Annotated in this window: 46 protein-coding genes and 1 pseudogene (1 of these 47 only partly in view); 28 read left to right on the plus strand and 19 right to left on the minus strand. The window is 55.6% G+C overall.

Features of this window, described 5'->3' with window-relative positions; all coding sequences use genetic code 11:
• Positions 1-521, minus strand: partial view of a 3-isopropylmalate dehydrogenase gene (leuB, locus tag ACR0J2_RS22550; RefSeq protein WP_480813934.1) — the 5' portion only. 565 nt of this gene lie to the left of the window's left edge; 521 of the gene's 1,086 nt are visible here — the first part of the coding sequence; its start codon is at positions 519-521; its stop codon lies off the left edge, out of view.
• Positions 522-627: 106 nt separating this feature from the next.
• On the opposite strand from leuB, the gene ACR0J2_RS22555 reads away from it, so the two are divergent.
• Positions 628-1,503, plus strand: a complete 876-nt coding sequence (locus tag ACR0J2_RS22555) for a LysR family transcriptional regulator (protein WP_480813935.1) — start codon at positions 628-630, stop codon at positions 1,501-1,503.
• Between the two features lie 120 nt (positions 1,504-1,623).
• Positions 1,624-3,252 carry a N,N-dimethylformamidase beta subunit family domain-containing protein gene (locus tag ACR0J2_RS22560; protein ID WP_480813936.1) on the plus strand — a complete coding sequence of 543 codons (1,629 nt, stop codon included), beginning with the start codon at positions 1,624-1,626 and terminating at the stop codon, positions 3,250-3,252.
• A gap of 30 nt (positions 3,253-3,282) precedes the next feature.
• Here ACR0J2_RS22560 and ACR0J2_RS22565 read toward each other — a convergent pair whose 3' ends face one another.
• Positions 3,283-3,807, minus strand: coding sequence for a ZrgA family zinc uptake protein (locus tag ACR0J2_RS22565; RefSeq protein ID WP_480813937.1), 525 nt, complete (start codon positions 3,805-3,807; stop codon positions 3,283-3,285).
• Between the two features lie 255 nt (positions 3,808-4,062).
• Between ACR0J2_RS22565 and ACR0J2_RS22570 the strand changes: the two genes are divergently transcribed.
• Positions 4,063-5,334, plus strand: a complete 1,272-nt coding sequence (locus tag ACR0J2_RS22570) for an imelysin family protein (RefSeq protein ID WP_480813938.1) — start codon at positions 4,063-4,065, stop codon at positions 5,332-5,334.
• 125 nt (positions 5,335-5,459) lie between these two features.
• Here the strand turns inward: ACR0J2_RS22570 and ACR0J2_RS22575 are convergent, their stop codons facing one another.
• Positions 5,460-5,603, minus strand: coding sequence for a hypothetical protein (locus tag ACR0J2_RS22575; protein WP_480441793.1), 144 nt, complete (start codon positions 5,601-5,603; stop codon positions 5,460-5,462).
• Here ACR0J2_RS22575 and ACR0J2_RS22580 point away from each other — a divergent pair.
• From ACR0J2_RS22580 to speB, 9 genes are all read left to right on the plus strand, one after another.
• Complete coding sequence (locus tag ACR0J2_RS22580; RefSeq protein WP_480813971.1) at positions 5,553-5,786, plus strand: (2Fe-2S)-binding protein; 234 nt, start codon at positions 5,553-5,555, stop codon at positions 5,784-5,786. The genes ACR0J2_RS22575 and ACR0J2_RS22580 overlap by 51 nt on opposite strands.
• The gene (bfr, locus tag ACR0J2_RS22585) at positions 5,734-6,219 is read left to right on the plus strand and encodes a bacterioferritin (RefSeq protein ID WP_480813939.1); all 486 of its coding nucleotides are present in this window, start codon (positions 5,734-5,736) and stop codon (positions 6,217-6,219) included. Before ACR0J2_RS22580 ends, bfr begins: the two co-directional genes overlap by 53 nt.
• Positions 6,179-7,726, plus strand: a complete 1,548-nt coding sequence (locus tag ACR0J2_RS22590; RefSeq protein WP_480813940.1) for a di-heme oxidoreductase family protein — start codon at positions 6,179-6,181, stop codon at positions 7,724-7,726. The genes bfr and ACR0J2_RS22590 overlap by 41 nt, the downstream gene beginning before the upstream one ends.
• A gap of 3 nt (positions 7,727-7,729) precedes the next feature.
• Complete coding sequence (locus tag ACR0J2_RS22595) at positions 7,730-8,740, plus strand: imelysin family protein (protein ID WP_480813941.1); 1,011 nt, start codon at positions 7,730-7,732, stop codon at positions 8,738-8,740.
• 5 nt (positions 8,741-8,745) lie between these two features.
• On the plus strand, positions 8,746-9,831 hold the full coding sequence (locus ACR0J2_RS22600; RefSeq protein WP_480813942.1) for a DUF1513 domain-containing protein: 1,086 nt from the start codon (positions 8,746-8,748) through the stop codon (positions 9,829-9,831).
• Between the two features lie 103 nt (positions 9,832-9,934).
• Complete coding sequence (gene speA, locus ACR0J2_RS22605; RefSeq protein ID WP_480813943.1) at positions 9,935-11,824, plus strand: biosynthetic arginine decarboxylase; 1,890 nt, start codon at positions 9,935-9,937, stop codon at positions 11,822-11,824.
• A gap of 24 nt (positions 11,825-11,848) precedes the next feature.
• Positions 11,849-13,060 (plus strand): saccharopine dehydrogenase family protein, encoded by a 1,212-nt coding sequence (locus ACR0J2_RS22610; protein ID WP_480813944.1) that lies wholly within the window; start codon positions 11,849-11,851, stop codon positions 13,058-13,060.
• An 81-nt stretch (positions 13,061-13,141) separates the two neighbouring features.
• The gene (nspC, locus tag ACR0J2_RS22615; protein ID WP_480813945.1) at positions 13,142-14,311 is read left to right on the plus strand and encodes a carboxynorspermidine decarboxylase; all 1,170 of its coding nucleotides are present in this window, start codon (positions 13,142-13,144) and stop codon (positions 14,309-14,311) included.
• Entirely contained in the window at positions 14,308-15,150 is an 843-nt protein-coding gene (gene speB / locus ACR0J2_RS22620; protein ID WP_480813946.1) for an agmatinase, read from the plus strand. Before nspC ends, speB begins: the two co-directional genes overlap by 4 nt.
• Before the next feature lie 40 nt (positions 15,151-15,190).
• Here speB and ACR0J2_RS22625 read toward each other — a convergent pair whose 3' ends face one another.
• Positions 15,191-15,793 (minus strand): HD domain-containing protein, encoded by a 603-nt coding sequence (locus tag ACR0J2_RS22625; protein WP_170806902.1) that lies wholly within the window; start codon positions 15,791-15,793, stop codon positions 15,191-15,193.
• 99 nt (positions 15,794-15,892) lie between these two features.
• Here ACR0J2_RS22625 and ACR0J2_RS22630 point away from each other — a divergent pair, with 99 nt between their 5' ends.
• Positions 15,893-16,726: a LysR family transcriptional regulator gene (locus ACR0J2_RS22630; RefSeq protein ID WP_480813947.1), complete on the plus strand. Its 834-nt coding sequence runs from the start codon at positions 15,893-15,895 to the stop codon at positions 16,724-16,726.
• Positions 16,727-16,728: 2 nt separating this feature from the next.
• On the opposite strand, the gene lptF is transcribed toward ACR0J2_RS22630, so the two are convergent.
• On the minus strand, positions 16,729-17,871 hold the full coding sequence (lptF, locus tag ACR0J2_RS22635) for an LPS export ABC transporter permease LptF (protein ID WP_480813948.1): 1,143 nt from the start codon (positions 17,869-17,871) through the stop codon (positions 16,729-16,731).
• A gap of 397 nt (positions 17,872-18,268) precedes the next feature.
• Between lptF and ACR0J2_RS22640 the strand changes: the two genes are divergently transcribed.
• Together ACR0J2_RS22640 and ACR0J2_RS22645 are read left to right on the plus strand one after the other, a co-directional pair.
• Positions 18,269-18,592, plus strand: coding sequence for a hypothetical protein (locus ACR0J2_RS22640; RefSeq protein ID WP_480813949.1), 324 nt, complete (start codon positions 18,269-18,271; stop codon positions 18,590-18,592).
• A gap of 396 nt (positions 18,593-18,988) precedes the next feature.
• The gene (locus ACR0J2_RS22645; protein ID WP_480813950.1) at positions 18,989-19,129 is read left to right on the plus strand and encodes a helix-turn-helix domain-containing protein; all 141 of its coding nucleotides are present in this window, start codon (positions 18,989-18,991) and stop codon (positions 19,127-19,129) included.
• Between the two features lie 456 nt (positions 19,130-19,585).
• Here ACR0J2_RS22645 and ACR0J2_RS22650 read toward each other — a convergent pair whose 3' ends face one another.
• From ACR0J2_RS22650 to ACR0J2_RS22665, 4 genes are all read right to left on the minus strand, one after another.
• On the minus strand, positions 19,586-20,419 hold the full coding sequence (locus tag ACR0J2_RS22650; protein ID WP_480813951.1) for a methyltransferase domain-containing protein: 834 nt from the start codon (positions 20,417-20,419) through the stop codon (positions 19,586-19,588).
• Positions 20,420-20,503: 84 nt separating this feature from the next.
• Positions 20,504-20,905, minus strand: coding sequence for a hypothetical protein (locus ACR0J2_RS22655; RefSeq protein ID WP_480813952.1), 402 nt, complete (start codon positions 20,903-20,905; stop codon positions 20,504-20,506).
• A 21-nt stretch (positions 20,906-20,926) separates the two neighbouring features.
• The gene (locus ACR0J2_RS22660) at positions 20,927-21,727 is read right to left on the minus strand and encodes a class I SAM-dependent methyltransferase (protein ID WP_480813953.1); all 801 of its coding nucleotides are present in this window, start codon (positions 21,725-21,727) and stop codon (positions 20,927-20,929) included.
• Positions 21,728-21,775: 48 nt separating this feature from the next.
• Positions 21,776-22,147, minus strand: coding sequence for an ArsR/SmtB family transcription factor (locus ACR0J2_RS22665; RefSeq protein ID WP_480813954.1), 372 nt, complete (start codon positions 22,145-22,147; stop codon positions 21,776-21,778).
• Positions 22,148-22,211: 64 nt separating this feature from the next.
• On the opposite strand from ACR0J2_RS22665, the gene ACR0J2_RS22670 reads away from it, so the two are divergent.
• Positions 22,212-22,967 carry an aspartate/glutamate racemase family protein gene (locus ACR0J2_RS22670; protein WP_480813955.1) on the plus strand — a complete coding sequence of 252 codons (756 nt, stop codon included), beginning with the start codon at positions 22,212-22,214 and terminating at the stop codon, positions 22,965-22,967.
• Positions 22,968-22,984: 17 nt separating this feature from the next.
• On the plus strand, positions 22,985-23,764 hold the full coding sequence (locus tag ACR0J2_RS22675) for a methyltransferase domain-containing protein (RefSeq protein WP_421597034.1): 780 nt from the start codon (positions 22,985-22,987) through the stop codon (positions 23,762-23,764).
• Positions 23,765-23,785: 21 nt separating this feature from the next.
• Here the strand turns inward: ACR0J2_RS22675 and ACR0J2_RS22680 are convergent, their stop codons facing one another.
• Positions 23,786-24,355 carry a carboxymuconolactone decarboxylase family protein gene (locus tag ACR0J2_RS22680; RefSeq protein ID WP_480813956.1) on the minus strand — a complete coding sequence of 190 codons (570 nt, stop codon included), beginning with the start codon at positions 24,353-24,355 and terminating at the stop codon, positions 23,786-23,788.
• Positions 24,356-24,554: 199 nt separating this feature from the next.
• Positions 24,555-25,127, minus strand: coding sequence for a TetR/AcrR family transcriptional regulator (locus ACR0J2_RS22685; RefSeq protein WP_480813957.1), 573 nt, complete (start codon positions 25,125-25,127; stop codon positions 24,555-24,557).
• A 167-nt stretch (positions 25,128-25,294) separates the two neighbouring features.
• On the opposite strand from ACR0J2_RS22685, the gene ACR0J2_RS22690 reads away from it, so the two are divergent.
• On the plus strand, positions 25,295-26,440 hold the full coding sequence (locus tag ACR0J2_RS22690; protein WP_480813958.1) for an MFS transporter: 1,146 nt from the start codon (positions 25,295-25,297) through the stop codon (positions 26,438-26,440).
• 162 nt (positions 26,441-26,602) lie between these two features.
• Here the strand turns inward: ACR0J2_RS22690 and ACR0J2_RS22695 are convergent, their stop codons facing one another.
• A complete protein-coding gene (locus ACR0J2_RS22695) occupies positions 26,603-27,400 on the minus strand; it encodes an alpha/beta fold hydrolase (protein WP_480813959.1) in 798 nt (265 codons plus the stop codon).
• Positions 27,401-27,844: 444 nt separating this feature from the next.
• A pseudogene (locus ACR0J2_RS22700) lies at positions 27,845-28,582 on the minus strand (transposase); the annotation flags it as partial.
• On the opposite strand from ACR0J2_RS22700, the gene ACR0J2_RS22705 reads away from it, so the two are divergent.
• The gene (locus ACR0J2_RS22705; protein ID WP_480813960.1) at positions 28,581-28,775 is read left to right on the plus strand and encodes a hypothetical protein; all 195 of its coding nucleotides are present in this window, start codon (positions 28,581-28,583) and stop codon (positions 28,773-28,775) included. The pseudogene ACR0J2_RS22700 and the gene ACR0J2_RS22705 sit on opposite strands and share 2 nt — an antisense overlap.
• A gap of 147 nt (positions 28,776-28,922) precedes the next feature.
• Here ACR0J2_RS22705 and ACR0J2_RS22710 read toward each other — a convergent pair whose 3' ends face one another.
• Positions 28,923-29,552, minus strand: a complete 630-nt coding sequence (locus tag ACR0J2_RS22710) for an MSMEG_1061 family FMN-dependent PPOX-type flavoprotein (protein ID WP_480813961.1) — start codon at positions 29,550-29,552, stop codon at positions 28,923-28,925.
• Between the two features lie 306 nt (positions 29,553-29,858).
• On the opposite strand from ACR0J2_RS22710, the gene nthA reads away from it, so the two are divergent.
• Genes nthA through ACR0J2_RS22725 form a run of 3 tightly spaced genes read left to right on the plus strand, consistent with a single transcriptional unit; the run spans position 29,859 to position 31,472 of the window.
• Complete coding sequence (gene nthA, locus ACR0J2_RS22715; protein ID WP_480813962.1) at positions 29,859-30,500, plus strand: nitrile hydratase subunit alpha; 642 nt, start codon at positions 29,859-29,861, stop codon at positions 30,498-30,500.
• Positions 30,500-31,159, plus strand: coding sequence for a nitrile hydratase subunit beta (gene nthB, locus ACR0J2_RS22720; protein WP_480813963.1), 660 nt, complete (start codon positions 30,500-30,502; stop codon positions 31,157-31,159). The genes nthA and nthB overlap by 1 nt, the downstream gene beginning before the upstream one ends.
• Complete coding sequence (locus ACR0J2_RS22725; protein ID WP_480813964.1) at positions 31,116-31,472, plus strand: nitrile hydratase accessory protein; 357 nt, start codon at positions 31,116-31,118, stop codon at positions 31,470-31,472. Before nthB ends, ACR0J2_RS22725 begins: the two co-directional genes overlap by 44 nt.
• Positions 31,473-32,226: 754 nt before the next feature.
• Here the strand turns inward: ACR0J2_RS22725 and ACR0J2_RS22730 are convergent.
• Together ACR0J2_RS22730 and ACR0J2_RS22735 are read right to left on the minus strand one after the other, a co-directional pair.
• Positions 32,227-35,271 (minus strand): efflux RND transporter permease subunit, encoded by a 3,045-nt coding sequence (locus tag ACR0J2_RS22730; protein ID WP_480491699.1) that lies wholly within the window; start codon positions 35,269-35,271, stop codon positions 32,227-32,229.
• 3 nt (positions 35,272-35,274) lie between these two features.
• Complete coding sequence (locus ACR0J2_RS22735) at positions 35,275-36,534, minus strand: efflux RND transporter periplasmic adaptor subunit (RefSeq protein WP_480813965.1); 1,260 nt, start codon at positions 36,532-36,534, stop codon at positions 35,275-35,277.
• A gap of 378 nt (positions 36,535-36,912) precedes the next feature.
• On the opposite strand from ACR0J2_RS22735, the gene ACR0J2_RS22740 reads away from it, so the two are divergent.
• The 5 genes from ACR0J2_RS22740 to gltS all read left to right on the plus strand — a co-directional run bounded on the left by ACR0J2_RS22740 (position 36,913) and on the right by gltS (position 41,532).
• Positions 36,913-38,178: an MFS transporter gene (locus ACR0J2_RS22740; RefSeq protein WP_480813966.1), complete on the plus strand. Its 1,266-nt coding sequence runs from the start codon at positions 36,913-36,915 to the stop codon at positions 38,176-38,178.
• Between the two features lie 176 nt (positions 38,179-38,354).
• Positions 38,355-39,485 (plus strand): patatin-like phospholipase family protein, encoded by a 1,131-nt coding sequence (locus ACR0J2_RS22745; RefSeq protein ID WP_480813967.1) that lies wholly within the window; start codon positions 38,355-38,357, stop codon positions 39,483-39,485.
• Between the two features lie 88 nt (positions 39,486-39,573).
• Positions 39,574-40,014, plus strand: coding sequence for a hypothetical protein (locus ACR0J2_RS22750; protein ID WP_170682580.1), 441 nt, complete (start codon positions 39,574-39,576; stop codon positions 40,012-40,014).
• 184 nt (positions 40,015-40,198) lie between these two features.
• Positions 40,199-40,312: a hypothetical protein gene (locus ACR0J2_RS22755; RefSeq protein ID WP_480442377.1), complete on the plus strand. Its 114-nt coding sequence runs from the start codon at positions 40,199-40,201 to the stop codon at positions 40,310-40,312.
• Complete coding sequence (gene gltS, locus ACR0J2_RS22760) at positions 40,297-41,532, plus strand: sodium/glutamate symporter (protein ID WP_480813968.1); 1,236 nt, start codon at positions 40,297-40,299, stop codon at positions 41,530-41,532. Before ACR0J2_RS22755 ends, gltS begins: the two co-directional genes overlap by 16 nt.
• Positions 41,533-41,616: 84 nt before the next feature.
• On the opposite strand, the gene ACR0J2_RS22765 is transcribed toward gltS, so the two are convergent.
• Together ACR0J2_RS22765 and ACR0J2_RS22770 are read right to left on the minus strand one after the other, a co-directional pair.
• On the minus strand, positions 41,617-43,071 hold the full coding sequence (locus ACR0J2_RS22765) for a GntP family permease (RefSeq protein ID WP_480813969.1): 1,455 nt from the start codon (positions 43,069-43,071) through the stop codon (positions 41,617-41,619).
• On the minus strand, positions 43,068-44,135 hold the full coding sequence (locus ACR0J2_RS22770) for a patatin-like phospholipase family protein (RefSeq protein ID WP_480713950.1): 1,068 nt from the start codon (positions 44,133-44,135) through the stop codon (positions 43,068-43,070). Before ACR0J2_RS22770 ends, ACR0J2_RS22765 begins: the two co-directional genes overlap by 4 nt.
• Before the next feature lie 618 nt (positions 44,136-44,753).
• Here ACR0J2_RS22770 and ACR0J2_RS22775 point away from each other — a divergent pair.
• Positions 44,754-44,876, plus strand: a complete 123-nt coding sequence (locus ACR0J2_RS22775; protein WP_480813972.1) for a glycine zipper 2TM domain-containing protein — start codon at positions 44,754-44,756, stop codon at positions 44,874-44,876.
• A gap of 136 nt (positions 44,877-45,012) precedes the next feature.
• Here ACR0J2_RS22775 and ACR0J2_RS22780 read toward each other — a convergent pair.
• The coding region (locus ACR0J2_RS22780) for a hypothetical protein (RefSeq protein WP_480813970.1) at positions 45,013-45,200 on the minus strand (188 nt) is incomplete at its 5' end.

Raw genomic sequence — 45,200 nt, forward strand, 5'->3', positions numbered from 1 at the left:
GCAAACCGGGCGACTTCGTTTTCGTCATAAGCGGTCAGGTCATAACCCTGCCGCACCCCATCGACCCGACGCTGGCCGCGTTCGCGGGCAAACATCGCACCGCCACACATTTCGCGCAGGATCAAAATGTCCGCCCTGTCGGCAACACCGGCCCGGAACGGGGTCCGGTTCATCAATCCTGCCCATGCCCGCGCGGGCCTTAGCCCCAGATAGGTCTGCAGATGGTGGCGCAGATACATCAGCCCGTCCTGGCATTCCGCGCCGCCGGATACCCGGATGTCATCCCAGTCGGGTCCGCCGACCGCGCCCACCAGAACAGCATCCGATGCCTTTGCAAGTTCCAGAACCTCGGGCGTGCAAAACGTGCCATGCACCTCCCACGAAGCGCCGTGCAGCAGCCCGTGCCTAACGCACAGCGCAATACCGTATCGCTGCGCCAGCACTTCGGCCACCTGCAGTCCATAGCCCACGATCTCGGGACCGATGCCATCGCCACCCAGCGCAAGAATCGTCTTTTCCATGGAACGACCCTGATTTGGTTCCGCAAACAGATTTGCCCGCTTGCAGCGAAAGAAAAAGACGGAAATGATGAATGAATATTGTTCCTACAATGAATGATTGTGACGCATGTCCATTCCCCTGCACCAGATCAACGCCTTCGACGCCGCCGCCCGCCACCTTAGCTTTTCCCGTGCAGCCGAGGAGTTGAACGTGCTGCAACCCGCGATCAGCCGCCATGTCGCGGCGCTTGAGGCGGAACTGGGGACCCGGCTTTTTGCCCGCACCAAGCCTCGCCTGACCCTGACAGAAGACGGGGTTTTGCTGGCCAAGGCAGTGTCACAAGGATTCGGGACCATCCGAGGCGGGCTTGACGCGGTGCGAACCCGCGCGCACGAGGACACGATCGTGGTCAGCGCCAGCATCGGTTTCACCAGCCTTTACCTGTTGCCGAGACTGGCCGGGTTTCAGGCGGATCACCCCGACACCAAGCTCCAGATTGTCACCCGGGATCAGAACCCAGACTATGATCCGGCAAAATGTGATGTCGTTATTCTTTTCGGCGAACACGGCATTCCGGGTTGCCCATCGCTGCAAATATTCCCCGAGCGCATGGTGGCCATTTGCCGCCCCGACCTGCTGCACAACGGGCAACCCTATTCCCGCGCGGCATTGGCCGGGCAAAAACTGCTGCATATGTCCGAGCGTGACCACAACGGCGATTGGGGGCGGTATTTCCAGGGAACCGGAAAGAAAGTGCCGCCACCACCCGGCCATGACACCTACCTCAGTTTCATGGTCTATCTGCGCGCCATTCAGAACGGTCTGGGCATCGGTATTGGCTGGCGGCCCTTGATTGACGAGTTTCTTGCCAACGGAACCCTGGCGCTGGCCTGTGACCACGAGCATGACAGCAAACGCGGCTACTTCTGCTCGGTCACGGCTTTGGGGAAAACTAAGACCGGCGCCCACCTGTTTCAGAACTGGATCGCGCAGGCGGCATGATGCGCGGTCCAGTGCCCCGCCGACAACAGCGTTTTCACTTTTCTGCTTGCAGGTTTCTCGCCATGATCGAACCACCGTGCAGGCACAGCGGATCGCAGCAAACCGATACAGGATGGCCCCATGACCAGATCGGAAAATCCCGGCCCCGCAACAACGCCGCGCACACGCGCCAAGGCCCGCCACATTCTGGATAACTATTATATCGGACCGGCCGGAGACGGCTCAGTTCTGGAAATTTGGGGCTATACGGACCGCATGTCCTATGCACCGGGCGATCGGGTTGCGTTGCGGGTTTCGACCACTGCCCAAAACTGGACACTGGAAATTGGCCGCGACGGGCAGGATTACGAGCCGCTGCTTCACGAAACCAACCTGCCCGGCATGCACCAAACCACCCCGCCGGACTGTTCGGTGAATGGATGTGACTGGGCCGTCGCCTACGAATTCACCATCCCCGATGACTGGCGCCCGGGCGGATACCTGATCACCTTCAGTGCGGAGCAGGACGGCGACCGGGTCGAAGAGCATCACCTGTTTCTGCTGCGCCGCGCGGCGGATCGCCTGCCCGCCCCTTACGTTCTGGTCTGTGCCACCGGCACTTGGTTGGCCTACAACTGCTGGGGAGGTTCGAACCATTATCAGGGCATCACGGGCGCAGACGGTGATGCATTTTCACCTGTGGTTTCGACCCGGCGCCCCTGGACCCGTGGGTTTTGTAAACTGCCCCACGGCGCCCCGCGCGCGGTTCCCGAAGCCCCGCATGTGCCCGGTGGAATGGTACGTTACCCCTACATGGAATGGGCCTATTCCTATGGGTACTCCAAGAAATACGCCTCGGCCGGCTGGGCCAGTTACGAACGGCATTTTGCTGTGTGGGCCGAAGCGAACGGTTTTGATCTGGATTTTGCCACTCAGCACGATCTTGATGCTGACCCGGACCTGCTGAACCGCTGCAAATGTGCGATTTTCGTGGGTCACGACGAATACTGGTCTGCCCCGATGCGCCACGCCGTAGACCGGTTCACCGAAAACGGCGGCAAGGTGGCGCGGTTTGGCGGAAACTTCCTATGGCAGACCCGGATTCAGGATCAGGGCCGTCAGCAGGTCTGCTACAAATACAATGCCGATCAGGACCCTCTGTTAGGGACGAACCGGGACCATCTGGTCACATCCGCATGGGAAGTCGCCCCCGCCAACTGGCCCGGCGCACAGACCTTTGGCGCAAACGGACTGAGGGGCGTGTATGCCAGCCTCGGACGTTGCGCGGGTCAGGGCAGCGGCGGCTTCACCGTCTATCGCCCCCGACACTGGGCGTTTGCAGGCACCCAACTGGGTTACGGCGACCAACTGGGTGCGACCTCGCGCATTTTCGGGTACGAGGTGGATGGCGTCGACTACCTGATGGAGGATGGCCTGCCCTTTGCCAACGGAAATGACGGCACCGATCCAGAGGTCGAAATCCTTGCGCTGGGTCTGGCTGCAAATGTCGAACCCGACCACGGCGTCTGGGGTGAAACCGTCTACATCGGGGACGATGATGCCAGGTTCAAAGCGCAGGCAATCTTTGGAGAAGTCACCGAAGAAACGCTGGACCGTAGCACCCGCGGCAACGGGGTGATCGTGCACTGGCACCGCGGCAAGGGTGAGGTGTTCAACGCCGCCACCTGTGAATGGGTCATGGGGCTGACCCGGCGGGATTGGCAGGTTGAACGGATCACAAGGAACGTACTGACCCGGTTCGGTATCTGAACGTCGCGGACGCCGCGGTTGCTTTGCGTGCTATTGGATGCAGGCCAAACCGGCAATCGGGTCTGCGCGGGAAACTTCCTTTACCTGAGCAACATCGCCGCAAACAACCTGAAGCCGCAGCATCCCGGCGTTCGGAAACCTGTCGAAATACGCGAACTTTACTCGATCAAGCTGCTCTGCGTTCTGGCAAGTGATCCGATAGTCGGCAACAAATTCCATATGCCGTTCGTCACCTGCCTTGTCGCTCTGCCCCTGTGCGACGCTGGTCAGCGTTACATTCGCTGAGGCGTTAAAACAGCCAGCTTCGATCGGAGGTTCAAACAACTCCAGCGGTTTGGACAGGTCCGACACGGCCCGGGCTACCAGCACGCGATCGTCGTTGTTTTCCGCCGGATGTTCGAACCCGACGATGTCCGCTCCGGGCGCGGACAATGAGAGCTTTATGCTCGTATCGGAGTGGGTAACGATCAGTGTTCCCGTACCGTGGCTATGCTGCGGATCAATGGGAGATTCTTCGGCCAGAACAACGACTGGCATCAGGGAAAATGCGACCATCGCTGCTTTCATAACCAGTGCACCGTTCAAAAAGAATCACCGGCTTTATTGTATTCCGATCCGTCAATCGCGCAATGTCAGCACCCCGGCCAGATCTCGCCAGATATGGGTAGGGGGCGCGGTCGGAACATAATACGACTATTTCCGACAATAAAACTCAGGTTGACATTCCTGACTAATTAAATCAGCTATAGGCGGAACGGTGCCTGCCACAAGACACCCGAACTATTGTTTCTGACAGGAAAGAAAATCATCATGACCAAACGCTTTGCCGCAGCGGGTACGTTGACACTACTTGCCGCAACTTCAGCAATTGCCGCTGATGCGCCCTCCCGGGCGGACGTTCTGAACACCTATGCCAATATCGCCGAAGCCACGTTTGAAGACAGCCTGATTGCCGCAAAATCCCTGCAAACCGCCGTCGACGCACTGATTGCCGATCCGTCCGACGCCACGCTGAACGCCGCACGCGCCGCGTGGGTCGCGGCCCGCGTGCCCTATCAGCAGACCGAAGTCTATCGCTTCGGCAACGCCATCGTCGACGACTGGGAAGGCAAGGTGAACGCATGGCCACTGGATGAGGGGCTGATCGACTATGTCGACGCCTCCTACGGCGGACCGACCGACGAGAATGAGTTTGCGGCGCTGAACGTCATCGCCAACCCCAGTTTCGATCTGTCCGGCAACACTATCGACGCCGCCGAAATCACGCCCGAATTGCTGAGTGAAACCCTGCACGAAGCAGACGGCATCGAGGCCAACGTCGCAACCGGCTATCACGCCATTGAATTCCTGCTTTGGGGCCAGGATCTGAACGGCCACGGCTCGGGCGCGGGAAACCGTCCTTATACCGACTATGTGCAGGGTGACGATTGCACCGGCGGCAACTGCGATCGCCGCGCTCAGTATCTGAGCGCCGCAACCGAACTGCTGGTCAGCGATCTGGAATGGATGGCCGCCCAGTGGCAGTCAGGCGGTGCGGCACGCGCCGCGCTGGCCGAAAGCGACAAGGCCGGTGTCAGCGCCATCCTCACCGGCATGGGCTCGCTGTCCTATGGCGAACAGGCGGGTGAGCGGATGCGCCTTGGCCTGATGCTGAACGACCCCGAGGAGGAGCATGATTGCTTCTCGGACAACACTCACAACAGCCATTACTACGACGGGCTGGGCATTCAGAACGTCTATCTGGGCAGCTATACCCGCATCGACGGCACACCGGTTTCCGGTGCGTCGCTGTCGGACCTGGTACTGGCCACCGACCCGTCGCTGGACGCTGAGATGAAAGTCAAACTGGCCAACACCATGCAGGCGCTGGGTCGTCTGAAGTCGACAGCCGAGGCAGGCTTTGCCTATGACCAGATGCTGGAACGCGGCAATGAAGGCGGTGAGGTCCTGATCATGGGCGGTGTGAACGGCCTGATCGACCAGACCAAGACCATTGAGCGTGTCGTGGCTGCGCTGGACCTGGATCAGGTCAGCATCGAAGGCTCGGACAGCCTGGATAACCCAGGTTCGGTGTTCGAATAAGACCTGTCTGGTCGGACACCCCCTCCCGGCCTGACTGAACCGGAAGCATCTGAACGTGGGTGCTTCCGGATATCCGGATCACCGGGGTTTGATGTGAAAAGCCGCATCTGAACCCCCAACTTGCATCAAAGCTCGACCGCAAAAATGGGCACATTACCATGATCATCTGCCACTGCACACATATCTCGGACCACGACATCCGCGCCGCGATCGACTGGATGCGCGCGTCTGACCCGCACACGGTGATCACGCCCGGAAAAATCTACCATGCGCTTGGGAAATCAGCGGATTGTGGCGGATGCATGCCGCTTTTTCTCGACTCGATGCGGTCCTGCGATAATCTGGAAGTCCCCATGCAACTCCGCGCCCTGCGCAGCGGAGCAACACAGGAGAGTGCAGATGAAAGGCGACCCCAAGGTCATCGAATACCTCAACAAATCCCTGCGGCATGAACTGACGGCGGTCAGCCAGTACTGGCTGCACTACCGCCTGCAAGAGGATTGGGGCCTTGGCCATATGGCCAAGAAAAGCCGCGAGGAAAGCATCGAAGAGATGGGCCATGCCGACAAGCTCATCGAACGGATCATCTTCCTGGAAGGGCATCCCAACCTGCAAAAACTCGATCCTCTGAGGATCGGCCAGACCCCGAAGGAAACGCTGGAATGCGACTTGGCGGCGGAACAGGATGCCCGCGCGCTTTATGTCGAAGCCCGGGAATATTGCCGCGAGGCGGGCGATTATGTGTTGATGTCATTGTTCGAGGATTTGATCAGCGATGAAGAAGGACATATCGACTTCCTCGAAACACAGCTCGACCTGTATGAAAGGATCGGCGAAGCCAATTATGCGCAGCTCAACGCGTCGAAAATGGACGAAGTGGACTAAACTCTGTCTTTTGTCGGTGGTCACGTGCGTGGCCACCCCCTCCCTGTCCGCCGAACTGCGTGACATTCACCTGAACTTCCAGCCCAGAACCGAGGAAGAGCGCAACCGGATCTCCGCCGTCACGGCGTTGCCCGATGATTTCAGCGCGCCGCAACGGTTCGAGGACCTGCCCGCCGGGGCGGCCACCGTGCGGGCGCGCCAGGACGCCGATGCCTTTTCACAACCCTCGGGCAATCTGAGCTTCGAGCAGGAGCTGGATTTCCGGGTCGGCAACGGGCTGTTCAGAAAGATTTGGGTCTCGTCCCCCGCATCTACATTGGCCTCGGACGGTCTGGGCCCGCTTTACAACGCCCGATCCTGTCAGCGATGCCACATCAAGGACGGGCGCGGCCATACGCCCAACAGCCCGGACGACAACGCGATATCGATGTTCCTGCGCGTGTCTGTTCCCGGTGGCCCCGACGACGGGTACTCCGAGATCGAGGACTACATCGCCACCCGACCCGAACCGAATTACGGCGGCCAGATGCAGGACCTTGCCTTGCCCGGCCATCCGGCCGAATACCGGCTGGATATCGCATATGAGGATGTCCTCGTTGAACTGTCGGAAGGCGAAACTGCCATCCTGCGCCGCCCAACCTACAGCGCGGCAGATCTGGGATACGGCCCGTTGCACCCGGACGCGATGTTCAGCCCCCGCGTGGCGCCACAGATGATCGGATTGGGGTTGCTTGAAGCCATCCCGGTCGACGATCTGCTGGCCAACGCCGATCCCGAAGATATGGATGGCGACGGAATTTCCGGACGCCCGAACATCGTCTGGTCAGCGGAATTTGGTGAACCGATGATGGGCCGGTTCGGCCATAAGGCCGGAATGCCGACGATCATGGAACAATCCGCCGCCGCCTTTGCCGGTGACATCGGCATTTCCAGCCCGCTCTACCCGGCCCCGCACGGCGATTGCACCGACCGCCAGACTGCTTGCGTTGCGGCCCCCCATGGCGATCAGGACATTCGGGAATTCGAAATTGACCAGCAGGGCATGGACCTGGTTGCATTCTACAGCCAGAACCTTGGCGTTCCGGCCCGACGCGATGTTGATGATCCGCAAGTGCTGCGCGGGAAAGAGGTGTTCTACACCTCCGGCTGTGTTTCCTGCCATACGCCCGCTTTCGTCACGCACCGCATGGACGACCGGCCTGAACACAGCTTTCAGTTGATCTGGCCGTATTCCGACCTGCTGCTGCACGACATGGGCGAGGGACTTGCAGACAACCGCCCCGAAGCCCGCGCCGATGGCCGGGAATGGCGCACCGCACCGCTGTGGGGCATTGGCTTCACCGAACAGGTGTCCGGCCATACCCAGTTTTTGCATGACGGGCGCGCCCGGTCGCTGCTTGAAGCCATCCTGTGGCATGGGGGTGAGGCGCAGGCGGCCCGGGACAGTGTTGTTTCGATGCCAAAAGCCGACCGCAATGCCCTTGTGCGTTTTCTCGAAAGTCTCTGACTCATGCGAATTCTCACCTTACTGGCTGCCCTCATACTGCCAATAGCTGTCCAGGCTCAGGATCGTCAGGCTGTACTCGCGAACACGGTGCAATCCCACATCCTGCCGCGATTTGCGCAGCTTGCGGGCGCGTCCGGCACACTGAAAGCATCGTCGCAGGCGGATTGCTCAACGGACGCCCCCGATCTGCGTGCGGCTTATCACGATGCCTTCGACGCATGGATTTCTGCCAGCCACCTGCGCTTTGGCCCATCGGAAACCGATGACCGCGCCTTTGCCCTGGCGTTCTGGCCCGACAGTAAAGGTTTCACGCCCAAGGCACTGTCAGTGCTGATCGCCCGGGAAGATGATGCGGTCTATTCCGCCGAAGGGTTCGCGGAAACATCCATCGCTGGGCGCGGTTTCTTTGCTTTGGAGCAGGTTCTGTTCGACCCGCAACTGTCCGTGGCAGGCGCGGATAACTATCGCTGCGCGCTGGTTCGGGCCATCGCGACAGATATCGAACGGAATGCGCGGGCTATTGACAACGACTGGCAGTCCTATGCCGGCAAAATGGCTCGACCCGGACCCGACGGCCCCTACCGGTCCGATGATGAAGCGATGCAGGAACTGTTCAAAGCCCTGATCACCGGTTTGGAATTTACCGCCGACACCCGCCTTGGCCGCCCCATGGGAACGCATGACCGCCCCCGCCCCAACCGGGCCGAGGCACGCCGGTCCGAACGATCCCTGCGCCATGTAGAATTGTCGCTGATCGCCTTGCACGATCTTGCCACTCATCTGTCGACTGGTCATCCCGGGATTGCCGATGATCTGGACGCCACCTTTGCAAGAGCCATAAGCCGGGCACAATCACTGGACGATCCGGCCTTTGCGGGTGTCGCCGATCCACAGGGACGCATCCGGGTCGAAGCGCTGCAACAGTCGATCAACGACATCCGCGCTATTGCCTCTACCGAACTCGGCCCGACCCTTGGCATCAGCGCCGGGTTCAACTCACTGGACGGAGACTGATCCGCATGACCACCCGCCGCCGCTTTCTGGTCGGTCTGACCGCCGCCGGTCTTGCCCCCATGAAGGGGTGGGCGTCGGTGGGCGGCCCGGACTATCTGGCTGCGGCGTTATTCCCGGATGATACGTACCGCCTGGCCGGGTTGGATGTGAACGGAACCATCCTGTTTTCCCTGCCATTGCCCGCCCGGGGCCACGCCGCCGCCGCGCATCCACACTTGCCGCAGGCGGTGGCCTTTGCCCGCCGTCCCGGCACCTTTGCCGCGGTGATTGATTGCGCCACTGGGGTGCAAATCGCCGAGTTGCAGGCCCCAAAAGGGCGCCATTTCTATGGCCACGGTACCTATTCGCGAGATGGAACAAGGCTTTACACGACCGAAAACGACTATGACGCTGGCGCGGGCATCATCGGCATCTGGAACGGCCAAGATTACACCCGGATCGGAGAGATTTCCTCGGGCGGTATCGGCCCGCACGACTTGCGCCTGATGCCGGATGGCGTTTCTTTGGTCGTCGCCAATGGCGGGATCGAAACCCATCCCGACACGGGCCGCACCAAGCTGAACCTGCCGGTCATGAAACCTAACCTGACCTATCTTGACCTGTCCGGCGACATTCTGGAGACGGTGGAACTGCCGCGCGCGATGCACAAGAGCTCGACCCGTCATCTGGCAGTGCGCCGGGATGGCCTTGTTGCCTTTGCCATGCAATGGCACGGCGACGCGACCGCTCACCCGCCGTTATTGGGCCTGCATCACCGTGGTCAGGCGCCCAGGCTTTTGGCGGCACCCGACACCGATCAAGCCACGCTTCAAGGCTACGCAGGAAGTATCGCGTTTTCTGCCAATGGCGAAACCGTCGCGATCACCTGCCCGCGCGGCAACGCGTTGCATCAGTTCAATGTCGCAGACGGGCGACTGGCCAGCATCCACCAGCTTGACGATGTATGCGGGTTAAGCGCAGGGCCTAAGGGGTATGTCTTTACCACCGGCACCGGAGTGATCGGCAGCCTGAGCGGCATCAGCGCCAACAATTTGGCCCAACTGGACTGCCAATGGGACAACCACCTGATCCCTGTCCGGGCGTTTGGCTGAACCTCGGCATTTTCCGTCGCATAGATTAAACTTGGACGAATCAAACTGCTACCGTATTGGCGGGCGCAAAACCGGCACTCCAGACTTACAAGGACTGACTTGATTGAAACACACGCCCAACGCACCGCATTCCATCTACGGGGTTGAAAAATGGGGCAAAGGCCTCATCGAGGTGACGAAGCAGGGCGAGATCGGTCTGCGCAATCCCATGGCGCCAGAGGCTGCGGCAATCAGCCTGCCCGGCATCCTGAGCGACCTTGAGGAACGCGGCATCAGGGCCCCGATGCTTTTGCGTATCAGTTCCTACCTGGAAAACGAGATCGCTCATATCAATGAGAGCTTCCGTGATGCGATTGCCCGTACCGGGTACAAGGGGCACTATCGCGGTGTCTTCCCGATCAAGGTGAACCAACAGGCGCAGGTCGTGGACCGGATCGTCGAGTTCGGGAAGAAGTACAATTACGGCCTGGAAGCCGGATCGAAACCCGAACTGGTGATCGCGCTTGCCCATCGTCTGGCCAGCGAAGCGCTAATCGTGTGCAACGGCGTCAAGGATGCGGAGTTCATCCAACTGGCAATCCTCAGCCGCAAGATCGGCTTTAACACCGTCATCGTGCTGGAAAGCCCGAAAGAGGCTGACACGGTGATCGAGGTCTATAACGATCTGGGCATCGAGCCCTTGATCGGTGTGCGGGTCAAACTGACCAACCAGATCAGCGGCAAGTGGGAAGAAAGCTCGGGCGACCGGTCCGCCTTTGGCATGAACACCGATCAGCTGGTCGCTACTGTCGACAAACTGAAAGCGGCCGGTCTGCTGCATTGCCTGAAGCTGCAGCACTCGCATCTCGGATCTCAGGTGCAGGACGTCAACGACGTGCGCCGCGCCGTGGGCGAGGCTTGCCGCTATTACACCGAGCTGACGCGCGAAGGTGTACCGCTGACCCATCTGGACCTCGGCGGCGGCATGGGTGTGGACTATACCGGCGAAAAGAAAGCCGCCGAGAACTCGATCAACTACACGGTCGAGGAATACTGCGCCAATGTCGTCGAAACCGTGGCCTACGCGATGGATGAGGCCGAAGTGGCCCACCCGACTCTGGTCACCGAAAGCGGTCGCGCTGTGGTGGCAACCTCGTCGATGCTGCTGTTCAACGTGCTGGAAAGCACGCTCTACGATGCGCCCAACGGGCCCGAGGTGGAACCCGATGATCACCATATGGTTTCGGATCTGGCCGCTGTGTCCAGTTACCTCAGCAGCGACCGGTTGCAGGAATGCTGGAACGACGCCACCTTCTATCGCAATGAACTGCGTGCCCTGTTCCGGCGCGGCTATGTCGACCTGCGCCAGATGGCCCGGGCCGAGCGCATTTACCTGTCGCTGATGACCCGCCTCAAGGCGCTTGCGGCCAGCGACGATCTGGAAACCGATGTGGACGACCAGCTTGAAAAAGTGGCCGATATCTACCACTGCAACTTCTCGCTGTTTCAGTCCCTGCCCGATGTCTGGGCCATCGACCAGTTGCACCCAATCGTCCCGCTGCAGGGCTTGAACGAAACACCGGACCGCCGCGCGGTCCTGTCCGACATCACCTGCGACAGCGACGGCAAAATCGACCGCTTCATCCTGGCCGATGGTGTCTCTCCCAGCCTGCCGGTGCATTCGCTGCCTGAAGACGGCGAATACTACATGGGCGTCTTCTTCGTTGGCGCCTATCAGGAAACGCTGGGCGATCTGCATAACCTGTTTGGTGATACCAACGTCGTCACCATCGACCTGCGCGTTGACGGCGGCTTCGACCTGCTGCACGAGCAGGAAGGCGACACCATCTCCGAAGTTCTGTCCTATGTCGAGTTTGATCCCGGCGACTGCGTCGCTGCCTTCCGCAAAATGGTGGACGAGGCGATCTCGACCGGTACTCTGAAAGCCAAGGACCGCAAAACCCTGATGAGCGCCTACCGCGACTCGATCAACGGCTACACCTATTACGAATAACCCCCTGTGAGAGGAGAAAACCCCATGGGCAAAACACTGGTTGTCGGCGCAGGCGGCGTATCCCACGCCGCCGTGCACAAGATGGCAATGAATTCAGACATCTTCACCGAGATCACTCTGGCCAGCCGCACGAAATCAAAATGCGACGCCATCGCCAAATCGGTGAAAGAACGTGTTGGCGTGGAAATCGCCACCGCCGAACTCGACGCGTACAAGGTTGAAGACACGGTCAAGCTGATCAGGGAAACCGGTGCAGAAATCCTCGTGAACCTCGCCCTGCCCTATCAGGACCTGGTGCTGATGGACGCGTGTCTCGAGGCCGGCATCCACTATCTCGACACCGCAAACTATGAGCCCGAGGATGTGGCCAAATTTGAATACCACTGGCAGTGGGCCTATCAGGAGCGGTTCAAAGAGGCCGGCCTGACCGCCATCCTCGGCTCGGGTTTCGATCCGGGCGTTACCAGCGTGTTCGCCAAATGGCTCAAGAAACACAAGCTGGACACCATTCGTCAGATCGACGTTCTGGACGCCAATGGCGGCTCGAACGATCAGGAATTCGCCACCAACTTCAACCCGGAGATTAACCTGCGCGAAGTGCTGGCCGAGGTCCGCCACTGGGAAGGCGGCGAGTGGAAGCACTCCCCCGCCATGACCCACAAGGTCGAGTTCGATTTTCCCGCCATCGGCCCCAAGAACATGTACCTGATGTATCACGAGGAACTGGAATCGCTCTCGACCCACTTCCCCGAGATCGAGCGCGCCCGCTTCTGGATGACCTTCGGTGACGCCTATATCACCCACGCCAAAGTGCTGGAAAACGTCGGCATGACCCGCATCGACCCGGTGATGCACGACGGCAAGGAAATCATCCCGATCCAGTTCCTGAAAACCCTGCTGCCCGATCCTGGCGATCTGGGCGCGGAAACCAAGGGCAAAGCCTGCATCGGCGACATCGCCACGGGTCAGGCCAAGGATGGCTCGGGCGAGAAGACCTATTACATCTACAACATCTGCGACCACGAGGAATGCTATGCCGAGGTCGGCAGCCAGGCTGTCAGCTACACCACCGGCGTCCCCGCCATGATCGGCGCGGCACAGGTACTGAAGGGCAACTGGACCCAGCCCGGCGTGTGGAACATGGAACAGCTCGACCCGGACGATTTCATGGACATGCTGAACGAACATGGTCTGCCATGGCAGGTTCACGAACTCGCCGGTCCCGTCGAATTCTGATCTGGTCTTCATCTTTTCCCAAATACTCCGGGGGTCCGGGGGCAGCGCCCCCGGCCTCTCCACCCCAAGGAGACGCCGGTTATGTCCGACATGATGACCACACAAGCCGGGGATGCCGGAGCCTTCCGCAATTTTGACCTGAGCCGTGTGCCGACCCCCTGCTTCGTGGTCGATGAAAAGGCCGTCGAGCGGAACCTGACCGTTCTCGCCGATATCGGATCCCGATCAGGCGCGCATGTGCTGAGCGCGCTCAAAGCGTTTTCGATGTTCTCGCTTGCCCCCCTGGTACGCAAACATCTCGGTGGCACCTGCGCCAGCGGCATCTACGAGGCTCGGCTGGGCCGCGAAGAATACGGTGGCGAGGTCGCCACATTCTGCGCCGGGTACAAGGACGCGGATATCGACGAGATCCTGTCACTGTCCGACCACATCATCTTCAACTCTCCTGCGCAAAAGGATCGGTTTCTCGCCAAGGCACAGGCTGCGGGCGTTCAGGTCGGCCTGCGCATCAACCCGGAACACTCCGAGGGTGAAATTCCGAAATACGATCCCTGCGCCCCCTGTTCTCGGCTGGGAACGCCCGTCAGCCAGCTCACCTCGGGAACCCTGACCGGGGTTGATGGCCTGCACATGCACACGCTCTGCGAGCAGGGATTCGAGCCGCTGCAGCGCACGTGGGACGCCGTCGAACCGAAACTCATGCCGTTCATGGGGCAACTCAAATGGCTGAACTTCGGCGGCGGGCACCATATCACCCGCGACGACTATGACCGCGACGGGCTGGTCGCTTTCATCAAGGGCATCCGCGAATCATATGGCATCGATGTCTATCTTGAACCCGGCGAAGCCGTCGCACTGGATGCAGGCGTTCTGATTGGCGAAATCCTCGACCTGCCGACCAATGGCATGAACCTTGCGATCACCGATATCTCGGCCACCTGCCACATGCCCGACGTGATCGAAGCCCCCTATCGTCCGGCTTTGATGGATGAAGCCGAGGCTGGCCACACCTACCGTCTGGGCGGCCCCTCCTGTCTGGCGGGTGACGTGATCGGTGACTACACATGGGACAAGCTGCTGGAGATCGGGCAGCGCTTCGCCTTCCTGGACCAAGCCCATTACTCGATGGTCAAGACGAACACATTCAATGGCGTGCCGCTGCCAACCATCGCGCTGTGGAACAGCGAAACAGACGAACTGAAAATCATCAAAAAGTTCGGCTATGAAGACTTTAAGGACAGACTCTCATGAGCATTTTTCTCGACAGTGAACTGACCGCTTCCGAGCGCACCGAGGACGCGCGGTTCCACGTGATCCCGGTGCCGCTGGAGCGCACGGTGTCCTATGGCTCGGGCACGGCCAAAGGGCCCGAAGCAATTATCGAGGCCTCAAATGAGCTGGAGCGGATCGTCGACAGCGCTGAACCCTGCCTGCAGGGCATCTTCACCGAGCCGCCATTGGATTGCGATGCCTCGCTGCCGGAAATCATGGAACGCCTGGCCCAACGCACCGAAGCCGCAGTGCGCGCGGGTAAGGTGCCGGTGACGCTGGGTGGCGAGCATTCGCTCAGCTACGGTGCAGTCATGGGCGTCGCCCGTGCGCTGGGTCAACCAATCGGTATCGTTCAGGTGGACGCGCATGCCGACCTGCGCAACGCCTATCAGGGCGAAAAACACTCCCACGCCTCGGTCATGCATCTTCTGGCCGAAGAAGGCATCCGCCTGGCCCAGTTCGGCGTTCGTGCCTTCTGCAAAGAAGAGGCGCAGAGCCGTGTACAAAACAACGTTTTTCACGTCGATGCCGAAGAACTGGTGACCGACAACATCCACGCCATCGACCTGCCCGAAGACTTCCCGGAACTGGTTTATGTCAGCTTTGATGTTGATGGACTGGACCCGGCGATCATGCCGGCAACCGGAACCCCTGTACCCGGTGGGCTGGCCTATTACCAGGCGCTGCATCTGGTGGAACACGCGTTGAAGGGGCGAAAATGCGTCGGACTCGATGTGGTCGAACTGGCCCCCGATGGCAATGCCGCATGGGATTTTACCGCCGCGCAGATCGTCTATCGTCTGATGGCAAGCTGCTGATCGGTTCAGGCGGGCCACTCAGGCCCGCCTTTCATTTTTCTTAATCAGTCTTGCCGTCGTCCGCCGTCTCGTTCAATTCCATGTGGCCTTCTCCCTTGTTCAGAACCCGGCGCAACATGGGTTCAAAGAACTCCAGCGGTTTGGTCGGGTAATCGGGGTCGAAGGCGCACTGGTCGTATTCGTGGCAGAAATACCGGCAGTCTTCCCAGTACGGGCTGTCACGATACTTGTCGCGGGCGTTGCGGTCGCCACCCAGGAAGTGATTGTAATAATACCCCTGAAACACGCAGTGATGCTTGAGAATCCAGTAGGTTTTTTCGCTGACATAGGGCTTCATCATCGCCGCTGACAGCTCACCATGGTTGTAGGGGGACAGGATATCGCCCGTATCATGCACCAATGCAGCGATGACGATCTCTTCGTCGGCCCCGTCGTTATAGGCACGGGTCGCGGCCTGCAGGCTGTGTTGATAACGGTTTACAGGATAGGGCGTCCACTCTTCATCGAGCGAGCGGATTGCATCCAGAATGCGATCCGGCAGGGCCGCATTATAGGCGTCTTCGTAGTCCATTACCGCCAGAAAATCTTCCTTGGTGGCGTTTTCGAAACTGGTCCAGGTGGGTTTGTGGCTTTTGTCCAGCATGGCGCGTCCTTTGGCTGAAGTTGCGCATCATGATAGTGCAATCCCTGTGGCCAAAAAAATGAATTGATTTTATCGGTTCGATCAAAAAATACTTTCGGCATGCAGATCAAAGCGCTCGAAACATTTCTGTGCGTTGCCGAGGTCGGAGGCTTTCACGCCGCGGCCCGCAAGCTGAACGTGACCCAGACCGCGGTCAGTGCGCGTATCCGCGCGATTGAAGATGAAACGGGAAAGCAACTGTTCAATCGGGGCGCGGGTGGCACCACACTGACTGATTTCGGGCGGCAATTCCGCCCTTACGCCGAACAGATGCTGTCGCTTTGGTCCTTTGCTTCACACGACCTGCCGTCTCAATCCCAGAACCGCATCGCCTTGCGACTTGGCGCGCAGCTGAGCATCTGGGATCCGTTGCTGGTTGATCTGGCCGTGCGGTTCGAACGGCAATCCGGAAAACTATTGCTGACGCTGAACTATGACCACGATCTGAACATGGTCGACGCTGTCGCGACGCATGTTCTGGATGCCGCCCTGACCCATGAGAAACCGGCCGATCCGCGCGTGGTGTTCCACGACTTGGGCACCGAGCGCCTGATACTTGTCCGAACCCGGGGCACGGCCGACACCGGCCAGGATCTGGTATTTGTCAATCTGGAATTGGGTGAAGTCTATCAGGACCACGTGAAATCCGTGGCCCGACAGGCGCCGGGGCAGACGATTTTTCTTGGCAATTGCATGATGGCGCTGCGCTATGTGTTGCGCCGGGGCGGAACCGGGTATTTCCCGCGCTACGTCATCGAAGACCACCTGCGATCGCAGGAACTGATCCCGATCGAGGGGGCACGTGACCTGTTACTGCCGCTCTATCTGGTGACCCGCCGTGATGGCGCGGGCATCGACGATATCCTGAGCTGCCTTGCCGATCTTCGCGGCTGAACTCAGGTGCCTGCCTGCGGCATTGTCTGGCTTTCGGTTCGCCGCATCACGACAAGCGGCCGGCCCGCAACAAACAGGAACATGCAGGAAATCAGGATGCCCCCGAAGGCCGGCAGATACAGCATCGGCCACAGGGCAGGATCGGCGATGACAATGGGAGAGATAAATCCGCGAACACCCTCCAGCAGAATAAGGATGGTGAAAGCCCCGAATATCTGTGGCCAAAGGCCAAACCGCGAGAAACTGCCCAGCATCAGCGTGGAATACCCCGCCATCGCGACAGCAATACAGATCGCGATCCAGGAGAACCGCTGGTGCAGCTCCTCGATCATCTCGCCCTGGCTGAATCCTTCCGCTGCCGAGATTGCGTCCCGGTCATTGAGCAACTCGATTGTCGGAACCGCTTCGAGGCTGCGGTCGTTCATGCCGCGCGAACTGGTCAACCCGGATATGTCGTAAGACGCGTCCTGAAACAGGGTCGAAGACAACGTCCGGCCTTCACGGTCCAGGCGCAGCGCGATCCCGTCCAGCATCACAAGATGCAGACCCGCATCGTTGTTGACCAGATACGCCGTCTTGCTGGAATAGCTGGCCGAGTTCAGTTTGTCGCGACGATCGGAAACAAATACTTCGTGCAAAGTACCGTCCAGATCAATGCTGCCGATATAGACCGTCACCGAAGCGGCCGGGTGCAGGAATTCACCCTCGTTCAACAGTTGCGCGGTGACGTCCCCGGCGACTTCGGCCTGCCGCTGCTCAAGCTGATCGACGGATGTGGGGCGCAGGAATATGCTGATGACCGCCATCATCAGCCCGGCAATGACACCAAAAACCAATACTCCGCGCGCCAGCCGCCACGGGCTTGAACCAGTGGCCAGCATCACCGTCATCTCGCTTTCGCGACTCAGCCGGTTGGTGGCATAGACTGCGGCGGCGAATACGGCCATTGGCATCACCGTGCGGATCAGCGTCGGCAGTGTCAGGGCCGTAAATTCAAGAAACACCATGGCCGACTGACCACCGCTGATAACCCGGTCAAACAGGCTGACTGATCGGGTAATCCAGAAGACGCCAACCAGAACCAGAGTGAAAAATCCGAACAGCACCAGCAACTGCCGCAGGAAGTAACCATCGAAACGCGACATGTATCCCCATCCCGGTGCGTTCTGTCTGCACGGGACAATAGGCCATTCATTCGCCGGAGGGAACAGCGATTGCCCGTGAAACTGAACCCGCACAAGGAAGGGTATCCCCAACCTGGGCTTCGTCGACAACATGGAAGGAAATGGCAGGGGCAGCAGGGTTCGAACCCGCGACCTACGGTTTTGGAGCTAGGTTGCCTCGCCATCGTTGTAATCTAAGTCATTCTAACCATACACTTTTTGTGTTGTTTTGAAACGTTTAAAACATTATAATAATGTTACACATGTCCAACGACGGTACAACATATCAACCGTTAAAAACGGTCGTAGAATTCAGGGGTAGTCCAGAACAACTATCCCGGATCTGTTGTGTGAGATTGAACGTATGATCGGGGTGAAGGTGACGATCACCGACAACCCGATCTCGGAACCGTTGGAAGACGATCCGGAACCAGTTGAACTCCATATACCAGACCCCGACATTACACCGGACCAAGGTGGTTTGATCGGGGATCCGGTTGGGGAGGAATACGAACTCCGGAAGAAAGACCGAGATCAAAAAATCGAACTGTCCAAGGTGAAGATCACCCTAAAGAAAGACGGTTCGGTGGTCGCCGAGGTCGAGTTCCCATCCCTGAAAGTACCTCCGCTGAAGAACTTCTTAGACAGGGCGATGTTACGACACCCTCAACCGAATTTACCCCTGATCCCCCACGGTCCCTAAGCGCAAACTTATCTGGTTATTGGACCCGCCGCAGGTACAACTTCCAAAAGCGGTTTAAGGATAGGTGGCTGTAAGGTACCAAACACCCCTTTTTCTGCCTGTGTAGGTGTAGAACACAAAATTTTTGGGTGGTGGTACCGCGGGCGGGGTAAAACCACCTGTACCGGGAGAAAGTTTACCAGCCTCGCACATCCAGTGTACGAGACGTTTAGCTTTCACTGTATTCGAATGCGAGGTAAGCCACGAAGCCATTGCATTAAGACTTGGCAGCGGGCTCACCCCTTAGATCCAACCGTGTACCCCCTCGTTAAAAAACAACCACACAAACAAGTCGGCAGGACCGCTATTGGATCTATTATCACGGTGGCAAAACGATAGCCATGAAACGCCGATTTCTTGTTCGTTTCTGCCACTGACCTTTCTGTCGCGGAGGTTGCCTTCAATCTTGGTTTCAGCGAGGTCAACAGCTTCCGCCGCACATTTGCCAGCTGGTTTGGAATTTCACCATCTAAGTTTCGCAAATTGAGCGGTACGTAGGTAACAAGGCCTCAAAGGAGCGAACATTGGCGCAATGCGCAGCGAAGGTTCAGTTTCCGCCCAAATTGATGAATGCTGCGTAGCGAACCAGTGTCCAGTTTGGGCTCGGAGTGGCCGTTCGCGGCACCAGGCCTGAATGACAGCTCTGCGGACTTTGCGGACTTGTGCAGTCGCAGATACTGCTGACGCAGCATCTTCTTGCATATGCAGCATTTCAATCACGGCTCCGAAGCGAAGTCGCCGGAGCAGACATTAACAGTCATGGATTTAGCAAAAACCTTAGCTGATTTTTCACCCTAGCCCGGCGGAACAAGTTATACGCGAACCATGCGTCTTACTGTTGCGTCTATTCCAAAGTCGGCTTTGACCAGTGTCGGTGTGGCACAGCGACCAACGCCTGATGGAACAACCTACTCGGCCCCTTTCACAAATGGCGACCCTAGTCGAGATGGTTGACTAATCAGCGGTCACCACAGTCATGGCAGCCGGAATAGGCACCTCCCACTTTGGTCCCGATCCATGTTTTTCCAGAACTTTATCAACAACGGCCGCACGTATTGCAGCGGCATGCGTGGCGGGTTGCGGTCGCAGCAGTGCACCACCGCGGGCTGTTCCTTCAAGGAAGTAGTCATACGGCGCACCTGGGTCTGTCACGTGCCACTTCGACGCGACAATGACTTGTTGAAAATCTCTGAAACCAGCCTTCTCAAGGACGGGAAATGCAATCTCCGGATCGGCATAGTCGTTTGCGCCAGGCCCAGGTGGCAAGGCAATATCCGGAGACCCGTGTTGGCCTATTGCGCCAAAGACGTAGCCAAGCGCCGTGTCAACTTCAGGTCCACACCAAACAGAAAATGCCAGCTTGCCACCAGTACGGAGCACACGTCGTGCCTCCGCCAGAACTCCTGGTGGGTCCGGGACGTGAGGCATCCCAAAACCGATTGTCACGACATCAAAGGTCTCATCCTCAAAGCTGAGCGACATGGCATCGCCTTCGACAAACTTTGCCTCTGGCACCTCAACCCGGGCCATCTCCAACATGGCCGGTGAGAAATCCAGCCCGATCACCTGCGCACCGGCTTTGCACAGAGCAGCGGTCACGTTTCCCTGACCACAGCACAAGTCGAGCGCTTTGGAACCAGGTCTTGCCCCAACCGCAGAAACCATCGCTGGCACCACCATGTCTGCGGCCTTGGCAAAGACGCGGGCATAAGATTGTGCGACATCCGATTTTGCCCATTCTCGCCTTTCCAAAGCGGCAAAAGAGTCCGGCGTTTCTGTCTCAGCCATGTTTCCCCCCAGTTTTGTATCATTCAATAAAGAGTGCTCTGAATACGCCGACGCTCAATTGCTGTTGATACAACCAAGCTGTGACTACGATCCGGTCTGAAATGCGGAAATCACGATAGTTGGCGCAACGCCGTTCTCGTTATCCAAGATCGTGTAATAGTGCCGCCAGGCCCGCTCTAATGACCCATCCTCCCGCGTGAGCTCCCAATTTACGACTGCTAGGCTCAAATGAGGCCCTTGGCTAAACAGATCCACGGCGCGCAGGGAGGCATTGTGAACACCTCCAGCACGGAACGCATCAAGCCTCGTTTGATTGAAATCAGTGATCTCTGTCTGAGAGACGTAAAGCGTCATTTGGCCATCCAGTGAAACCATGAAGCATGGGACGTTGAAAAAGCGGTCCAATTCCTTGAGCGGAGCGTCACCTCGAATGACACTTTCCCAGGTTTGGCGGTAGTCTGAAACTAGTTGTCTGGTTGATTGCACGGTTTCGCGTCCTTGTTCGAGTTAAGGCCGTCTGGCTATGAGCGTTGCAAAGACCTGATAGCCATAAAGGGTGCCGCTTTTGGCGCGACGGCGATATTCCGCAACCAGACCGTCATGCAGCGCCTGGCCAATCTCGCCGCGCGTCATCAGCACCTTTCCGGTTTCCTCGACCCAGGGCAACATCTGGTCATTGTCGAGAACGCTCCGACTTTGAAAACTGAAATCCTCCACCACGAACCCAGCCTCGGTGGCCAGCCTCTGTAATTTCGCAACCGCATGTGGGTCAGTGACGAACTCCTGAACGAAGATCTTGGCGCAGGCATCGAGAGGATCATTCGGATAGTTCCCCAATGACGCTTTGGAGAAGTCTGCATCGCAAACGACCAGGCACCCGCCGGGTTTCAGCACACGCGAGGCTTCCTGCAAGAGTGACGCAGGGTCTTCAACGTGAGTCAGCACTGTATGCATGATCAGGTTATCGACTGACCCATCTTCCAGTGGCAGAGCGGCTCCATCCGCGACCTCAAATTCCACGTTGTCTTGGCTTTGGACCCGGGTCTTCGCTTCTTTCACAAAGCCCCTGGAGGGCTCGAAGCCAATAACACGCGCGGGATTGGCCTTCTCGCCAATGCGACGGGTGACGGCCCCGGCACCGCATCCCACTTCAATCGTCAGACTGTCTTCTGGAAACGCGAGCTTCCCAAGATATGACGAAACAATTTTCTCCATGGTGGGGTCTGCCTGACGTTCATCCATAGAGTCAGCAAAGGCAGAAATGAAGTCCTCCCCTGCTGCATCCACATCTTGAAACGGATCGGCCATATCTATTGTCCCCCTAGCGCCCATACTGCTCTTTACTTGTCGGCAAAGCTAAATCGAAGAGCTTCCCACACTCTTGCCAGCATTCACCTCTTTCTCGGTTCCCAAAATGCCTTTCGAAAGGTCGTTCAGAACGGCGGCAAACGCATTCTTGTTCAACTTATAGAACACCCAGTTCTTGATCTTTTTGGATGTCACGAGATCGGCTGCGGCGAGCACCTGCATATGTTCGGTGACGGCTGGCTGGCTCAACTTGATCTTCTTCGTGATGAACCCAACGCAGACACCATCCGCAACAAGATCGCCGTCGCGTTGTGGCGGGAAGTGCTTGGTTGGATCCGCCAGCCAGTGAACGATAGTGAGGCGCTTCGGGTTCGATAGTGCCCGCAAAGCCTCTGCCGTTGACTCGATTTCACTCTGCATATAGCAATCATCCTATATAGGTTGCCTCCTATATTTAGTGAGAAGGTGCTGCAAGTGAAACGGCATGTCACGTAAAATCGGCCTGATCGGCGGTCTGGGCTGGCCCGCGACGGTCGCCTACTACGAAGCCATTTGCAGGGCAGCCGAAAAGGCCGGTCACAAGGGATCGCCCGAGATGACAATCGAGTCGCTTGATATGTCTGCAACCGTCGCCGCACGCGGCGTTGCGGGAGATGAGAAGAGTTGGGCAGGTTTTGACGACATCTTCAGGCTGGCACTTGGAAGGTTGTCGGCGGCCGGTTGCGATTGTGCCGCCATCGCCAGTGTCACACCGCACAACCGATTGCATGCCATTTCGCAGGATGCACCCCTGCCTGTAGTCAGCGTTGTCGAGGCCGTGGCGGACAAGGTCCGCCCGGATGTACCCGCCAAGGCCATTGTTCTTGGCACGAGCGTCACGATGAATGGCAACCTCTTTGCCGATGGGCTGGCAGAGCTGGGTGTCACATCAATCCAGCCAAACAAGACTGACGTGACTGGGATGACCAGCCTTCTTGAAGAGTTCTTCTACGCTGGCCGAGCCATCGAAGGTCGGGACAGTCTGATCACGTTCGTCAAATCGATTGTCAGAGATTCACAAGACGTGCTGATCATTCTGGCTTGCACAGACCTGACGCCAGCATTTCCCGAAAGCGCGGGTCAGGCAAGGTTCACTGCTGAAGGATTTGATTTTCTGGACGCGACGGCGGCCCATGTTGAGGCCATCTTGAAGGCTGCCGAGATTGAATTTTCGGATCAACCCGTTTCCAAGCGAATGTAGAACAAGAAGGACGGCCCATGCTCCAGTTCAACGCCGAAACCACCCGATTGCTAACGATTGCCTATGAGGGCGCCGAGTTGACCCGCCGGCGACAAGCTTCCTTTGACGCTCTGAAGCCCAGTACTGGTGACACAATCCTTGATGTCGGGTGCGGAAATGGCTTGCTCACCGCCGAGCTCGCGCGAACCGTAGGAAGCGACGGCAAAGTCGTCGGCGTTGACCCCAGCGTGGACATGTTGGCCGCCGCGAAGGAGCGCTGCGCGCCTTATGACAACGTAGACTTCTTGGAAGGCGTCGCTGACAGCATCCCTCTCCCGGACGGCACCGCTGATAAAGCGGTTTCCGTACAGACGTTTGAATACATCGATGATGTCTCCGGCGCGGTCGATGACGTCCTGCGCTGCCTGAAGCCGGGTGGACGACTTGTCATCAGTGATTTGCACTTTGGAACATTTGTCTGGGCGAGTGATGATCCCGAACGCATGTCAAAAATGATCGCCTCCTGGGACGATCATTTTGCCAGTGGGACGCTGCCGGAACGACTGCCAAGCGTCCTGAAAGCCAAGGGTCATGAGATCGAGGCCGTTGTGCCGCACAACATGACGGACCACGAGCTGAAACCCGACGGCCTTGCGATCATGATGATGCATCTGATGAAGAACTACGCCGTTGCGAACGAACACGTCGAGGAAGCCGTGGCGCAGGCTTGGTTCGACGAGCAAGTTAGCCTTGCGAAAAAAGGACGGTTCTTCTTTTCCCTCACCCAATTTGTTGTCGTCGCGCGAAAGGCAGGCTGACACCGACAAAGCCTCTTCACATCAAACATCAAGGCCGTTTTGACGGCCGAAATCAGTGTAGAATGTATCGCTTCGGCACCTCTCCAAAGTCGCCTCATCGGCTTCTCTTGGGTCATTGCCGGGGCTTTGAACGCCTGTGCCCTCGATGAAGCGGTTCACGAGATTGAAAACGCCGCACACCTGGATGGCATCGAACAGAGCACCTTCCGACCAGCCCGACGCATACACGGCTTGCGCATCCGCCTCCGTCATGCGCGATGGTGAGACGGTGAGTTTCTCAACATAGGCAAGGACTGGCTTCAGGTCTTCCCGGACAGGGGCCGTGTCACGATCTTCCATCAATGCCGCTATCGTCTCGACCTCAATACCGTAGGCCTTGGCGAAAACAATGTGTGCACCATGGCAGTATGCGCAGGCGTTCAATCCCGAGACATAGGCTGCGATCAGTTCACGATCCGCAACCGAGAGATCGCTCTCACCCCGCATCACCAGACTTTCGTATGCACAGAGCGGCGCGAGCTTATCCGGAAAGGCTTGATAAACACTTCCAAGCGTAGCGTTGTCGGGTAGAGAGGGAAAAAGGCGTTTCATCTGATGTAGTCCAATTCTGCTGAAAGCACTCGCAACTCATACTGCGCAAATAGACATGCTCCTGCAACGAAACATGGCAACATTGCCCTCGAAGGACCAAAAAGGAGAATGATCGAGTGAGTGGTTTGCGCTTTTCTGATCCTTTCCGAAATCTGGGACAATAGAACTGGCCACGACACCTCATTCCGTACAATCAGTGTCATTTTTCCTCCGACCGGAATGCCAACTCACCTGCTGCTCTGCCGGCAGCCTTGAAGTAAGAGGTGTCGCCGTGGATCAGAGCAAGGCTCATGCTGCCCTCAATCAAGGCCATTACCTGTCTGGCGATTTCATCATGTCTTTCCAGCCCATGCTCATGAAGCAGTTCAGACAACCATTTCTCTGTCATTGTCTTGTGCGCGCTGGCTGCCAGACGTGCCGGGTGACCCGGACGATCAGCAAGCTCGGTAGAGATCCGTGTGAACCCTGACCCCATATAGTTGTCACCATCAGCCCAGTCCGTGAGTTGAAGGAATAGGTTCTCGATGACTTGGTTTAGGGGTGTTTCCCTTGGTCCCGCCCAGGCCTTGAACCGACCGAGGACATAATCGTGCTGTGCGTTTAGTACGTCTGCGACGATGTCATCCTTGCTCTTGAAATGGTAGTAGATGGTGCGCTTTGTCACTCCGGTCGCCTCGGCGATCGCATCGACACTGACCCTCGAAAACCCCTCTCGATAGAAAAGCCGATAGGCAGCGGCAAGAATCTTCTCTCGGGTGCCGGTCTGACTCAAATCCATCCTCCATAGGTATACTCACTAGTGAAGTGACATAAAGTTTGCAGCGATCTAGCTGTCGGATCAACGCGATTGCGTTCAAATGAAGGAAAGCCATCCAGGTGAAGGAAGCCGCAGATATCCCAGAATCCCGATTCAGGTGGGTTGTCGCCATCTCCGCGGCCATGCTTCTGGCAGTGGCGATGGGAACCCTCGTGAACGGGATGTCGGCGTTTCTGGTGCCGCTCGAGGAAGAATTCGGTTGGCAAAGAGCAGAAACCTCGGCCATCAATTCCTTCGGGCTGATCGGCATTGCGCTCGGCGGCATTGCCATGGGGTTTCTTGCCGATAGGGTAGCGACCCGTACGGTCTGCCTCATTGGCGCGGGTGCAATGTGTGCAGCCCTAACGCTGTCCGCTCACGCCAACGCGCTATGGCAATTCTACGCCCTATTTTTTATTGCAGGCGCACTCGGCGGCGGGGCATTCTTTGCGCCCGTTATTGCCTTGGTCGGCGGCTGGTTCCGACGCGGAGCGGGACTTGCGATAGGCATCGCCTCGGCCGGGCAGGCGGTAGGCCAGGGCCTCGTACCGTTCGGCTCCGGATACCTTATCGAAACCGTGGGGTGGCAGAGCGCGCTGAGCTACCTCGGGATCATATGCGCGGTTGTACTGGTGCCGTTGTCCTTCGTGATGATCGATCCGCCAGAAGGCAACGGGAGCGCCGCAGCCCAGGTTGAAAGTGGTTCGACGCTTTCGCCCCGTCTGGTTCTTCCCGCTTTGTCGATTGCAGTTTTGGGGTGCTGTGCAGGCATGGCCGTGCCGCTTATCCACCTTGTGCCTCTCATTCAGATCGTTTGCGGAGTCGGCGCTGAAGCCGGTGGTCCATTGCTTCTGATGCTCATAACGGCAATTGCAGGGCGCATCTTCTTTGGACGGCTCGCCGACACGATTGGTCCGCTTCGGGCGTGGATGGTAGCCACGGCCTGGCAAACTGCGTTGATGCTTGGTTTCATGACGCTTGGATCGCTGCAGGCGTTTTGGGTTTTCGTCGTTCTCTATGGGTTTGGCTACGGCGGCGTAATGACCGGCGTATTGGTGTCTGTGCGTGCCCTCACGCCAGCATCCCGACGCGCCTCGGCGACCGGAATTGTGCTGGCTTTTGCTTGGCTCGGTCACGCGGCCGGCGGATGGCAAGGGGGATTAACATTCGACCTAGCAGGTACGTATTTCTGGGCATTTGCAAACGCTACGGTTTTTGGACTTGTAAACCTTGCTATAATTGGTGCGATCTACTTGGTATCGCTACGGCGGTCTGTGCAGATATCTTGACCAGACTGAAGCAACGCATTGATTCGAAAGTCCTTTTTTCGTGATCTGGGACGACACGTTTACACGCTCAGGGAAGGATTTTGACTGAACCGTCAGCGTTTTTTCGGCCATCCGTTTTGGTTGCGCAGTGAAGGTCTGGTATCGATGCAGCCCAATTTTGATTCAGTTTTCTGATTTGAGCCTACTTAACCAGTCTTGCAGCATGGCTTTGAACAGAGCAGGGCGTTCCCAACTCAACGAATGCCCCGCAATATCGAGTAGTCCGTAGGTGGCTCGCGGATAGCACTCAAGCATCGCCATCGTGTCAGCATAGCCGGAGATCGAGTCCTGCCTGCCCGAAAGAATCAACGAAGGCTTGTCGAACCGCGATGCCAACATTTCGTCGTGGTATGAGAACAAGAATTTGTTTGTCACTCGCGCTTCGAGATCGGCATCGTGGAGCGCGGCGGCGGGGACCTTCGTCTGGCGGATTTTCTCGATGATTTCGGGGGTCTGGATCACCAGTCTCTCCGCTCGACCTGTCACTGAAGACGGCTGCCCTTTGAGCAAGTCTGGTCGCGCAATGATAGGCCGGGCTTCAGGCTTTGGCGGCGGCGGGTCAGTTGGAAATCCCCCGGGGACAATGAGACACAGGCCTGCAATCAATTCCGGATCGGAATAAGCTAGGCCTTGGGCGATGTAGCTGCCACGTGATTCACCAATCACGGCAATACCGTCACTGCCGGAAATAGAACGCGCGAAATCAAGGGCGCAACTTGCAATATCATCTTGTGACTGCACACCCTCGAATCCGGTTGACTGCCCACATCCCGGCAAGTCCAGATAGACCCTTCGCCACCCGTTTAAACCCGCAAAGCACGGTTCGACCGCATCAACCATATGTCGGTGATCCAACCTGCCTCCGTGAAGGATGAGTAACGGAAACCCAGATCCAAATTCAGCGAAACTCAATTTCGACATAATGAAACCCCTAAATTGAAGACACTAGCCTCTAGATTCCGTGATGTCACTTGGCCGGTCCAAGAGGCAAAACTGCTGCATGGTTGCGTCGCTATCTCTGCCACCGCACAGCATTGTAAGTCGAACTCTTGTAGCGATTTTCGTGCTGCATGCGCTCGCAGCGAAAAAGTGAATCAGAGGTTGGGCTCTCACCCCGGTTTCGCCGCCCAGAGCGTGAACTTCGGCTCTTGATTTGCCAACGACCGTGCATTGAGCGACACGACACAAGATCAAAGACTTGGACCGCCGTGCCGATGAACGGTCTCGACAAGCGTGTTACACTGGCGTCGCCGCACGAGCATCAGGCCGTTCTGAGCCGATTCCATTGAAGAACTCATTTCGATTTTGCGCTTTGGGGTTGGTTGTGGCCAATTTTTGTTCGGCAATCTGAGACGGTGCCGCTTGTCATCCTGTGGCCGGTACCATGGGCTTGAGTTTTGCTAGCTTCCGGAGGTTTTGGGCGGTGGCTGCGAGGGTAAACTCGTCTTGGACGCCGCATGGGCCGCGTAATCGGAGCCGGCCCAGGCCGAGGATGCGTTTTAGGTGGGCGAAGAGCATCTCGACCTTTTTGCGCCGCCTCTGGGCCGTTGGATTGAACTCTGAGGCCGTGCATTGGCGGGCGAAGTCTCGGACGATCTCGTATTTCTCGCGGTGGATTGCGCGGGTCTCCGAGTTCGGGCAACACTTGGCCTTCAGCACGCAATCCGTGCAATCGGACTTCCGCGCCCGATATTTGCGGGCGCGCCAGCTTGGCGCGTTCCGCTTTGGATCGGAATAGGTACGCCAGGTGTGTCGCATCTCCTTGCCGCCAGGGCAGATGTATCGGTCATTCTCATCATCCCATGTGAAGTCGGATCGTGAGAAGGTTCCATCGGTCCGCTCACCCTTGTCGAAGACCGGGACGAAGGGGAGGATCTGGCGCTTGAGAACTAGCCAGACCAGATTGTCGGATGATCCGTAGGCGGTGTCAGCGGCGATCCATTCGGGCTTCACGCCAAACCGCTCTTTCGTTCGGTCGAGCATCTTGCGCATGGCACCAACCTCCGCCGTCTTGTTCGACCGGCTGGCGTCTACATCGACAATGATCCCGTGGTCTGTGTCGATCAAGTAGTTGTCGGAATAGGCAAAGAAAGCGGGGCCTTTGTCTGACTTCACCGTGACCGTGGTGCCTGAGAAAACCGGGCGGCGCGTCACTGGCGTCCTGATCGGCTGGGGGGCGAAGGACATTGAGGGCCGGAAAGCCGCCTATGCCGAGCTGCAACGCCCCCGCGTGGGCCGCAAGGCGCGGATCACCGGGACCGTTGAAGACATGTTGCCGCCTGAGGTGATCGAGTAGGGCAAAAACCTGCCAAAACCCTATGAGTTTTGCCGTAGGTTTTTGGCCAGCCGCGATTTTCTTGGCCTTGCGCCTCGATGACAAAAACGACCGTTTTTGGCGCGCAGGTTTTGGCAAGGGGTTTTTGGCAAACCTTTGATACCCAGATCAGTACAGTCGTGTTTCCCGATCTCGATCATGGTTGCCCTGCACTTGTTCGAGGGATTCTTCTGTGTCGACGGTTGATTTGACCCACTGAGCCAAGCTGGGTGCGTCCTGTGCATGTTCCCAAGTGTCAGGTGACCAGAGTTTCGACCGAACCAACGATTTCGAGCAGTGCATGAAGACCTGTTCCACATCGACAACCAGAACGAGGTCAGGCAGCCGCCCGTTGATCTCGAAGCGTTCGCGCAGGGCTTCGTCAGCGGCAATGCGTCCGCGCCCGGCGATCCGTAGCGTTTCCTTATGGCCGGGAACTAGGAACAACATTCCAACCCGGTCATCAATCAACAGGTTTTCAAAGGTATCGACGCGATGATTTCCCAGACGGTCTGGCACGAGGAGAGTCTTGTCATCGTAAACGTGCACAAAACCTGGCGCGTCACCTTTCGGGGAGACGTCGTGACGGTTTTCAACACCAGCCGAGGAAATGATTACGTAAGGCGACCGAGTGATGAACTCCCGCGCGACGTCGTTTACGCGGTCGAGGTCTTTCTTGCTCGCATTGCCCTTCCACTCCGGGATGATCTCTCGGAGCTTTTTCTGGCTGGTTACGGGGTCGGACAGTTCAAGCGGCATCCAGTTCTCCTACGATTTTCAGACGAGTTTGCTGAATTGCCGCGCATTTGTCACGCGGTGCGCTGATTTGGACAGAACTCATACGTTTCTGTCACTGCCAATAACCACCGTTTTTGGCGCTATAACCGCAGCGGTTCACACGCAGGGGTTGCTATCGGATTGGAACTTCATCGACATCTGCGAACCCATTTTCCGGATGATGTGCTTTGTATGGAAGTCAGGTTCTCAGACCGTCCTGACAGGCAAGACCAAAATACATCGCATCACTTAGCGGGCGGTGCTAGTGTCGTGTTGGGGAGAACGCGAATGCCTACATTTGACAGTGAAAACGCTGCGAAGCTGCACCGCGAGTTGCATACACACTTGCCGTCAGACCCTGTGCTCAGGGTTAAGACATTGGAAAGTCTTGCAGTTGAACGTGGTCTGGTCGCGCCTGAAAGCCTCGACGCTTGGATTGAAGCCTATTCCGAGCATATCGGACCGAAACGCGGGGCGCATGTAGTGGCGCGGTCATGGCTTGATCCGGGGTTTCGGACACGCCTGTTGGATGACGCGGCAGAAGCCATCAAGGAGTTTGACTATCAGGGGGATGCGAGTGCTCACCTGAAGGCGGTCGAGAACACCCACACGCAGCACAACATCGTCGTGTGCACGCTGTGCTCCTGCTATCCCTTTTCAATCCTGGGGATGTCACCGGCGTGGTACAAATCGACCGAATACCGCGCCCGCGCCGTTCGAGAGCCTCGAAAAGTGCTTGCAGAGTTCGGCGTGGCACTCCCTGAAGATGTGGGCGTCCGCGTCTGGGACAGCACTGCCGAGCTTCGCTATATCGTTGTCCCGCAACGGCCCTCGGGAACCGATGGGTGGAGTGAGGAACGCTTGGCAGCCCTTGTCACCCGAAACTCCATGATCGGGACAGAGCGAGATTTGAAGGCGGAGGCGGGCTGATGGACGGCATCCACGATCTCGGCGGCGTTGAGGGTTTTGGCCCGGTGCCCGTAAAGAGCGGCGACAAGGATTTCCGCGACTTGGAAGAGTGGGAAAAACGCGCCTTTGCGTTGAGCTGGTCGCCGATTGCGCCCGGAAGCACCATCGACTGGTTTCGCCACGGGCTAGAACGCATGGTGCCTGCTGACTACCTCGCCTTTTCCTACTTTCAAAAGTGGTGCACCAACAATCTGGTGCGGATGCTCGATAACGGCACGATAACACTTGAGGATGTCAAACGCGGTCACGTACAAGACCCCGTTGCGCCGCCTCCTTCCATAACGGTTGAAGATGCAGTGGCGGATGTAGCTGCATCGGCTTTCAGCTTTGAGAGAGAAACGTTAGAACAACCCGCTTTTTCTGTCGGAGACACGGTCCGAGCGCGGCGTCATACGCATGCAAATCATACGCGCCTTCCCCGGTACGTGCGCGGTCTGAATGGTGTGGTTCTTGCCCATCATGGAGCGCATGTGCTGCCAGACCGCAATGCCGAAGGTGTCGAGGTACCGGAACATCTTTATACGGTTAGCTTCCGCGCCATTACCTTGTGGGGTGAGGGTTCTAATCCGCGTGACGATGTCACCCTCGATTTGTGGGAAAGCTACCTTGTTCCGGCCTGACGATCCACTCGCTCCACCCCAGCCGGCCTTCGATGAGCCTTGGCAGGCGCAGGCTCTCGCTTTGGCGGACAACTTGGTCCAAGCCGGTCATTTCACCGCGACGGCTTGGGCCGAAGCGCTCGGCCAAGAATTGAGGAGTGCCGAGAGCGAAGGGACTCCAGATAATCTTGACACATATTATGGCGCAGTCCTGAGTGCACTTGAAACGCTCACCGAGAGCGCCGGTATTTCCGAGGAGACCCGCATGCAGCGTCGCACCGATTGGGAAGCCGCGTACCTTCGTACCCCTCACGGGAAACCAGTAACTCTTTGAGAGTTGCAGGCGTTCGCAAGCCAAGCAAGAATTCAAGTAACGGCTGAGCTAATGATTGCACTTACAAACAACCTTGTTTGGCCAGCGATTTCCGACAAGCGGTCATTGGCGCAGCCGCAGCGAATTGGCGCTTTGTCCCGCACAGTGTGAATCAGCGTTTTCAGATTTGCTGCGGCATTCATGAACGGCTGCTGTTACCTCTGGGAAGCAGTGTGAAATTTTACGCCGGTGCAGAAAAATCTGCGCTGCGAGCGCGCGCAGCAAGATTTTGACACTTCCGCTCAGGGCTCAGGGCTGCCGTTCTCCGCAGCAATCATATTGACCGGTCGCAGCCCAATCCGGACAATTAATCCAATGTATGCAATTCCGCCGTGGGGACAAAGCTCCAATTCGCAGGTGAGCAACCTTCCGGCCGCAGAACGTCAGAAATGCACAGAAAGCAGATTTTGGAAATCTACGAGAACGGCTCAGAAAAAATGTCTTTCGGCAAACGCCGAACGAGCAGAGGTTTGGTCAGGCAAACTTACTGTTCGCAATGTTCCAACAGAATCTCTGTTCTGAACCAAGAATGCTAGAGGATTGCGAAAAAGTTAGTTTCCGCACTTGGAGACCTAGATTTCTGCAGGTCTGGCAAGGGCGCGCGAATAGAAGGTCAATCCAAATCAGCAGGTCAATGCAAAAGCACGTACTTAAAACCTGGAACATGGCGAAAGCGTGATATGTCTTGCGGAGATGAAGATCTGAAGGTTAGTTACTAAGCCGCTGTTTCGTCCTCATTTATTCTAAAGAATATTGAGTACAGAGTCGGCACTACTATCAGCGTAAGAACGGTCGCAAAACTCAAACCGCAGATAATCACCACTGCGAGCGACTCAAAAAATGGATCCCACAGCAAAGGCATTACTCCAAGTACAGTAGTAAGTACTCCCAGTGCCACTGGGCGGACGCGTAGAACAGCTGAGTCGACAACAGCCTGCAATCGAGGTTTTCCACCAGCAATCTGAGTATCGGTTTCGTCAATAAGGACGATAGCGTTTTTGATTAGCATCCCTGTTAGAGACAAAATACCCAGTATTGCCATAAATTCGAGTGGCGTTCTGGTTGCCGCGAGCCCCCAGACGACTCCAATGAGAGCCAGAGGTACTGTCAACCATATGATCAGTGGCTGACGGACTGCATTAAACAAGAAGAAAACTACGACAATCATCGCTCCGAACCCAAGCGGCATGGTCGAAGCCAAACCGTCGTTTGCACTTTGCGAGTCCCCGTACTCACCCCTCCATTCAAGAGAATACCCACTCGGCAAATGGATTGCCTCTACGAATGGTCGGATTTGAGCGAAAAGGTCGCCTGAGAGTACTTCTGGTGCGTTATCGGCTTGTGCGGTGATTGCAAGCTTGCGGTCGATGCGCCTAAGGTTCCCAGCTTCGAAAACAAGGTCAAATCGGTCTACAACTTGAGATATCGGAATGTATCCTCCGGCTACATCGCTGTAAACTTGGATGTTTTTTAGGTCACTAATATTGTTTCGGTCTGCTTCGAATGGGCGCATTACTATGTCCAATAAGTTGTCGCCTTCGCGATAAATCCCTATAGGCGCCCCTACTTGATGCCAGTAAACTGCCCTAGATATCTCCGCTTGGGTGAGACCCAGCCTTCGGGCGTTTTCTGTGTCAATAACTGGTCGAATTACCTGCTTTTGTTCGCGCCAGTCGTCTTTTATCGCGATGGCTCCGTTTTCAGCAAATATCAGTTTTGCCTTTTCGGCGAGTTCGCGAAGCACAACGGGATCGGGTCCAGAAAATTCGACTTCGATTTTCGATCCACCTCCAGGACCCAATACAAACTTCCAAACTTTTGCGTATGAGTCAGCGTACTTTTGGTTGATCCAAGACTGAATTTCCGGCTGTAATGCATCGATCCGCCGATAATCCTCCACGTCCACCAAAATTTGACCATAGGCGGGGTTCTGGTCTTCACTGTCGTATACCAACATGAAGCGTAAATGCCCGCTGCCCACGGAAAGATTTGTGGACGTGACACCAGGTAGAGTTAAGAGATGCGCTTCAATCTCTCGCATGTCCTGACTGGTTTGTTCAATGTCGGTTCCCTCTGGCAAAAAGTAATCCACCACAAATTGCGCCCTGGTGCTGTTGGGAAAGAAACCCGGCGGTACTAACGCAAACCCTGCGATTGCAGAGAAAAAGAGCGCAACAATAAGGCCCACCGTAAGGTGCCGGTATTGGATCGCATAAGCGAGGAGCGAACGATATGCACGGAGAATAGCATTCTCTGCAGGCGGTGTTTCCGAGGTTGGTTTCAGTAGCAGAGTACAAAAATAGGGTGTGAGCCATATCGCTATCAACCACGAAAAGAGCAAGGAAATCGTAATAGTCCAGAAGAGGCTCCCGGCGTATTCGCCCGTGTTGTCCGGTGAAAAGCCAATTGGAGAAAACGCCAAGAGTCCTACAACTGTTCCTCCGAGTAGCGGCCATTTGGTTTGATTTACGACAGTGATAGCAGCGTTGCTGGTGGCTTCACCGCGTTGAACTCGGACCAACGTACCTTCGACAACGACAATAGCGTTATCAACCAGCATGCCGAGTGCAATGATTAGCGCGCCTAGTGAAATCCTTTGCATGTCCAGCCCCAATAGCTGCATACCGGCAAGCGTGCCTGCAACTGTGACCAACAGAATACCTCCCATCAGTATTCCGGATCTTAACCCCATAAAAATAAGCAATATGCCTACAACGATGATGAGCGCCAGAACCACGTTCATGACAAAGTCGTTGATCGATTCTTTTACCGAAGCAGACTGATCAGAGATTGGCAAAATCTGGATTCCGATTGGCCTAAGGTTCTCCAACTCGTTTATCCGTTGCTTCACTGCTTCGCCCATGTTCACAACGTTTCCGCCCAGGCTATTGGATATTCCAATTCCAATTGCAGGTTGGCCGTCCCGAAAAAGTAGGGGGCTCGCGGGTTCAACGTAACCGCGGGACACGGTTGCGATATCTGAAAGTCGAAATGATGCACCGCTACTCGGCACAGAAACGACTAAGTCTTTGATAGCGTCAATTGAGTCGACTGCCGCCGACGGCCGTATCTCTATGCGACGCGAGTTGGACTTGATGGAACCCGCCGGCGCTACGAGGTTTTGCCCCTCCAGAACTTGCCCAATTTTTTGTGGTGATATTCCAAGTTCTATTAACCTTGCTGGTGCGTATTCTACAAAGATTGCTTCATTCTGTTCACCACTTAAGACCACCTTGGAAACACCGCTGACGGCAACCAACTCCCTCTGGAGCTCCTTCGCGTACTCGTGGAGCTCGGCTATAGAATAGCCATCACCAACAATCGCGAAATACAAGGCATACACATCGCCGAAGTCATCGTAGACTTGCGATTGGAGTGAGTTCGGCGGCAGGCTAGTTTGAGCGTCAAGTATCTTTGCGCGCAATTGGGCAAATCTTGCGTGAAGTGACGGAAAATCAGGAGTTGTGGGGATTGTAAATTCGACCGTCACAGTGCTGAGTCCGGGTGATGAAACTGACTTCACCTCTTTTACCCCTAGGAGCTCTTGTAGAGCATTCTCAATCACCTCGGTGACTTCTTCTGCGACTTCTTCTGCAGTGGCACCCGGATAAGGTGTTATGACCTGAGCTTGCCTGATAATAAACTCAGGATCTTCGAAACGAGGAAGAGTTAAGTATGCAAAATAGCCAGCGACCAAGATGAGAATAGTCACCAACGCCGAAATTAGGCGCTTCTCAATTGCAAACCTAGCGAGATCCATTTGCTACTCACCAACTTTTGAAATCGGGCGAACTACCATGTCATCCAGCAGTTCGCTCAAGCCTGCGGTTACAACCATGTGTCCTTCTTCAAGGCCATCTTTTACGACCACGAAGTCGTCAGATATTTCTCCCAATTCAACTGGTTGGCGCTTAACGGTGTTGCTGGATCCATCCAACAGCCAGACATAAGGGGAACCGTCGGGGCTTGCCGCTAATGCTGAAAGTGGAACCACAACATGCGTGTCGCTTTGCCCGTCCGCCCTAATAATCACGCGCGCTACCATCCCAGGCAGTACAACCAAGTCTTCAGGCGGGGTTACTGATAGACGACCACGATAGGTTTGTGTCGCTGCGTCTGCTTGCGTTGAAAACTCGACAAGGTCTGCGTTCAATTCTACGCCCGGCAACGAGTCAAACGTAACCATACTAACAACATTGTCGAAGCCAATTGACGACATTGCGATTATGTCAGTGCCGGGCAAGTCATAACTTACATCCACGGTCGAAAGATCTTGGATTAAGGCGATGGTTTCACCGGCTTGAACATTACGGAAGTTGTCCACGTTGCGCTTGGCAATCGTTCCATCGAACGGCGCTCGAAGCGTAGCATCAGAAAGATCGTTTTTTGCCGATTGAACCTGTGTTTTTAGGCCACGGATCGACGCTTCCGCTGCAATTATCTCTTCGGGCCTCCCACCGACTCGACCAATTGTCAGCTGCTCTTCTCGCGACACCAGTTCGGCCTCTGCCAGACGAAAGGCAGCTTCACGTTGCTGGTATTGGGCAGTAGGGATTACACCCCTCTCCAAAAGCTGAGCTGAGCGGATGTATTCTTCGCGAGCTTGATCTCGTTGAGCTTTAGCGGCCTGTACCGAGGCTTCCAAAGCTGTAATTTCTTCAGGGCGTGCGCCTGACCTCAGTACAATTAGATTCGCCTCTGCCTCTTCTAGTTGGCTATTAAGTCTTGCTACCTCGACTTCGAAGTCTCGTGTGTCTAGCTGCGCAACAACGCCTTCCTGCACCACATTGCTGGAGGCCCTAATTGGTAAGTCTATTATTCGTCCACTGACTCGAAAAGAGAGTTCAACTTCCCTCGAAGGGTAGACAATAGCAGGATAAATTCTTTCAAAATCAGATGAGGCTTTAAGAACAGTGAAGACTTTTGCTGGTCTTATCGTCGCGGGGGTATCTTGTGCTGCGGCTACGATGGGAAAAGCACAAAATAAAACAGCCGCCAACGTCCCTAAGAAGTTCAGATGCATATTTTTCACCTTCTTATTCGAAGCTGCTCGCTTGTTGGGCATTCGCGATGGGCACAAGAAACTTGGCGAGAGAAGAGATCGTTTGAACCAACTCTGCCTGCAACAGTAGACTTTCACAAATTTGGGTGAGCCAAAATGGCTCAGCGAAAATATCATGAATTGGAAACAGTTTATTGTTGGATTACAAAGCGTAAGCTAAAATTCAACAAGAATGCTGCCGTAGCGAAAGCCGGACCTACCGCAATGGTGTCAAGCGGTTTTCGATTTCAGTAGAAATCAGAGTTACAGTTTTTTGGGATGCGGCGCATATTTCAGGGAGATACTGCGCGTCTACTTGAGTAGATGTGAGAAGTAGCAAAAACTTGAAGGTAGGGTGTGTTGGCAATTAGAAAACAAGTTCTCAATCTTCAGTCTCTCTTCATAGCAATGGCTGCTGTGCAATTGGCTACTGCTGGATCTGGCACTTTGGTTCCACTTGCGTTTTCTGAAATTGGGGCATCTCAAGAAGCTGCTTCCGTGGCGGCGTCGGCATATTCGGCGGGATTCTTAGTCGGCTGCTTTGTCGTGGCCAGATCCATTGTCGATTTTGGCCATATCCGTGCATTTGCGTTTGGGGCTGCTATCGCGATAGCTGTGGCGATACTATTTTCTGTTTCTACCAGCACCTCTTTTCTTATCTTTTTGCGTTTCCTGGCCGGTTTGGCGACTGCAGGGCTGTTTTCGATCGGCGACACTTGGTTGAATGAGACCGCAGCGGAAAAGACCCGTGGGAGTGTCCTCGCAGTCTATTCGATTGTCGTAGGCATCGTCGCGGTATTCAGTCAGTTTTTAGTTTTTGTAGTGCCTGGTGATATCCGAGAGGCATTCGTCTATGTCGCATTATTTTACTGCATTTCGATTATGGTTATCTCGACTACTCGATCAACGCCGCCCAACAATGACGCCCCGGTACCAATTAGGGTGCGCGGATTGTTCAAAGATGCACCGGCTGCGGCTGTCGGTGCTTTTGCTATAGGTATGGTGTCGACAACGCTGTTGAGCGTGGTTCCCTACAGCGCTGCCCAGCTTGGGATAGAGATCATAAATGTGGCCATTATGGTCGCATTAATCTACTTCGGACGTGTTCTTTTTCAGTTTCCGCTTGGTCGGCTATCCGACAAGATGGATCGCCGGATAGTAATCTTGATTGCATCGGTCACTGCAACATTTGTTCTTTTTGTCATGGGGGTTCTCGTCGATGTGGATTACGACCATAGCGCCAATTCATTCGACTACAACTCAATCGGTTTCGGGGTCCTTTCCATCATATTGGTGTTGCTGGGTGGTAGCTTGCTCACCCTTTATTCTTTGCTTGTAGCGCACGCGTTGGACCGAACGGTTCCGGTCTTTGTGTCTTCGGCGGCGGTAACTATGCTATTGGTTTGGACTTTAGGATCCATAACTGGCCCCCTGATCGCGAATGCCGCTACCACCTACTTCGGTGACATCGCGCTCTATTGGGTGAATTTTGCGGTCATGCTCTGTTTTGCTTTGTATTTGGGAAAAAGGGTATGGTCAGTTGAGCCTGTGTCTCGTGCTGAGCAGACATCTCACACCGACGTCCTACCAACCAGTACAGAAATGGCCCCTTCCGAGAAACGTTAATACCATGAAAATCAAGTTCTTTTTGTTGAGCTCAATTTGAAGGCGACTAATGCGATGGGAGCACACACAGCGCACCTTAGATCAAAACCACGATCAAAAGACGTGGTCCATGTTAATGATATTGGCGTTTGTCCTGGCCTAGTCCAAGTCAGATAGTTGTGGGGGAGACGGGACGCATGAATTGGAGAAAACTCTTTGTTTTTCTGCTACTTTTTCAAGCGGCTTGCTCAAGTATTTCAAGGACCCCAGTAAGCGCTACGGATCTCCAGAACCCGCAAGTCCCACGCATCGAAGGTGCTCGTTATTGGGCTGATATTGCTCCGGCCAATATAAGCGAGCTTCTAGAAACCGCTCTGCGCCAGCGACAAGCATCGGGGGTTTCGTCAGATTACACACTAACGCTGTCGGGGGGTGGCGAAGATGGAGCCTTCGCCGCCGGTATTCTTACCGCATGGAGCGAAGCCGGCACTCGCCCTGAGTTCATGGCGGTCACAGGGGTCTCCACAGGTGCGTTGGCTGCGCCCTTTGCGTTCTTGGGCAGCAATTATGACGGTGAGCTAAAAAACCTATACGGTGGACTGCCACCGTCCCGAATTTTCAGAGGAAGGTTCGTTACTGGGATCCTGAGCGGTGCTTCTGTGAAGAGTTCTGATCCACTAAGGCGACTTATAGAAAGCTACATTACTGACGATTTCCTAGCAAAAATTGCCAACGAACATCGTCGCGGCCGACGCTTGCTGGTTCAATCGGTCAGCTTGGATGCACAAAGGCCGGTGCTTTGGGACCTGGGCGTCATCGCAAATAGCGGGGCAGCAAACGCAAAAAAGGTGTTCGTAGACGTGCTGCTAGCTTCAGCCTCAATACCTGGCGTTTTCCCTCCCGTTTTGATCGACGTCGAAACTCAGGATGGTGTTCGGGATGAACTTCACGTTGATGGTGGTGTCTATTCTCAGACCGCTTACGTGCCTGGATGGGATATCCCAAGAAAATATGCTCGCGGTGGCAAGCTATATGCGATCCGAAACGGCAAAGTTAAGCCAGAACTTAGAGTAACAAAACCGGGGGTCTTCCAAGTATCTGCACGCTCGCTTTCTACACTTATTAAAGCACAAGGCGTAGATGATCTCACGATTGCGTACAAACTAAGCCTTCAGAGAGGCGCTGAATACCAAGCCGCTTGGATCGGGACGGACTTCGACTATCCTCTAGCTGAGCCGTTCGATCCAGAGTATATGCGAGCGCTGTTTGATTACGGTTATCAGCGTTTAAAGTCGGGGACACTTTGGCGCGATCGCCCGCCACGGTAAACCACATAGGCTTCATGTCGCTAACGGGAACCTTGCTTAAGTCGACTTGCCAGTTGAACCACAACCATTAAAGTATTTGACTATGTCGATGAGTGAAACTGAGCGCAATCGGTTGCGTCTTTGGCGCCGCTGGCAAGTAACGTTTGATCATTTCAAGTATCCTCCCCCTATGCAGAGGGTGCATCAAGCACTTGTTATTCACCCTCAACCTTGGACAACGCGCGGTTTAGCCAAATACACAAACCTGCCTCAGACCAGCGTAAGACGACAGTTAAAGCTCTTAGCTGACCCGAACTTGCAGCGTGTTGACGATGGGTTTCAAATCACTGAGTTGGGATTGGCTCTAAACTGGACCGTGCATCGCGAACTCAAAAAGTTCGTCCGAGGGGGGCATCGTTTCAGCCAAAAACTTATTTCTGCACACAAGCAATCAACTGGAATGAACGGTGCCGGTGGGGCTGATTATGAATGGCTCGCCACGCATGTCTGGTGGCCGGTAATAGAGGCGCCGGAAATTCTGGACGCGTAGGTTGTTGGTTTGTTTTGTCCCCAAGTCCTTTGCGGCGAACGAACTCACTTCAAGTGTGCTAAGAAAAAAAGCTACTTGTGGCAAAGAGGTGTTGGGAATGGCGAAGAATAAGAAGATCTCTAAATAGTGCTATGAGACAGAACTAAAAAGGCTGCAGGTAGAGCTTTGCCACCTCCAAGGTTGAGTGCAGCAAACCAAAGCGAGAGTTGTCGTAGTTTTCGAAGGACGCGATGCCGCTGCAAAAGGTGGGGTTAGTCGCGCAGCGAAGTTAGGAGGCTGTTCATGGCAGAACCGATAGTGGTTGATAGTTTTATTGCTGTGACACTGGGCATCGTCGTGTACTTTCTCGGTTCCAGGCTCACAGAGCAGTTTGAGTTTTTACGCAAGTACTCAATCCCCGAGCCGGTTTCAGGGGGCTTGCTGGCTGCACTTGTGACGCTAGGCGTGGTGACTGCGACAGGTCGAGAAGTAGTTTATGATTTGGCTTCGCGCGACTCTTTGCTGATCTATTTCTTCACCACAATTGGGCTTAATGCCAGGTTTTCGGACCTAATTAAAGGCGGACCGCTTCTGGGCCTTATGCTTGTACTGACCATTGGGTACATGTTTATCCAAAACGGAATAGGCGTTGTTGGGGCTTCACTATTTGGGTTGCCATCCCAAGCTGGTGTGATGATGGGAACTACATCTCTAATTGGTGGTCACGGTACCGCGATAGCGTGGGGCCCAGTGGTAGAAGAGCAATATGCTGTAGTGGGCGCAGCGGAACTCGGTATAGCAGCGGCGACGATCGGATTGATCATGGCGAGCCTGATAGGTGGTCCAATCGCCAGCTACTTGATCGCCCGTGACCAACTAGAACCAAGTGCGAAGGAAAAAACTGCGGCTACCAATTCCAACGAAGAAGGCAGTGGAGTGGTTGCTTCAAACGATCCAACCGGTGGTCCAACAAATCCTGGAATGATGAGAGCCATTCTTTGGACACATGTTGCAATTGTGATTGGTTACATTGCAGATGAATCGCTGGAGCTGACCGGAGCAAACTTGCCACTCTTCGTGCCATGCCTTCTTTCTGGTATTTTACTTGCAAACCTGACGCCCAGAGTTTTCCCAAAGATCAAAACACCAACGGGAACCGCTTCTTTGCAACTATTGCAAGACTTCTCGCTAGCGGTGTTTCTTTCAATGTCGCTGATGAGTATGCAACTTTGGACTTTGGCGGGTTCGGCTGGGGTTTTAGCCGTTACTATGACGCTTCAAGCTGCCGCTGCTGCTGTTTTTATCATTTTCGTTGTCTATCGAACGATGGGGCGAAACTACTTTGCTGGCGTGATGTCGGCTGGTTTCGCGGGTTTCGCTCTCGGAGCTACGCCAACGGCTATCGCAAACATGACTGCTGTGACGCACAAGTACGGCCCATCTCCGCTTGCCTTCATTGTGCTTCCGTTGGTTTCAGCTTTCTTTGTCGATATTGCTAATGCATTTATTATCCAAATGTTCGTTTCGAACCTACCTTAGGCTACGTAAAAGGCGTTCGGATGGGTGGCGATCTCTCTCCATCCGACGACGGCGCTGCGCCGAGTTTTCTGATCTTATCAGGCTTTAAAACCCGCCGAAAAGTGATCCAAGCAGGATGATTGCAATCAATGCAATCATCGGCACCAGAACAGCAACTACGAATATATCACCATATGCTTCTCGATGGGTCAGTCCACAAATACCGAGCACCGTGATCACCGCACCGTTATGGGGCAAGGCGTCGAGAGCGCCCGAAGCGACAGATGTTACGCGATGCATGGCTTCCAACGAGGTACTGGTTGCGGCGGCAAGTTCGACAAATTGTGAACCTAATGCATCAAGAGCGATACTCATACCGCCAGAGGCAGATCCCGTGATCGCTGAGAGCGTCGTAACAGAAACCGCCACGGCAATAAGTGGATTGCCCTCACTCAAGCCGAGCATGGCATTTGTGATCGCCTGAAAAACCGGTAGTGCCGCTATAACGGCGCCAAAACCCACGAGACTGGCTGTGTTGAAGATCGGCAATACGGCCGCATCAGCTCCCTTGTTGAGGCTTGTTTTGACGCTTACCAGACGGGTCCAATTTGCTGCGAGCAGAAACAGGATCGAAGTGGTAAGTGCGACAATGATTGACCAAACGCCACGTACAGCCTCAATTGTTGTCTGACCAAACAACGGTTCGGCAAGATAACTGGCATCAAAACGCGGAACGGCTACCTGGATGAAGAGGAAATTAACCACGACCACAAGCACTACCGGGGTGATGGCCAGCGCGAAGCTCGGTTCAATCGTTTGAGGCGTATTGCTTGGTTCAATTTCGTTCAAGTCGAAGCCTTCGCCCTGGGATCGCGTGCGCATCTCACTGTCCAGTTCGGGAAGCACCTCATCGTGTTGTCCATATCCTTCACCGGCAGCTTCTGCACGGGACGCGCGGCGGTTGAGCCACGCCATTCCTAGACCAGCCATGATGGCGGCCGCGATGATCCCAAGACCCGGTGCGGCGAAGGCTGTGGTTCCGAAGAATGGCATCGGGATGGCGTTCTGGATCGCAGGGGTGCCGGGTAGAGCCGACATCGTGAAAGTGAACGCGCCAAGCGCGAGCGCTCCGGGAATAAGCCGTTTGGGAATATCCGCGTCACGGAAGAGAGCGGCTGCGATCGGATAGATCGCGAATGCCACCACGAAGAGCGAGACCCCACCATAGGTTAGTACGCCACAGCACAAGACGACCGCCAGAATGGCTTTGTCAGTGCCAAGCTTGGAGATCACCCAATGTGCGATCGAACGCGCCGAGCCGCTGTCGTCCATTAGCTTGCCGAAGATTGCACCAAGAAAGAACAGAGGAAAAAACGAAATGATGAAATCGCCTGTATTCGTCATGAATATCTGCGTGAAGCTGGCCAGCAGCGGCAATGCGCCCGTCAAAGCAGCTGCCAGCAAAGCAAGGAGCGGCGCCAATATCAGCAGCGTGACACCGCGGAACGCAAAGTACATGAGCAAAAAGAGCGAGAGTAGAACAGAGGCTATATCCATCATTTCTTGGCCTCCCGATCGGTACCTTCGGCCAGATGCGCCGGCTGGAGGCTTTCTTCAAAAATCTCTCTAGGCCGCCACGTTGAGGTCTTTCCAACGTCTGGCCACTCTGAGTTCACCCACTCGTCAGCAGTTTTACGCCCGATTTCGAAAAGGTAGTCCAGAAAGGCCATCTCGGCGTTCATCTTGCTGGACACGCCGAGGTCACACATAGCCCCGGATGCATGGATCCTGTGCAAGCGCCCATCGCGGTAAGCCGCGCGATCCAGATTGTCGTGTTCTATAATCTCCCAAAGGAACCCTAGAGAGCGTAATTCTTTCATCAAGCTGGCGTTGAACGTAATTTCATTAAGGCGATTTTCGATCTCATAGGGCGTTGTGGGAATTTCCGCGCGTTCGAACGGATTAATTTGAACAATGATAATGTCTCGCGCCTCGGTCTCGTCCACCAAGGGGAAGAGCGGTGGATTACCCATGTAACCGCCATCCCAATACGCTTCTCCGTCAATTTCCACAGCTTTGAAGACATGTGGAAGGCAGGCCGACGCCATGACCGCATCTGCACTTAGATCGGGTTGGCGAAAAACTTTGGGGCGCCCGGTCCGCACATTTGTAGCGGACAGAAAGATGCGCGGCCCTTCTGCTGAATTGATGGCTTCAAAATCAAAACAGTTCCGCACAAGGTCCCGTAAGGGATTAATGTTGAGCGGATTGAACTGGTACGGTGACGCCATTTGACGTGTAAACTGGGAAATGATGAAGCCGGGAGAATGCTCCAGGCTCCAATCGCCTCGTAACCTGTTCCACAAAGTTCGTTTGTATGGACTCGCCCTGCTGGCCCGACTCACCTGTGTCCAATAGTGCCTAAGCAAGTTGCGAGCACCCTCAGGCCCAGCCTGTGTTAGGCCCTGTGCCAGGGCGACGGCATTCATTGCCCCGGCACTGGTGCCAGAAATGCCTACTATTTCAAGATCTTCAAGCTGCAGCAATCGATCCAGAACGCCCCAAGTGAAAGCGCCATGCGATCCACCACCCTGAAGAGCGATATCTATTTTTTTCTTAGGCACAACCGAAACTCCATGAGACTTTATCGCACATGCACCATCACTATGCCGCATTGCAGCAATTGCTTAAAGCAAAAGAAACGGAATGCTTTGTTTGTCGCATTTTAGTGACCGCTTCGGGCTCCAAGCAACCGTTCGGTAGAATTCAATGAATGCCTGTTAAGCGGACACAGCAGACGTCGGGCGGACTTCACTAAATTGCCGCATTGCGGACAAACCAGCCCTTTGCATTGAACACCGCAGTGTTCACAGACAGAATAACTATGCTTGGGCAGTGCAAGGCATTTGCGCAGGGTAAAGCGAAACAAAATGCTACAATTTGACAAGCCAAAGCGAATAAACGAATTGAGTTTTATCACAGGCCGTCAGAAGCTTTGTCTTTAGCAGCCTTTATTGAGATTAGGTTAACGTTTGTCCATACAGCGGTTTATGCCTTGTGTAATAGCCAGCCACGGACCACCTAAAAAGCTAATAGACTTGGTAAATCACGAGGAAATCCTGATGAAGAAGGCATTGATAGCCAGCTTGCTCGGAAGCTCAATTTTCTTGACCGCATGCGGAGTACCGGCAACGCCAACTCAGGCACAAGTCCAACATGATGCTCGTTGTGCCGGAGGTGTTTTGGGTGGAGCTGCGATTGGTGGAATAGTTGGAAATCGCTTCGGCGGCGGGACAGGCAATGCCTTGGCTACGGCAGCCGGCGCTGGGCTTGGAATGTATGCAGGTCAATCGGTTTGTAACTGAAGAATGCATACTGAAGGGCAGGCAGGGCACTGCTCGAATAACTAACCTGTTCCTTGGGATACTCGCGGTTCTGCGCTTCTCCGAAGAGCCAGAGTTGAAGATGGACCTCCGATTTGGGCTCGACGCGATCATTCGATCAGATCTGAAGAACGGCTGCCATGCGGGAAATGACAATGATGCCTTTGTCTCCGCTCTGCGCTTTCGCAAATTCTGAGTCTCTAATAGCATCTTCACGCAAGTTACTTCCTTCAAAAAAATAGTGGCCACTAGCCAAATGATGGCCATAGTGTACTGCGCGTTTCATTGGTCGTAGTGAGGTCGAAA

The sequence above is a fragment of the Ruegeria sp. CG4 genome (genome assembly GCF_056537185.1).

What these genes read in the sequence shown, in the direction of transcription:
- ACR0J2_RS22555 (WP_480813935.1), top strand. Translation starts at nt 628, where the DNA reads ATGTCCATTCCCCTGCACCAGATCAACGCCTTCGACGCCGCCGCCCGC.
- ACR0J2_RS22560 (WP_480813936.1), top strand. Translation starts at nt 1,624, where the DNA reads ATGACCAGATCGGAAAATCCCGGCCCCGCAACAACGCCGCGCACACGC.
- ACR0J2_RS22565 (WP_480813937.1), bottom strand. Translation starts at nt 3,807, where the DNA reads ATGGTCGCATTTTCCCTGATGCCAGTCGTTGTTCTGGCCGAAGAATCT.
- ACR0J2_RS22570 (WP_480813938.1), top strand. Translation starts at nt 4,063, where the DNA reads ATGACCAAACGCTTTGCCGCAGCGGGTACGTTGACACTACTTGCCGCA.
- ACR0J2_RS22580 (WP_480813971.1), top strand. Translation starts at nt 5,553, where the DNA reads ATGCGCGCGTCTGACCCGCACACGGTGATCACGCCCGGAAAAATCTAC.
- ACR0J2_RS22575 (WP_480441793.1), bottom strand. Translation starts at nt 5,603, where the DNA reads ATGGTAGATTTTTCCGGGCGTGATCACCGTGTGCGGGTCAGACGCGCG.
- bfr (WP_480813939.1), top strand. Translation starts at nt 5,734, where the DNA reads ATGAAAGGCGACCCCAAGGTCATCGAATACCTCAACAAATCCCTGCGG.
- ACR0J2_RS22590 (WP_480813940.1), top strand. Translation starts at nt 6,179, where the DNA reads ATGCGCAGCTCAACGCGTCGAAAATGGACGAAGTGGACTAAACTCTGT.
- ACR0J2_RS22595 (WP_480813941.1), top strand. Translation starts at nt 7,730, where the DNA reads ATGCGAATTCTCACCTTACTGGCTGCCCTCATACTGCCAATAGCTGTC.
- ACR0J2_RS22600 (WP_480813942.1), top strand. Translation starts at nt 8,746, where the DNA reads ATGACCACCCGCCGCCGCTTTCTGGTCGGTCTGACCGCCGCCGGTCTT.
- ACR0J2_RS22610 (WP_480813944.1), top strand. Translation starts at nt 11,849, where the DNA reads ATGGGCAAAACACTGGTTGTCGGCGCAGGCGGCGTATCCCACGCCGCC.
- nspC (WP_480813945.1), top strand. Translation starts at nt 13,142, where the DNA reads ATGTCCGACATGATGACCACACAAGCCGGGGATGCCGGAGCCTTCCGC.
- speB (WP_480813946.1), top strand. Translation starts at nt 14,308, where the DNA reads ATGAGCATTTTTCTCGACAGTGAACTGACCGCTTCCGAGCGCACCGAG.
- ACR0J2_RS22625 (WP_170806902.1), bottom strand. Translation starts at nt 15,793, where the DNA reads ATGCTGGACAAAAGCCACAAACCCACCTGGACCAGTTTCGAAAACGCC.
- ACR0J2_RS22630 (WP_480813947.1), top strand. Translation starts at nt 15,893, where the DNA reads ATGCAGATCAAAGCGCTCGAAACATTTCTGTGCGTTGCCGAGGTCGGA.
- lptF (WP_480813948.1), bottom strand. Translation starts at nt 17,871, where the DNA reads ATGTCGCGTTTCGATGGTTACTTCCTGCGGCAGTTGCTGGTGCTGTTC.
- ACR0J2_RS22650 (WP_480813951.1), bottom strand. Translation starts at nt 20,419, where the DNA reads ATGGCTGAGACAGAAACGCCGGACTCTTTTGCCGCTTTGGAAAGGCGA.
- ACR0J2_RS22660 (WP_480813953.1), bottom strand. Translation starts at nt 21,727, where the DNA reads ATGGCCGATCCGTTTCAAGATGTGGATGCAGCAGGGGAGGACTTCATT.
- ACR0J2_RS22665 (WP_480813954.1), bottom strand. Translation starts at nt 22,147, where the DNA reads ATGCAGAGTGAAATCGAGTCAACGGCAGAGGCTTTGCGGGCACTATCG.
- ACR0J2_RS22670 (WP_480813955.1), top strand. Translation starts at nt 22,212, where the DNA reads ATGTCACGTAAAATCGGCCTGATCGGCGGTCTGGGCTGGCCCGCGACG.
- ACR0J2_RS22675 (WP_421597034.1), top strand. Translation starts at nt 22,985, where the DNA reads ATGCTCCAGTTCAACGCCGAAACCACCCGATTGCTAACGATTGCCTAT.
- ACR0J2_RS22680 (WP_480813956.1), bottom strand. Translation starts at nt 24,355, where the DNA reads ATGAAACGCCTTTTTCCCTCTCTACCCGACAACGCTACGCTTGGAAGT.
- ACR0J2_RS22690 (WP_480813958.1), top strand. Translation starts at nt 25,295, where the DNA reads ATGCTTCTGGCAGTGGCGATGGGAACCCTCGTGAACGGGATGTCGGCG.
- ACR0J2_RS22695 (WP_480813959.1), bottom strand. Translation starts at nt 27,400, where the DNA reads ATGTCGAAATTGAGTTTCGCTGAATTTGGATCTGGGTTTCCGTTACTC.
- ACR0J2_RS22710 (WP_480813961.1), bottom strand. Translation starts at nt 29,552, where the DNA reads ATGCCGCTTGAACTGTCCGACCCCGTAACCAGCCAGAAAAAGCTCCGA.
- nthA (WP_480813962.1), top strand. Translation starts at nt 29,859, where the DNA reads ATGCCTACATTTGACAGTGAAAACGCTGCGAAGCTGCACCGCGAGTTG.
- nthB (WP_480813963.1), top strand. Translation starts at nt 30,500, where the DNA reads ATGGACGGCATCCACGATCTCGGCGGCGTTGAGGGTTTTGGCCCGGTG.
- ACR0J2_RS22725 (WP_480813964.1), top strand. Translation starts at nt 31,116, where the DNA reads ATGTCACCCTCGATTTGTGGGAAAGCTACCTTGTTCCGGCCTGACGAT.
- ACR0J2_RS22730 (WP_480491699.1), bottom strand. Translation starts at nt 35,271, where the DNA reads ATGGATCTCGCTAGGTTTGCAATTGAGAAGCGCCTAATTTCGGCGTTG.
- ACR0J2_RS22735 (WP_480813965.1), bottom strand. Translation starts at nt 36,534, where the DNA reads ATGCATCTGAACTTCTTAGGGACGTTGGCGGCTGTTTTATTTTGTGCT.
- ACR0J2_RS22745 (WP_480813967.1), top strand. Translation starts at nt 38,355, where the DNA reads ATGAATTGGAGAAAACTCTTTGTTTTTCTGCTACTTTTTCAAGCGGCT.
- ACR0J2_RS22750 (WP_170682580.1), top strand. Translation starts at nt 39,574, where the DNA reads ATGAGTGAAACTGAGCGCAATCGGTTGCGTCTTTGGCGCCGCTGGCAA.
- gltS (WP_480813968.1), top strand. Translation starts at nt 40,297, where the DNA reads ATGGCAGAACCGATAGTGGTTGATAGTTTTATTGCTGTGACACTGGGC.
- ACR0J2_RS22765 (WP_480813969.1), bottom strand. Translation starts at nt 43,071, where the DNA reads ATGATGGATATAGCCTCTGTTCTACTCTCGCTCTTTTTGCTCATGTAC.